At 72.9% G+C, this 56042-nt stretch carries 52 protein-coding genes and 1 other RNA gene (2 of these 53 cut by a window edge); 17 read left to right on the top strand and 36 right to left on the bottom strand.

Annotated features, from left to right (window positions below; all coding sequences use genetic code 11):
* A protein-coding gene (locus tag ACIBBF_RS20130; RefSeq protein WP_397416834.1) for an AAA family ATPase crosses the window boundary here: on the top strand, positions 1 to 272 show its 3' end. It extends 1180 nt beyond the left edge of the window; 272 of the gene's 1452 nt are visible here — the last part of the coding sequence; its start codon lies off the left edge, out of view; the stop codon is at positions 270 to 272.
* Positions 273 to 321: 49 nt separating this feature from the next.
* Here ACIBBF_RS20130 and nagB read toward each other — a convergent pair whose 3' ends face one another.
* The 6 genes from nagB to ACIBBF_RS20100 form a co-directional block, all read right to left on the bottom strand.
* Positions 322 to 1101, bottom strand: a complete 780-nt coding sequence (nagB, locus tag ACIBBF_RS20125; RefSeq protein WP_397416832.1) for a glucosamine-6-phosphate deaminase — start codon at positions 1099 to 1101, stop codon at positions 322 to 324.
* Positions 1101 to 2066 carry an ROK family protein gene (locus ACIBBF_RS20120; RefSeq protein ID WP_397416830.1) on the bottom strand — a complete coding sequence of 322 codons (966 nt, stop codon included), beginning with the start codon at positions 2064 to 2066 and terminating at the stop codon, positions 1101 to 1103. Before ACIBBF_RS20120 ends, nagB begins: the two co-directional genes overlap by 1 nt.
* Positions 2066 to 2920: a carbohydrate ABC transporter permease gene (locus ACIBBF_RS20115; protein ID WP_397416828.1), complete on the bottom strand. Its 855-nt coding sequence runs from the start codon at positions 2918 to 2920 to the stop codon at positions 2066 to 2068. Before ACIBBF_RS20115 ends, ACIBBF_RS20120 begins: the two co-directional genes overlap by 1 nt.
* A complete protein-coding gene (locus ACIBBF_RS20110; protein WP_397416825.1) occupies positions 2917 to 3864 on the bottom strand; it encodes a carbohydrate ABC transporter permease in 948 nt (315 codons plus the stop codon). Before ACIBBF_RS20110 ends, ACIBBF_RS20115 begins: the two co-directional genes overlap by 4 nt.
* A gap of 134 nt (positions 3865 to 3998) precedes the next feature.
* Positions 3999 to 5291: an extracellular solute-binding protein gene (locus ACIBBF_RS20105; RefSeq protein ID WP_397416823.1), complete on the bottom strand. Its 1293-nt coding sequence runs from the start codon at positions 5289 to 5291 to the stop codon at positions 3999 to 4001.
* An 84-nt stretch (positions 5292 to 5375) separates the two neighbouring features.
* Positions 5376 to 6530, bottom strand: a complete 1155-nt coding sequence (locus ACIBBF_RS20100; RefSeq protein ID WP_397416820.1) for an ROK family protein — start codon at positions 6528 to 6530, stop codon at positions 5376 to 5378.
* Positions 6531 to 6836: 306 nt separating this feature from the next.
* Here ACIBBF_RS20100 and ACIBBF_RS20095 point away from each other — a divergent pair, with 306 nt between their 5' ends.
* The gene (locus tag ACIBBF_RS20095; RefSeq protein WP_397416818.1) at positions 6837 to 7820 is read left to right on the top strand and encodes a DUF4349 domain-containing protein; all 984 of its coding nucleotides are present in this window, start codon (positions 6837 to 6839) and stop codon (positions 7818 to 7820) included.
* A 73-nt stretch (positions 7821 to 7893) separates the two neighbouring features.
* On the opposite strand, the gene ACIBBF_RS20090 is transcribed toward ACIBBF_RS20095, so the two are convergent.
* The 12 genes from ACIBBF_RS20090 to ftsE form a co-directional block, all read right to left on the bottom strand.
* Complete coding sequence (locus ACIBBF_RS20090; RefSeq protein ID WP_397416816.1) at positions 7894 to 8298, bottom strand: RidA family protein; 405 nt, start codon at positions 8296 to 8298, stop codon at positions 7894 to 7896.
* Positions 8299 to 8343: 45 nt separating this feature from the next.
* A complete protein-coding gene (locus ACIBBF_RS20085) occupies positions 8344 to 9537 on the bottom strand; it encodes an alanine racemase (protein ID WP_397416814.1) in 1194 nt (397 codons plus the stop codon).
* Positions 9538 to 9580: 43 nt separating this feature from the next.
* Positions 9581 to 11443 carry a beta-N-acetylhexosaminidase gene (locus tag ACIBBF_RS20080; RefSeq protein WP_397416811.1) on the bottom strand — a complete coding sequence of 621 codons (1863 nt, stop codon included), beginning with the start codon at positions 11441 to 11443 and terminating at the stop codon, positions 9581 to 9583.
* Positions 11444 to 11472: 29 nt separating this feature from the next.
* A complete protein-coding gene (locus tag ACIBBF_RS20075) occupies positions 11473 to 12078 on the bottom strand; it encodes a DNA-binding response regulator (RefSeq protein WP_397416809.1) in 606 nt (201 codons plus the stop codon).
* Positions 12075 to 13286: a sensor histidine kinase gene (locus tag ACIBBF_RS20070; protein WP_397416807.1), complete on the bottom strand. Its 1212-nt coding sequence runs from the start codon at positions 13284 to 13286 to the stop codon at positions 12075 to 12077. The genes ACIBBF_RS20075 and ACIBBF_RS20070 overlap by 4 nt, the downstream gene beginning before the upstream one ends.
* Positions 13287 to 13350: 64 nt before the next feature.
* Positions 13351 to 14028 (bottom strand): hypothetical protein, encoded by a 678-nt coding sequence (locus ACIBBF_RS20065; RefSeq protein WP_397416805.1) that lies wholly within the window; start codon positions 14026 to 14028, stop codon positions 13351 to 13353.
* A gap of 64 nt (positions 14029 to 14092) precedes the next feature.
* On the bottom strand, positions 14093 to 15766 hold the full coding sequence (locus ACIBBF_RS20060) for an alpha/beta hydrolase (RefSeq protein ID WP_397416803.1): 1674 nt from the start codon (positions 15764 to 15766) through the stop codon (positions 14093 to 14095).
* A 159-nt stretch (positions 15767 to 15925) separates the two neighbouring features.
* Positions 15926 to 16294: a transfer-messenger RNA gene (gene ssrA / locus ACIBBF_RS20055) on the bottom strand.
* Positions 16295 to 16492: 198 nt separating this feature from the next.
* On the bottom strand, positions 16493 to 16975 hold the full coding sequence (gene smpB / locus ACIBBF_RS20050) for an SsrA-binding protein SmpB (protein WP_119138723.1): 483 nt from the start codon (positions 16973 to 16975) through the stop codon (positions 16493 to 16495).
* Between the two features lie 108 nt (positions 16976 to 17083).
* Positions 17084 to 18478, bottom strand: a complete 1395-nt coding sequence (locus ACIBBF_RS20045; protein WP_397416800.1) for a peptidoglycan DD-metalloendopeptidase family protein — start codon at positions 18476 to 18478, stop codon at positions 17084 to 17086.
* A complete protein-coding gene (ftsX, locus tag ACIBBF_RS20040; RefSeq protein WP_397416798.1) occupies positions 18478 to 19392 on the bottom strand; it encodes a permease-like cell division protein FtsX in 915 nt (304 codons plus the stop codon). The genes ACIBBF_RS20045 and ftsX overlap by 1 nt, the downstream gene beginning before the upstream one ends.
* A gap of 1 nt (position 19393) precedes the next feature.
* Positions 19394 to 20170, bottom strand: a complete 777-nt coding sequence (gene ftsE / locus ACIBBF_RS20035) for a cell division ATP-binding protein FtsE (RefSeq protein ID WP_397416796.1) — start codon at positions 20168 to 20170, stop codon at positions 19394 to 19396.
* 198 nt (positions 20171 to 20368) lie between these two features.
* Here ftsE and ACIBBF_RS20030 point away from each other — a divergent pair, with 198 nt between their 5' ends.
* Positions 20369 to 21412: an NAD(P)-dependent alcohol dehydrogenase gene (locus ACIBBF_RS20030; protein ID WP_397416794.1), complete on the top strand. Its 1044-nt coding sequence runs from the start codon at positions 20369 to 20371 to the stop codon at positions 21410 to 21412.
* A gap of 40 nt (positions 21413 to 21452) precedes the next feature.
* Here the strand turns inward: ACIBBF_RS20030 and prfB are convergent, their stop codons facing one another.
* From prfB to ACIBBF_RS20015, 3 genes are all read right to left on the bottom strand, one after another.
* Complete coding sequence (gene prfB / locus ACIBBF_RS20025; RefSeq protein WP_397416791.1) at positions 21453 to 22562, bottom strand: peptide chain release factor 2; 1110 nt, start codon at positions 22560 to 22562, stop codon at positions 21453 to 21455.
* Positions 22563 to 22687: 125 nt separating this feature from the next.
* Positions 22688 to 23092, bottom strand: coding sequence for an ankyrin repeat domain-containing protein (locus tag ACIBBF_RS20020; protein ID WP_397416789.1), 405 nt, complete (start codon positions 23090 to 23092; stop codon positions 22688 to 22690).
* 74 nt (positions 23093 to 23166) lie between these two features.
* Positions 23167 to 23631, bottom strand: a complete 465-nt coding sequence (locus tag ACIBBF_RS20015; protein WP_397416787.1) for a hypothetical protein — start codon at positions 23629 to 23631, stop codon at positions 23167 to 23169.
* A 170-nt stretch (positions 23632 to 23801) separates the two neighbouring features.
* Between ACIBBF_RS20015 and ACIBBF_RS20010 the strand changes: the two genes are divergently transcribed.
* Positions 23802 to 25136 carry an endo-1,4-beta-xylanase gene (locus tag ACIBBF_RS20010; protein ID WP_397416785.1) on the top strand — a complete coding sequence of 445 codons (1335 nt, stop codon included), beginning with the start codon at positions 23802 to 23804 and terminating at the stop codon, positions 25134 to 25136.
* Between the two features lie 70 nt (positions 25137 to 25206).
* On the opposite strand, the gene ACIBBF_RS20005 is transcribed toward ACIBBF_RS20010, so the two are convergent.
* The 6 genes from ACIBBF_RS20005 to ACIBBF_RS19980 are packed head-to-tail and all read right to left on the bottom strand — an operon-like array spanning position 25207 to position 29636.
* Positions 25207 to 25689: a pilus assembly protein gene (locus tag ACIBBF_RS20005; RefSeq protein WP_397416783.1), complete on the bottom strand. Its 483-nt coding sequence runs from the start codon at positions 25687 to 25689 to the stop codon at positions 25207 to 25209.
* Positions 25686 to 26078 carry a TadE family protein gene (locus tag ACIBBF_RS20000; RefSeq protein WP_397416780.1) on the bottom strand — a complete coding sequence of 131 codons (393 nt, stop codon included), beginning with the start codon at positions 26076 to 26078 and terminating at the stop codon, positions 25686 to 25688. Before ACIBBF_RS20000 ends, ACIBBF_RS20005 begins: the two co-directional genes overlap by 4 nt.
* On the bottom strand, positions 26075 to 26278 hold the full coding sequence (locus ACIBBF_RS19995; RefSeq protein WP_397416777.1) for a hypothetical protein: 204 nt from the start codon (positions 26276 to 26278) through the stop codon (positions 26075 to 26077). Before ACIBBF_RS19995 ends, ACIBBF_RS20000 begins: the two co-directional genes overlap by 4 nt.
* A 39-nt stretch (positions 26279 to 26317) precedes the next feature.
* Positions 26318 to 27235 carry a type II secretion system F family protein gene (locus tag ACIBBF_RS19990; protein ID WP_397416774.1) on the bottom strand — a complete coding sequence of 306 codons (918 nt, stop codon included), beginning with the start codon at positions 27233 to 27235 and terminating at the stop codon, positions 26318 to 26320.
* Complete coding sequence (locus ACIBBF_RS19985) at positions 27232 to 28089, bottom strand: type II secretion system F family protein (RefSeq protein ID WP_397416771.1); 858 nt, start codon at positions 28087 to 28089, stop codon at positions 27232 to 27234. Before ACIBBF_RS19985 ends, ACIBBF_RS19990 begins: the two co-directional genes overlap by 4 nt.
* A complete protein-coding gene (locus tag ACIBBF_RS19980) occupies positions 28089 to 29636 on the bottom strand; it encodes a CpaF family protein (protein WP_397416768.1) in 1548 nt (515 codons plus the stop codon). Before ACIBBF_RS19980 ends, ACIBBF_RS19985 begins: the two co-directional genes overlap by 1 nt.
* Before the next feature lie 179 nt (positions 29637 to 29815).
* On the opposite strand from ACIBBF_RS19980, the gene ACIBBF_RS19975 reads away from it, so the two are divergent.
* The gene (locus ACIBBF_RS19975; protein WP_397416765.1) at positions 29816 to 31099 is read left to right on the top strand and encodes an aminotransferase class I/II-fold pyridoxal phosphate-dependent enzyme; all 1284 of its coding nucleotides are present in this window, start codon (positions 29816 to 29818) and stop codon (positions 31097 to 31099) included.
* Positions 31100 to 31187: 88 nt separating this feature from the next.
* On the opposite strand, the gene ACIBBF_RS19970 is transcribed toward ACIBBF_RS19975, so the two are convergent.
* Positions 31188 to 31811: a LysE/ArgO family amino acid transporter gene (locus ACIBBF_RS19970; RefSeq protein WP_397416763.1), complete on the bottom strand. Its 624-nt coding sequence runs from the start codon at positions 31809 to 31811 to the stop codon at positions 31188 to 31190.
* A 91-nt stretch (positions 31812 to 31902) separates the two neighbouring features.
* Here ACIBBF_RS19970 and ACIBBF_RS19965 point away from each other — a divergent pair, with 91 nt between their 5' ends.
* Positions 31903 to 32811, top strand: a complete 909-nt coding sequence (locus ACIBBF_RS19965) for a LysR family transcriptional regulator ArgP (RefSeq protein ID WP_397416760.1) — start codon at positions 31903 to 31905, stop codon at positions 32809 to 32811.
* 97 nt (positions 32812 to 32908) lie between these two features.
* A complete protein-coding gene (locus ACIBBF_RS19960) occupies positions 32909 to 33514 on the top strand; it encodes a LysE/ArgO family amino acid transporter (protein WP_397416758.1) in 606 nt (201 codons plus the stop codon).
* A gap of 4 nt (positions 33515 to 33518) precedes the next feature.
* Here the strand turns inward: ACIBBF_RS19960 and ACIBBF_RS19955 are convergent, their stop codons facing one another.
* From ACIBBF_RS19955 to ACIBBF_RS19940, 4 genes are all read right to left on the bottom strand, one after another.
* Positions 33519 to 34838, bottom strand: a complete 1320-nt coding sequence (locus ACIBBF_RS19955; protein WP_397416755.1) for an LCP family protein — start codon at positions 34836 to 34838, stop codon at positions 33519 to 33521.
* A 213-nt stretch (positions 34839 to 35051) separates the two neighbouring features.
* Entirely contained in the window at positions 35052 to 36272 is a 1221-nt protein-coding gene (locus ACIBBF_RS19950) for an LCP family protein (RefSeq protein ID WP_397416753.1), read from the bottom strand.
* Between the two features lie 53 nt (positions 36273 to 36325).
* On the bottom strand, positions 36326 to 38566 hold the full coding sequence (locus ACIBBF_RS19945) for an esterase-like activity of phytase family protein (RefSeq protein WP_397416750.1): 2241 nt from the start codon (positions 38564 to 38566) through the stop codon (positions 36326 to 36328).
* A gap of 64 nt (positions 38567 to 38630) precedes the next feature.
* Positions 38631 to 39887, bottom strand: coding sequence for a multidrug effflux MFS transporter (locus tag ACIBBF_RS19940; RefSeq protein WP_397416747.1), 1257 nt, complete (start codon positions 39885 to 39887; stop codon positions 38631 to 38633).
* A 135-nt stretch (positions 39888 to 40022) separates the two neighbouring features.
* Here ACIBBF_RS19940 and ACIBBF_RS19935 point away from each other — a divergent pair, with 135 nt between their 5' ends.
* A complete protein-coding gene (locus ACIBBF_RS19935) occupies positions 40023 to 40778 on the top strand; it encodes an SOS response-associated peptidase (RefSeq protein ID WP_397416744.1) in 756 nt (251 codons plus the stop codon).
* A 45-nt stretch (positions 40779 to 40823) separates the two neighbouring features.
* Here the strand turns inward: ACIBBF_RS19935 and ACIBBF_RS19930 are convergent, their stop codons facing one another.
* The gene (locus ACIBBF_RS19930) at positions 40824 to 41498 is read right to left on the bottom strand and encodes an HAD family hydrolase (RefSeq protein WP_397416741.1); all 675 of its coding nucleotides are present in this window, start codon (positions 41496 to 41498) and stop codon (positions 40824 to 40826) included.
* A gap of 254 nt (positions 41499 to 41752) precedes the next feature.
* Here ACIBBF_RS19930 and ACIBBF_RS19925 point away from each other — a divergent pair, with 254 nt between their 5' ends.
* The 3 genes from ACIBBF_RS19925 to ACIBBF_RS19915 all read left to right on the top strand — a co-directional run bounded on the left by ACIBBF_RS19925 (position 41753) and on the right by ACIBBF_RS19915 (position 46531).
* Positions 41753 to 43867, top strand: coding sequence for an acyltransferase family protein (locus tag ACIBBF_RS19925; protein WP_397416738.1), 2115 nt, complete (start codon positions 41753 to 41755; stop codon positions 43865 to 43867).
* Between the two features lie 117 nt (positions 43868 to 43984).
* Positions 43985 to 45700 (top strand): lysyl oxidase family protein, encoded by a 1716-nt coding sequence (locus ACIBBF_RS19920; protein ID WP_397416735.1) that lies wholly within the window; start codon positions 43985 to 43987, stop codon positions 45698 to 45700.
* A 42-nt stretch (positions 45701 to 45742) separates the two neighbouring features.
* Complete coding sequence (locus tag ACIBBF_RS19915; protein ID WP_397416732.1) at positions 45743 to 46531, top strand: crotonase/enoyl-CoA hydratase family protein; 789 nt, start codon at positions 45743 to 45745, stop codon at positions 46529 to 46531.
* 93 nt (positions 46532 to 46624) lie between these two features.
* Here the strand turns inward: ACIBBF_RS19915 and ACIBBF_RS19910 are convergent, their stop codons facing one another.
* The 3 genes from ACIBBF_RS19910 to ACIBBF_RS19900 all read right to left on the bottom strand — a co-directional run bounded on the left by ACIBBF_RS19910 (position 46625) and on the right by ACIBBF_RS19900 (position 49097).
* A complete protein-coding gene (locus tag ACIBBF_RS19910; RefSeq protein WP_397416729.1) occupies positions 46625 to 47692 on the bottom strand; it encodes an adenylate/guanylate cyclase domain-containing protein in 1068 nt (355 codons plus the stop codon).
* A 60-nt stretch (positions 47693 to 47752) separates the two neighbouring features.
* Positions 47753 to 48049 carry a hypothetical protein gene (locus ACIBBF_RS19905; RefSeq protein WP_397416726.1) on the bottom strand — a complete coding sequence of 99 codons (297 nt, stop codon included), beginning with the start codon at positions 48047 to 48049 and terminating at the stop codon, positions 47753 to 47755.
* 175 nt (positions 48050 to 48224) lie between these two features.
* Positions 48225 to 49097 (bottom strand): biotin--[acetyl-CoA-carboxylase] ligase, encoded by an 873-nt coding sequence (locus ACIBBF_RS19900; RefSeq protein WP_397416723.1) that lies wholly within the window; start codon positions 49095 to 49097, stop codon positions 48225 to 48227.
* A 119-nt stretch (positions 49098 to 49216) separates the two neighbouring features.
* Between ACIBBF_RS19900 and ACIBBF_RS19895 the strand changes: the two genes are divergently transcribed.
* The 6 genes from ACIBBF_RS19895 to ACIBBF_RS19870 all read left to right on the top strand — a co-directional run.
* On the top strand, positions 49217 to 50815 hold the full coding sequence (locus ACIBBF_RS19895) for an acyl-CoA carboxylase subunit beta (RefSeq protein ID WP_397416720.1): 1599 nt from the start codon (positions 49217 to 49219) through the stop codon (positions 50813 to 50815).
* A gap of 34 nt (positions 50816 to 50849) precedes the next feature.
* The gene (locus ACIBBF_RS19890) at positions 50850 to 51371 is read left to right on the top strand and encodes a hypothetical protein (protein ID WP_397416717.1); all 522 of its coding nucleotides are present in this window, start codon (positions 50850 to 50852) and stop codon (positions 51369 to 51371) included.
* Complete coding sequence (locus ACIBBF_RS19885) at positions 51368 to 51607, top strand: acyl-CoA carboxylase epsilon subunit (RefSeq protein WP_397416715.1); 240 nt, start codon at positions 51368 to 51370, stop codon at positions 51605 to 51607. Before ACIBBF_RS19890 ends, ACIBBF_RS19885 begins: the two co-directional genes overlap by 4 nt.
* 48 nt (positions 51608 to 51655) lie before the next feature.
* Complete coding sequence (locus ACIBBF_RS19880; protein WP_397416713.1) at positions 51656 to 53356, top strand: DUF885 domain-containing protein; 1701 nt, start codon at positions 51656 to 51658, stop codon at positions 53354 to 53356.
* A 105-nt stretch (positions 53357 to 53461) separates the two neighbouring features.
* On the top strand, positions 53462 to 54205 hold the full coding sequence (locus ACIBBF_RS19875) for a Maf family protein (protein WP_397416710.1): 744 nt from the start codon (positions 53462 to 53464) through the stop codon (positions 54203 to 54205).
* Positions 54206 to 54571: 366 nt separating this feature from the next.
* On the top strand, positions 54572 to 56042 hold the 5' portion of the coding sequence (locus ACIBBF_RS19870) for an acetyl/propionyl/methylcrotonyl-CoA carboxylase subunit alpha (protein ID WP_397416902.1). The gene runs 302 nt beyond the window's last position; the window shows 1471 of its 1773 coding nt (coding positions 1–1471); its start codon is at positions 54572 to 54574; its stop codon lies off the right edge, out of view.

The raw sequence follows: 56042 nt of genomic DNA, 5'->3' as shown, positions 1-56042 counted from the left end.
GTCCCGGACGCTTCGACACCATCGTCGAGGTACCGCCGCCGGACCAGGCGGGCCGTACCGAGATCCTGCGGCTCTTCCTGCCGGCGACCGCGCCGGTCGACGTCGCCCTGGTGGCCTCCTACCTGGACGGTGCCACGGGCGCCGACCTGCGCGAGGTGGCCCGGCGCTCCATCCTGGAGCACGGCCCGGACGAGCTGACCACCGAGCGCGTCACCGACGTGGCGACGTCCGGCCGCTGGAAGCCCGCCCCGGTCGCCGGCAACTACCTCTGACGGGCCGGACGCTCAGGTCACCCGAGCGACCTGAGCGTCCGGCAGGGCGCTACAGGCCCTGCCAGTCCGGCTTGTCCGCGTAGGTCTGCCGGTAGTAGTCGGCGAGCTGCAGCCGGGACGCCGCGGCGTCGTCGACCAGCACGGTCGCGTGCGGGTGGAGCTGCATGATCGTGGCGGGCCACATGGCCGAGACCGGGCCCTCCACGAGCTGGTGCACCGCCTCGGCCTTGGCGCGCCCGGAGGCCAGGAGCACCAGGTGCCGCGCCGACATGATGGTGGCGAGGCCCTGCGTGAGGCAGTGCCGCGGCACGTCGTCGACCGAGCCGCCGAAGAACCGCGCGTTGTCCTCGCGGGTCTGGCGGGTCAGCGTCTTGATCCGTGTGCGGGACGCGAGCGAGGAGCCCGGCTCGTTGAACGCGATGTGCCCGTCGGTGCCGATCCCCAGGATCTGCAGGTCCACGCCCCCGGCGTCGGCGATCGCGGCCTCGTACGCGGCGCAGGCCGCGGGGAGGTCGGCGGCGAGCCCGTCCGGACCCTGCACCGCACCGGGCGCGAAGTCGACGCGCGAGGCGATCTCCTTCTCGATCACGTTGCGGTACCGCTCGGGGTGGTCCGCGGGCAGGCCCACGTACTCGTCGAGCATGAACGCGCGGGCCCGCGCGAACGAGAGCCCCTCCTTGTGCCGGCGGGCCAGCTCGTCGTACACCGCCAGCGGGGACGAGCCCGTGGCCAGCCCCAGGACGGCCTCGGGCCGGGCCCGCAGCAGCTCCTCGACAGCGCCCGCCGCCAGCCGCGCGAGCTCGCCCGCGGGAGCGATCACAACCTCCATCAGCCTCTCCTCCCGAGGACCGCGGCGCCCACCGCCGCGACCGGAACGTGCGTCGGCGCCAGCCTGACCCGCTCGGCCAGCCGGAGCGAGCCGAGGAACGCGGACACCTTGGCCTGCTCGCGCAGCGCGTCCTGCACCACGTCCAGCAGCTCGGTGCCGAGCTGCGCCACACCGCCGCCCAGCACCACGTGCCGCACGTCGGTGGTGAGCACCAGCAGCCGGACGGCCGAGGCCACGGCGTCGGCGAACCGGTCCCGGACCACGACGGCCTCCTGGTCGCCCGCGCGGGCGGCCTCGAAGAGCTCCACGGGCGACGGCTTGCCGTGCCGCGCGGGCCACGCCGCCTCCAGCGCCTTGCCCGAGGCGAACCGCTCCAGGCAGCCGCGCTGCCCGCACGGGCACTCCGGGCCGAGGGGGTCCACCGGGATGTGCCCGATCTCCCCCGCCGCGCCGCTCGCGCCGCGCCGCAGCTCGCCGTCGAGCACCAGGCCCGAGGCGAGGCCGGTGCCGAGCGCGAGGAATGCGAGGTCCTCGTGCTCGCGCGCGCCGTCGCCCTGGCCGGCCGACCGTTCCAGGACGTGCGCCGCACCGACGGCGGCCACGTTGAGGTCGTTCTCGACCACCACGGGCACCCCGCCCACCCGGGCGGACAGCAGCTCGGCGAGCGGCAGCTCGTCGTCGTGCACGCCGAGGTTGACCGCGTGCTTCACCGTGCCGGACCGGTGGTCCACGATGCCGGGGATACCCAGCCCGACGCCGGCCAGGGCGGTGACCTCCACCCCGCCCGACGCGGCTACGTCGCGCACGGCCTCGGCCGCACCCGAGACCAGCCCCTCGGCCCCGTGCACCGTGGACCGGCGCACGGTGGCCACCACCTCACCCTCCGGGTCGAGGAGGGCGCCGAGGATCTTGGTCCCTCCGATGTCGAGCCCGACCGTGTAGCGCCCCATCCCGTTCTTGCCCATCAGCCCTTCACCGCGCCGGACACCAGACCACCGGTCATCCGGCCCTGGACGATCAGGAAGAAGATCACCACGGGGATGGCGATCAGGACCGCGCCCGCCATGACCGCACCCCAGTTCGTGGCCTGGGTGGCCTGCAGGAACGTGCGCAGCCACAGGGGCAGCGTCATGGCCTCCGGCCGCTGCATGATGACCAGCGCCGTGACGAACTCGTTCCACGCCTGGATGAAGGCGAACACACCCGTCGCCACCAGTCCCGGCGCGAGCAGCGGGAACGTGACCCGCCAGAACGCCCCGGCCCGGGAGCACCCGTCGATCATCGCCGCCTCCTCCAGCTCCTTGGGTACACCGTTGACGAAACCGCGCAAGGTCCAGATGGTGAACGGCAGCACACCGGCCGAGTACACGAGCGTGAGCCCGATGATCGTGTTGAGCAGCTGCCAGCCGTCGATGATCCGGAACATCGAGATGATCATCGCCTCTCCGGGGATCATCTGGACCACCAGGATCAGCACGATGAACGTCCGTCGGCCCTTGAACGAGAACCGGGTCAGCGCCAGCGACGCCGCGAACCCGATGATCAGGGTGATCACGAGCGTGAGGAACGTGACCCCGATGGAGTTGAGCACCGCGGGCGGGAACGGCGCGCGCTCCTCGCCGAACATCGCCGAGCGGTAGTTGTTCAGGGTGAACACGTCCGGCGTCGGGAAGAACGCGAGGTTCTCGCCGCGGATGCTGCTGTTCGGCAGGAACGAGGTGTTGATCATCCAGTACACCGGGAACGCCGAGAACACGAAGACGAACACGGCCAGGACGCCGAACCCGGTGTCGGCGAGACGCTTGCGGATCTTGATCACGACTCCTCCTCCCGCAGCGTGCGCCGCACATAGGGGAACGAGATGGCCAGCATGACGACGACGAAGACGACGCCGATCGCGCTCGCGAGGCCGTAGTGCCCCTGGGCCATACCCATCTGGTAGATGTACACGCCGATCGTGTTGGTCAGCTCCCGGTCACCGCCGACGTCCTGCAGCACGAAGACCTGCGTGAAGAGCTTCAGGTCCCAGATCATCGAGAGCACCACGAGCACGGTGATGATGCTGCGCACGTAGGGCACCTGGATCAGGCGGAAGCGCTGGAAGGCGCTGGCACCGTCGAGCTGGGCCGCCTCGATGACCTCCTCGGGGATCTGCGTGAGACCCGCGTAGAGCGTGAAGGCGACGAACGGCACGGCGCCCCACACGACGATGAAGGTCAGGATGAGGAAGAACGACCACGGGTTGAGGAGCCAGGAGTGCCCGAACCACCGGTCGCCGGTGATCGCCGTGAGCAGGTTGTTCACCACGCCGTACTGCGTGTCGAAGACCCAGCCCCACACGGTGGTGGCGGCCAGCGCCGGCATCGCCCAGGCCAGCAGCAGGCCCACGGACACGAGCATCCGCAGGGCCTTGCCGACCCGCATCATCAGTAGCGCCACGAGCATGCCCAGCACCATCGTGACCACCACGAGCACGACCATGAGCAGGAAGCTGCGGCCCAGCACCGTCCAGAAGCCCTGGACGTCCGTGAGGATGGCCGCGTAGTTGTCGAACCCGACCCACTCGGCGGGCTGGCCCATGAGCTGGGCGCGCTCGTACTCCTGGAACGACATCACGAGCAGGCGCACCACGGGGTACCCGGTCAGGACGCCGAGGAGGATCATCGAGGCCGACAGCAGCAGCCAGGGCAGGTAGGGCGTCCGGCGCTTGCGCCGGACCTGTTGGCGCGGTGGCGCCGGTGGGTCCAGAAGTGTGGTGGTCATGTCCTGTCTTCCTCGGTGGCCGCCGGCAGGCCCTCCCGGTGGCGGGCGGCGGCGGACGGCAGGCGGGCAGTGGTATCCCGTCCCGCCCGGGATCTGAGGTCACCGGGCGGGACGGGACGTCGTGCTGACTCGCGTCAGCTGTTGAGGATTCCCTCGATGTCCGCGTCGAGCTTCTCGGCCACCGTCTTCACGTCCTCGCCGGCGGCGATCTTGGAGAAGGCGGTCTGCAGGATCATCTGGGACTCGACGTCGGCCCACTTCGGCGACGCCGGGGTGAGCCTGGCGTTGGCGGCGGCCTCCGCGGCGGCCTTGCCGATCGACGTCTCCTGGTCGACCTTCTCGAAGAGCGAGGTCTTGGCCGGGAACAGGCCGTTGGCGGCAAGGATCGACTGGTACTCGTCGCTCAGCAGGATCTCGTAGGCGCTCATCGCCAGGTCGGGACGGGCCGACTTCTGCGCGATGGCGATGTTCGAGCCGCCGGCGAACACCTGGGCGGCGCCGCCGTCCTTGCCCGGCAGGGCGAACGCCTGCAGGTCGGAGCCGTAGGTGGAGGCGCAGCCCGGCACGCCGTCCGGGGTCTCGGGCTCCTCGGGGGCGTTGATGGACCACTGGATCCAGCTCGGTGCCGACAGGAAGGCCACGCTGCCCTCGCAGAACGGCACCTGCAGGTCTGCCTCGTTGGTGTCGGCCGGGGCGTTGTTGCCCTCGGTCATGATGGTCTGGATCTGCTCCAGGCCGGCCAGGCCGCCCTCCGAGGAGAAGCCCGCCTCCCAGGTGCCGTCCTCGGCCTGCTCGGCGATGAAGCCGCCGTTCTCCCAGATGAAGGGGAGCGCGTTGTACCAGTCCTGGCCCGGCCAGTACACGCCGGACACCTTGTCGGTGCGCAGGTCGACGGCGCTGGCGACGTACTCGTCCAGCGTGGTCGGCACCTCGGCGTCGCCCAGCACCTGCTCGGAGTAGAAGACGACGCGCGAGCCGGAGTAGTAGGGCAGGGCGTAGTGCTTGCCCTCCCAGTCGCCGGCCTCGACGAAGCCCGGCAGCAGGTCGCTGCCGCCCAGGCCCTCGAACTCGTCGGCCGTGATCTCGCGGAAGTAGCCCGCCTCGGTGAACGCCGCGGCCTGCGTGTTGCCGATCTCGACCACGTCAGGGGCGTCCGAGCCGGACAGCGCCGTCGTGTACTTGTCGACGAGGCCCTCCCAGGCCTGCTCCTCGATGGTGAGGGTGCTACCCGGGTTCTCCTCCTCGAACGTCTCCTTGAGGTAGTCGCGGGCCTCCTGCGGCGTGTCCGAGCCGACGAGCCAGACCCGGACCTCGCCGGGACCGGTCTCCTCGGGCGCCGCCGCGCCGCCGGCGTTACCGCACGCGCTGAGCGCGAGCGTCAGGGTGATCGCCGACGCCGCAGCGCCGACGAGACGGTTTCTGTTCACGTGTGTTCCTCCCGGATACGACCATGTGTCGCGGTGGTGCCTGGTGAGATGGGTCGCCTGCCGCCCACACGTGCGCTCGGATGCTCACGAGACCCCCAGCTGGGCGGAAAGCACGAGGACGGCGGCACCCGCCAGCACCACGTCCTCGTCGAGTGCGGCCATCCGCAGCTGCAGGCCCGATGTGATGGCCGGCATGGTGCGCTGACGGATGGTGTCCAGCGCTGCCTCGCGCAGGGGGCCGTCGAGCAGGTCACGGGGACCGCTCAGCAGCACCTGGTCGAGGTTGAGCGCGCTGACGACCGGGGCGAGGGTCACGCCCAGCACCCGGCCAGCCGACGCCAGAGCGGCGTCGGAATCCTTCGTGTCCTTGCCCTCGACCGCGCGCCGCAGCGCCGGGACGGACAGGACCGTCTCGAGGCAGCCGCGGCGTCCGCAGGCGCACTGCACGCCGTCGTCCACGACGGTGACATGGCCGATCTCACCGGCGGCGTCACCCTGGCCGTGCACGCGGACGCCGTCGACCACCACGCCCGCGCCGACACCCGCGCCGACGGTGACCACGAGCATCCCGGAGCTGCCGCCGCCGTAGGTGAACTCGCCGAGGGCCGCCGTGTTGGCGTCGTTCGCGACGTGCACCGGCAGCCCGAGGCGCTCGCCCAGGAGCCCGGCGAGCGGCACGTCGTACCACCCGCGGTTGGGCGCCTCGACGACGCGGCCGTCCAGGTCGATGATGCCGGGCGAGCCGACGCCGACGCCGATCACCGGGTGGTTCGCCGCGGCCACGAGCCGGCGCACGAAGCGGGTGAGCAGGTCGACGAGCTCGTCGCCCGTGCGGCCGTCGATGTCGAGCTGCCGGCGCACCACGATCTCGCCCGTGAGGCTGAGGACCGCGCCGCGCATCCGGCCGTGCTCCGTGAGGTCCACCGCGACGATCTGGTAGGCGTCCGACCGCAGCCCCACGAGGATCGCGGGCTTGCCGACACGCTGGCCCGGCCGGGTGCCGAGCTCCTCCACCAGTCCCTCGGTGATGAGCACCGAGACCAGGTCGGAGATGGTCACGCGGGTGAGCGAGGTCGCTCGTGCGAGGTCGGCCCGGGAGGTGGGCCCCTCGTGGAAGAGGTGCTGCAGCACCAGGGACCGGTTGTGCGCCCTGGCGTGCTCGGGGAGCACCTTGGACGTCGCGCGCAACCGTGCGCCGAGCCCTCGCCCGGTGCCGTTGCGTTCTGTCGCCGTCGCCATGTTTGTTAGTAGACCTCCTTAACAGAGTCCCTGTCCATCGCCGGGTATGACCCGTAACAAGACTGTTACGTGGGTCACGCTTGCCCAGGGCGGAGCCGGACCTGCCGTCGCTTCCGGATTACTTCACGTGCCTGACGAAACCGAGCCTGCCGTACGCCGGCGGAGCAGGCACGGCGTGACCGCACCGTGATCAAATACTGCGCAAAACCGAAGAAAAATCCGGTCACCGGGTCCACAAGTTCACAAAGGGATCACAGTTCTCAGGTGGGGAGCGTTCCGGCCTGACGGGCCTCCTACGCTCGTCCCATGAAGCGCATCCGGCCGGCCATGGGGGACGCGGGCCCGCCCGCGTGGCGGCCCTTCCGTACCCTCCTGGCGGCACTGACCACCGGGATCCTCGTCGTCGCCCTCGGGGCCTGCTCGGGCGGGGGTGCGAGCGACTCCGACGGCTCAGGGGCCGCCGTGGAGGAGGGTGCCGCGCAGAGCGAACCCCTCTCCCCCGACGGGGCGCGGGACGCCGTCGCCGACGCGACCGGCGCCGTCGGCCTGGCCGAGGCCCCCCAGGAGGCCGTGGACCGCGAGCTCGTCACGACGGGCAGCGCGACGCTCGCGGTGGAGGACCCGTTCGACGCCGCCGAGCGCATCGCGGGCCTCGTCGAGGGCGCCGGCGGACGCGTCGAGACCCGCGACGAGCAGGCCGCGACGGACCACGAGCCCGGCAGCGCCTCGATGACCCTGCGCATCCCCGCCGACCGGGTGTCCGCCACGCTGGACGCCCTCGGGGAGCTCGGCGAGGTGCGCGACCGGCACGTCGAGACCGTGGACGTCACCGGCACGGCCCAGGACCTGGACGCCCGCATCGAGGCGCTGCGCACGTCGACCGACCGGCTCCGTGAGCTCATGGCCGACGCCGACCGGACGTCCGACCTCATCGAGATCGAGGCGGAGCTGTCCACGCGCCAGGCGGAGCTCGACTCCCGGGTCTCCGAGCGCAACCGCCTCTCCGACGAGGTCGCGATGTCCACGCTGCACGTCGAGATCGTCGCGGAGGGCACGCCGGCCGCCCAGGCACGGCCCGGCGGGTTCGTCGGCGGTCTCACGGCGGGGTGGAACGCCCTGGTGAGCACCTTCAACGTGGTCGTCCTCGTGCTCGGGGCGATCATCCCGTGGCTGGCGCTGGCCGGCGTCGTGCTCCTCGTGGTCATGGGGGTCCGCCGTCAGGTCGCCCGCACGCGCGCCGCGGGTCCGACGCCGCCCGCCGCCGAGCCGGAGCCCGCGCCCGCCGAGTGAGCCGGACGCACCACGGCCCTGGTCCGACGTACCGGTGACGTCGGACCAGGGCCGTGGTGCATGGTCGTGCAGGTCAGTCGGTGACGGCCAGCGCGTCGATCTCCACCAGCATCTCCTCGCGCGGCAGCCCCGTGAAGACGGTGGTGCGGCTCGGCAGCACCCCGCCGGGGCAGTGCTTCGTCACGAACTCGCCGTACGCCTCGTTCATGACGGCGAAGTCCTCCCGCTTGGTGAGGTAGACGCGCAGCATCACCACGTCGTCGAAGGTGGCGCCGCCCGCCTCGACGATCGCCCGGACGTTCTCCAGCGTGCGGGTCGTCTGCGCCGCGACGTCGCCGGGGTACAGGTACTCCCCCGACGCCGGGTCGACCGGCCCCTGACCCGACACCTGCACGAACGGGCCCTTGCGCACACCCTGGTGGAACGTGTGCGCGGGCGCGGGGGCGTCGGGGGTGGAGATGGCGGTCTTCGTGGTCATCGGTTCTCCTTGCTGAGTCGTGCGGTGATCGGTCGGTCCTGCTGGTCAGAAGTCGAGCGTGACCTGCTCGACGACGTCGTCGCCCCGGGTCACCAGGGCCGTCCGGTACTTGTCGAGCACCGTGCACGGGTGCGAGATGCCGAAGCCGACCACGTCTCCGGGCCGGAGCACGCCGTCGGACGCCGGCTCGACGGACAGGTAGGCGTGCTGGTCGTTCAGAGCAGTCACCCGCACCCCGGGCAGCTCACGGGCCTCGCCCAGCCGGCCGGCGGCGTCCGGCGTGCGCGCCACGAGCGGCGTCGGCAGGTCGATGTCGAACGACACGTCCCGGCGGCCCATCCCGACGATGACGAGCCCGGGCTCCGGCGCGGACAGCACCGAGGCCCAGACGCGGATCGCCGGGAGCAGCCGGTCGACGCCCATCCGGGTCCACGGGTCGGCGTGCAGGTAGTGGCCGTGGTCGTGGGTCACGTACGCTCCGGAGCGGACCACGGCCCGCGCCGGCACCTCGGCGCCCGAGGCGTCCCGCAGCGGAGCACCCAGGTGCTGCGCCACGACGTCGGCGAACGCGCTGCCGCCCGCGCTGAGCACCACGGGGCCGTCCACCAGGCCGGCCAGCTCCGCCCCGGTCTCGCGCAGCTCCTCGCACCACCGGCCGACGGCGGCCAGCTCCTCGGCGCTGGTGCCGCTCGCCACCGGCCCCTCGTACCCGGCCACGCCGACGAGCCGCAGTCCCGCGTCGTGCACCCGCCCGGCGAGCGCGACGGCGTCGGACCGGCCGCGCACACCGGTGCGGCCGCCGGGCACGCCCAGCTCGACGAGCACGCCGAGCCGTGCCGCGGCCTGCGGGTCCGCGCCCGCGAACCCGGTGGCGAGCAGGTCGAGGCCGGGCTGTGAGTCGACGTAGACCCAGACCTCCTCGGCGGCGCCGCTCGCCAGCGCCGCGCGGAGCCACGCGACGTCGCGCGGGTCGACGATCTCGTTCGCGAGGAAGACGCGCGGGACGCCCCAGCCGAGCACGGTCCGGAGCTGCCCGGGCGTGGCCACCGTGGCACCCCACACCCCGACCGCGGACTGGCGCTCCCAGACCCGGCGCGACATGTGGGTCTTGACGTGCGGGGCGTGCTCCACGCCCGTGGCGGCGAACGCCCCCGCCACCGTCGCGATGTTGTGCTCCAACGACGCCTCGTCGAGCGTCAGCAGGGGCCAGAGGAACGTGGGGTCGTCGATGCGTGACACCCCCACATCCTGCCTTGTCACGGGAGCGGACCGCACACGCCGATCACTCTCGCCGTCCGAGTCGCCCGCCGGGTCGTTCCCCGGCGGCCGGGGACGGCAGGTTCTCCACGCCGCCGTCCTCCCGCCAGCCGCCCATGCCCGCCCAGCCGCCGGCCGCGGTCTCGGCGGCCAGGTCCCGCGGGTAGCCCTCGACACCGGGCCTGGTCTGCCAGGGAAGGGGCCCGGCCAGCGGGCGGTACTCGACGCCGTACGCGTCCAGGCGCGGCAGGTGGCGGCGTTCGAGGCGGTCCAGGAACTCCTTCGACGCCGTCGTCCCGGGCTCCCGGTCGACGGCGGGCGACCAGGCCACCTCGGCGAAGGCGGCGAGCCGGGGGTACGTCGCGTAGTCGACCCGCCGCGCGCTGTCCAGGTGCTCGCTCCACACCTGCGCCTGCACCCCCAGCAACCGCCCGGCCCCTCGTCGGGTGCCGGGCGTCTGCGGGGTCCCGGTGCCAGGAGCCCGCAGATCCCCAGCACCCAGCGCGGCCGGGAAGGGGTCGAAGGCGTAGACGTCCTCGACCGTGCGGAGGAAGCCCACCGGGATCGGTTCCGCGGGGTGGTCGCCCGCGCGGTGGTCCAGGTACACGACCTGCTCGGGCGCCATGACCACGTCGTGCCCGGCCGCGAGCGCGGCGGCGCCCTGCGCGTAGCCCCGCCAGGACGTGACGATCACGTCGCGCGGCAGCATCGGCGACACGGCCTCGTCCCAGACGACCGCGCGGCGGCCGGCGTCGGACACGTGCTCCGCGAGGCGGGACACGAACCAGCCGTGCAGCTGGGCGACGTCCGGGGCGCCGTCGGGCCCGACCAGGCCGAGCGCGCGGGCGCGGGCGACGATGTGCGGCGCGTCCCGCCAGAGCGTGGTCGGCACCTCGTCACCGCCCAGTGCGACGAACGGCGTGTCGAAGACGTCGAGCACCTCGTCGAGCACGTGGCGGAAGAACGCGAGCGAACCCTCGGACGGGTCGAGCACGTCCTGGCTGATGCCCCAGGTGGTGCGGACGCCCTGGCGGTCCTTGCGGGTGCCGAGCTCGGGGTAGGCGGCGACGGCGGCCTCGACGTGGCCGGGCACGTCGATCTCCGGGACCACGGTGACGCCGCGGTCACGGGCGTACGCGACGATCTCGCGCAGGTCGTCCTGCGTGTAGAAGCCGCCGTGCGGGCGACCGTCGCGGGAGCCGGTGCGCCAGGTGCCCACGGTGGACTCACGGCGCCACGCGCCCGTCCGCGTGAGCTCGGGGTAGCGGTGGACCTGCACCCGCCAGCCCTGGTCGTCGGTGAGGTGGAGCTGCAGCACGTTGAGCCGGTGGGCGGCGGCGAGGTCGACGAAGCGCAGCACGTCGTGCTTCGGCAGGAAGTGGCGGGCGACGTCGAGCAGGACGCCGCGCCACTCGAAGCGTGGGTGGTCCTCGATCCGCACGGCAGGCAGCAGGAGCTCCGACGGGACGTCGCGGTAGGGCGCGGGCGCACTCCGGAAGGCCGCCGGGCCGGCGAGCTGACGCAGCGCCTGGACGGCGGCGTGCGCACCGGAGAGGTCCGCGGCCTCGATCCGCACGACGGCGGGCGGCAACGCGTCCGTGGCCGGCCGCGGCGTGGCAGCGGCCGGCGCCGCGGTGCCCACGTCGAGGCGGTAGGCCCCGGCGGGCAGCCCGGCGTCCCGCGCGACGACGACGTCGGCCGCCGGGCCGGTCACGGGCACCAGGTCGATCCCGAAGGCCCGGCCCAGGGCCTGACGCCACCAGCGGGCAGCGGGCCGCAGCGCCGGGTCCGCCAGGACGGTCGCACCGTCCCCGAGCCGCGCCAGAGGGCCCCGGACCTGCATCGACGCAGGCACGGGGACGAGTCCAGGATCTCCGGGGTGGTGCACGGCTGCCACGATAGCGTGACGCCCCGCCGTCAGATCCAGCCGTGCTCGGCCGCGATGCGGGCCGCCTCGTGCCGGTTGGCGGCGCCGAGCTTGGCGATGGCGGCCGCGAGGTAGTTGCGGACGGTCCCGCGCGACAGCGACACCCGCTGGGCGATCTCGTCGACGGGCGCACCGTCGCGCGCGAGCGCCAGCACGTCGGTCTCGCGCGGGGTGAGCGGCGAGTCGCCGGCGCCGATCGCCTCGGCGGCGAGATCCGGGTCGACGTACCGGCCGCCTGCGGCGACCTTCCGTACGACGTCGGCGAGCACCTGCGCCGACACGGTCTTGGGCAGGAAGGCACGTGCGCCCGCGGCGAGCGCCGACTTCAGGTATCCGGGCCGGCCGTGCGACGTGACGATGATGCAGCGGCACTCGGGCAGCTCGGTCGCGAGCCGGCGGGTCACCTCGATCCCGTCCGGCTCGGGCATCTGGAGGTCGAGCAGGGCGACGTCGGGCCGCACGCGCAGCGCCGTGGCCACGGCCTCCTGGCCGGACGCCGCCTGCCCGACCACCTCGAGGTCGTCCTGGAGGTCGAGCAGCCCGGCGACGGCGTCGCGGATGAGGTGCTCGTCGTCGGCGACGAGGATGCGGGTCATGTCAGGCCTCTCTGGGCGGCGGGACTGGACAGCGGGATCTGGGCGTCGAGCAGGAACCAGTCTCCGTCGCGGCGGGTGGTGACCCGGCCGCCGACGGACCGGAGGCGGTCGGCCATGGCCCGCAGCCCGGTACCCCCGCCGTCACCGCCTGCGGCGTCGGTGCCGGGATGACTCGCGCCGTCGTTCGCGAGGGTGAGCTGCACCTGCCCGTCCTCGGTCGTCGTGGCGAGCGTGACCTGGGTGGCCGACGAGTGCCGCAGCACGTTCGTCACGCCCTCGCGCACGACCCAGGCGAGGGCCTCGGCGTACTCCTGCGGCACGGGCGAGCCGGTCACGGTGCAGCGGATGCCGGCCGAGGCGAGCAGCGATCGTGCGCCGGCCACCTCACCGTCCCAGGTCACGCGGGTCTCGCCGCGCACGACGCGGCGCACCTCGTTCCCGGCCTCGTCCGCGAGCTGCCGGACGGCGGCGATCTGCTCGGCCGCGCGCTCGCCGCCGCCCCGGCGGACGAGCTCGGCGGCGAACTCGCTCTTGACGGCGATCGTGGTGAGCGTGCGCCCGAACACGTCGTGCAGGTCGCGGGAGATGCGCAGGCGCTCGTTCGCGAGCGCGAGCGCGGCGCGGTCCTCGTGCGCCCGCTGGAGGTCGCGCAGCACCCGCAGCACCCACGTGCTGCTCCACGAGCTCCACAGGCACAGGGTGACCAGCCCCACGCCCACCGCGACGCCCAGCGGGCTGCCGGCGGCGGCCAGCGGGGCGGCGACGAGCACGATCGCACCGTTGAGGTAGAGCGTGGGCCGCGCGTCGAGCACCGGCACGACGGCCGCGGCCGCCGAACCGACGGCGGCCGCGGAGGTGAGCCGCATCTCCGGCACGGGCCCGGTCAGCGAGACCACCACGAGCCCGGCCAGGCCGACCAGCCACGCGACGACGACGCCCCGGGCCACCGCTCGCGGACGCTCCACCAGCACGTCGAGCGCCCAGCGGGTGACCAGGAAGTTCCCGGCGGTGACGACGCAGGTCAGCGCGGCCGCCGCCACGAACCACCCGAGGTGCCCCGAGACCGCCGTCCGGCCGCTCGGGAAGGCGGCGCCGAAGAGCGAGATCGCCGGTGTCACGGCCACCCCGTAGGTGGACCAGCGCACGTAGGCCTCGAACCGGCGCGTGCTGACCGTCGAGCCCGCGCCCGCGAACCGTCGCTCCCCCATGCGCCACATTCTGCCTGCTGTCCTGGCCACCGGGAGCGGAGCCAGGGAGGTGGCCGGCCGCGGGTCAGTTCCCGACACCGTCGAGCAGCCAGTGGTAGCGCATGCGCAGCGCCCGTTCGGTGCTGGCGGCCGCCGCGGCCAGCGTCAGGCCGATGTTGAGCCATGCCGGCAGCACGACGGGCGACGTGAACGTGCCGAACCGCTCGGCCACGGGTGGCAGCCTGAAGAGCACCTCGGCGAGCTGCGGCACCAGCAGGAGCACGGAGACGACCAGCACCAGGACGGACACGGCGCTGACCAGCCGGCCGATCCCGGGGTTCTCGCGATCGAGGCGGGCGCGACGCCCCTCCGCCGACGCCGGGTCCGGCACGAGCTGGTACTCGGACCCGTCGTCGGCCACGTAGTGGCACCGCCGGAGCCCGAAGGCCGTCTTGACCACCTCGATGGTCCCGCCCTCGACGGGGAACGCCGCGGGGAGCTTCGACGTGGCCTGCTGCCGGCCGTCCACGTAGAGGTGCGCCCGGCCCTCGCCGTCGTCCCCCTGCAGGTGACGCACCTCGACGGCGTAGGTCACCTGTCCGCCGTCCGGGCGGGCCAGCGTCAGGTAGAGCAGCGACCTGCTCAGGTGCTGCCACCAGCGGAAGGACTGGAGCGGACGGCCGTCCCCCGGCCTGACCCGTCGTGCGGCGCGCCGCATCGTCCAGCTCGCGCCGCGCCCGTCGGACGTACCGTCCTCGCTCATGTCGTCCTCCTGCCTCGTGTGCTGTCGTGGTGTGCTGTCGTGGTGTGCTGTCGGCCCGGGCGGGTCAGGAGGCCCGGCAGGACGTGTCGCGGGCGGGCATCTCGCCGTCGACGAGGTAGCTCGTGCCGATGTTCAGTGCGCACGCGTTACCGCCGAGCACGTAGACACCGTGACCGCTGCCGTCGACCGTCACCAGTCGAGAACGGTCGGCGAACTTCTCGCGCAGGCGCTGACCGCCCGCGAGCGGGGTGACCGGATCGCGCCGGTTCTGCAGGATCAGCACGTTGCGAGGACCCTCGTCGTCGATCGCCACCGGCGGTCCGGCCGGCTCGGGCCAGTAGGAGCACGGCAGGATGTTCGCCGACGCTGCGCCGAACAGCGGGAACCTCGTGCGGTCCTCGGCGACCGCCTTCCGGTAGGTGTCGACGTTCTCGTCCCACTCGACGTCGTTGCAGGTGGTGGCCAGGAACACCGACAGCGCGTTGGAGACCGGCGACACCTCGCCGTCCACCGCGGTGCCGGTGCCGGTGCCGGTGCCGGTGCCGGTGCCGGACAGCGTGCCCAGGCTCGACAGGACGCCGTCGAGGTCGGTCGTGTCCAGCAGGTTCCGGACGGCGGTGCCGTCACCCTTCTGGAGCCACTGCCAGGTCTGCGCCGTCCGACCGTAGGTGCGCTCGCTGTACAGCCCGCCGAAGACCACCTGGCGGAACAGCGCGCCGTCGACCCCGCCGACCGGGCTCTCGTCCAGCCGCTCGGCGGTCTCGAAGTACGTCGCGCGCACCTGCGCCGGCGTGCGGCCCAGGCCGTAGGCGGCGTGCCGCTCGGCCGCCCACCTCGCGAAGTCCGGGAACGTCTGCTCCATGCCCAGCGCGAACCGGCGCAGCCCCTCCCGGTCGAGGTGCGTGTCACCGACGTTGCTGTCGAGCACCACCCGGTCGGCGGTCTCGGGGAACATCGACGCGTACGCCGCGCCGAGCGCCGTCCCGTACGAGTAGCCCAGGAAGCTGGCCTTCTCCTCACCGAGTGCCGCCCGGATGCTGTCCAGGTCGCGGGCCATGTTCGCCGTCGACACGTGGTGGAGCCCGCCGTTCTCGTTCGTGCGGGCGCACTGCGCGGCGGCCTCCTCGACGATCTTCGCGCGCTCGAGCACCGCGGCGTCGTCCGGCGCGTACGGCGGGATGTTGCCGTTGTAGCCGCCGGCGACGGGGAACTCGCAGTCCACCCGCGTCGAGTGACCGACGCCGCGGGTGTCCATGCCGATCAGGTCGTAGGCGCTCAGCACACTGTCAGGTATGCCCTGGGACGCCAGCAGCGTGGGCTGCGTGAGCCCCGAGCCGCCCGGGCCGCCGGGGTTGAGCAGCAGGATGCCGCGCCGCTCGGCGGGGTGGGTGCTCGCCAGCCGCGAGATCTCGAGGTCGATCTGCTGCCCGTCGGGGTCGGAGTAGTCCAGCGGCACGGACACGGTCGCGCAGCTCAGCACGTACGGCAGAGCCTCCGCCGCGACCTCTGCGGGGCACTCGCCCCACTCGGCCGGTGCGGGAGCTGCCTGTGCGGCGCCGGCCTCGGCGTCGCCCCGCACGGCGGCTGCGGCGGGCCCGGCCAGCGCTCCGGCCAGGCCCAGCACGGCGAGCAGGGCCACGGCGCGGCGTCGCGCACGCCGCGGTCGGGCGGCAGGGGCGCCGAGGCGCGGTGTGTCGGACGGGTTCGGGTACGGAGGACTGAGCTCGTCTCGGTTCATGTACCCAGCCTCCGCCGGCGCACTCGCGCCCGGCAGTGCCACGAATCACCAGCCCACCCGCCATTCGCACGGGCCGGACCATGACGGATGTCATGCCCGGGGACAGGACCGGGGACGACGAAGCGCCGCGCCCCCGAGGGGGCACGGCGCTTCGTGGAAGGGTGGAGCTGCCGGGAATCGAACCCGGGTCCGGTATCGGTTTTCGAGGACTTCTCCGGGCGCAGTCTGCTGTGGATTTTCTCGGCCCCCGTGCTCGCGCAGACACGTTCACGGACAGGCCCAGTCACCTGAGAGTCCCCGCAGCCCCGATGACGAGGGCTACGAGCAGTGGCTTCCTAGATGACGCGGGTGACCGGAGCGGAAGCAGACTCCGGGCCCACGGACTTCGGGCTCGCTCAGGCGGCGAGGGCGAAGTCGTTGCGCGAGTTATCGGCAACTATTGGTTTACAGGCATCGTTAACGAGATAAGCCTGCATCCTCGGCCCGCTTCTCCTCGAAGCACGACCACCGTCGAAACCGATCAGCCCCTATGGTGTTTTCAACCAGCCCCGGTCGGGCCCTTCGCCCGTCCGGAGTCATCCCAGTCTAGGGGATCAACACCCTGACCGGGAACGTTATTTCCGGCTCAGCCCTCCGGCTCAGCTCTGCTGGAATCGGCTGAGCCTGCGGTTCCGCTCCGGGCGCGTGCCTCGTTCCTCGGCCCGCACCCTGCGCTGCACCTCCGGCTCAGCCGAGCATCTCCTTGTGCCGCATGGCCCGCCGTGCCTCGCGCATGTCCTGCTGCTCGCGCAGCGTCTGGCGCTTGTCGTACTCCTTCTTGCCGCGGGCCAGCGCGATCTCGACCTTGGCCCGGCCGTCCAGGAAGTACAGGCGGAGCGGCACGAGGGTGTGGCCCTTCTCGCGCGACTTCGACTCCAGCCGCGCGATCTCCTCGCGGTGCAGCAGCATCTTGCGCCGACGCCGCGGCGCGTGGTTGTTCCACGTGCCCTGGAAGTACGCGGGGATGTGCACGTTCTCGAGCCACGCCTCGCCACGATCGATGGTGGCGTAACCGTCGGTGAGCGACGCACGCCCCATCCGCAGCGCCTTGACCTCGGTGCCCGAGAGCACCAGGCCGGCCTCGAAGACGTCCTCGATCACGTAGTCATGACGGGCCTTCTTGTTGTTCGCCACGATCTTGCGCGGATCGTCCACGTTCTTCTTGGCCATGGTCTCCCTCCGGGGTCAGTGCTGGTCCGGCCTGCCCCGTGCAGGCAGCGCGACGTCCCATTTTACGCGCCGGACCTGGACGGACCAGGCTTTAACCGCCCCGTTCGCTCAGAGCCAGGTCATCGGGTCCACGGTCGAGCCGTTCACGTACAGCTCGAAGTGCAGGTGGCAGGCCGTGGACGTGCCCGTGGTCCCCGAGTAGCCGATCACCTGACCCCGCGAGACGTGCTGTCCGGACGAGACGGCGAACGAGGTGAGGTGGTTCGAGCTGGACATGACGCTCGTGCCGCTGGAGGTGTAGCCGTGGTCGATCAGCACCTGGTTGCCGAGTCCCGCCAGGGTGCGCGCGTACAGCACGGTGCCGTCGGCGGCCGCCAGGATCGGTGTGCCGCAGTACGCCCGGAAGTCCGTGCCGGCGTGCAGGCGGGAGTAGTTCAGCACCGGGTGGAACCGCATGCCGTAGGAGGACGTGATGTACGGGTTCGCCGTCGGATAGCTGAGGAACGACAGGGTACCGCCACCGGACGACCCGCCCGAGGACCCTCCGGACGACCCGCCCGAGGATCCGCCCGAGGTGTCGCCGGACGACGACTCCTCGGCCGCTGCCGCCTCCCGCTCCGCCCGTTCCCGGGCCAGCCGCTCGTCACGCTCCCTCTGGTCGGCGATGATGCCCTTGAGATCGGACTCGATGGAGCTCAGCTCCTGCTCGGTGTCGCGCATGTTCGCCAGCGCGACGTCCTTGCGGCGCTCGATGCGCGCCTTGAGCCGCTCCTGCTCCGCGATGAGGCGCTCGATCTCCGCCTTGCGCTCCACCGCGGCCTGCTTGGCCTGCTCCTTGGACCGCACGTTCTCGTCGGCCAGGCGCTTGAGCTCCGTGACGGCCTCGCGGATCGCCGTCAACCGGGCCTGCAGGTTCCGCGCGGTGGCCTCGGCGTCCTGCAGCTCGGCCAGGGTGCGCGCCCGGATCCGGGCCGCCGACGACGAGACCGAGTACCCGTCGATGAACTCCTCGGTGCTCTCGGCCCCGGTCACCAGCCCGATCGTCGACCCGGTGCCCGCGCCGCGCAGCTCCTCGCGCGCCATCTGCGCGATGTCCTCGCGCGCGCCGTCCACCTTCCCCGACCCGTCCTGGAGCTGGCGGCTGACCGTCGCCTCCTCCACCTGGGCGTCCGCGAGCCGCTGCGCCAGGATCGCCGCCTCGCGCTCGGCACGCTCCAGCTCCGCCTCGGCGACGGCCAGCTCGGCCTCCGCCACGGGCAGGCGTCCCTCGACCTGGTTGAGCTCCAGGACGGCGTCGGCGAGCTGGGTGTCGGTGTGCTCCAGCTCGGACTCCAGGCTCTCGCGCTCCTGCTCCTTCGCCGCCTGCTCGCGCTCGGCGGCGGCCCGGCGGTCGTCGAGGTCGTCGGCGTGGACGGCGGCCGAGCCGCCCACGAGCAGCAGCACGGCGAGCGCCGCGGCCAGGGGGCCGCGCGCCCGGGACAGGGGGTTTCGGAGCGCAGTCATCAGATCCTCGTGTACCGGTTCAGGGTGAAGAAGGACGAGAGAGCAGCCAGGGCGACGGCGATGACCACGAGCAGGGGCGCGACCTGGAGCACGTCGACCTCCGACACGTAGGCCACCCAGTCGACCGACCGTTCGAGCCAGTCGGTGACCATGAAGCGCACCGCCACCCAGAGCCCGGCGCCCGCGAGCAGCGACCCGAGCACGGCCGCCAGCGCGCCCTCCAGCAGGAAGGGGAGCTGGATGAACAGGTTGGACGCACCCACCAGGCGCATGATCTCGGTCTCCTTGCGGCGGGAGACCGCGCTCAGGCGGATGGTCGTGGTGATCAGCAGCACCGCCGCCAGGAGCATGACGCCGGCCAGTCCCGCCGCGAGCAGGGTGGCCACGTTCAGGGTGCGGAAGAGCGGCTCGAAGACGGCCCGCTGGTCCTCGACGATCTCGACGCCGTCCCGCCCGGACAGCACGTCGCTCACGACGGCCACCTGCTCGGCATCGGTCAGCTTGAGGCGGAGCGAGGCCTGCATGTCCTCGACGGTGAGCTGCGTGCCCTGGTAGCCGTCCGGGTACCGCTGCTCGAACGCGTCGAACGCCTGCTGCTTCGACTCGAACCAGACCCGGCTGACCTGGCCCGACAGCTCGGTGTCGATGACCTGGCGCAGCGCGTCGACCTGCTGGTCGGTGGCCTCGCCGCCGGCGCACGACGGCGCGGCCGACTTGCCCTGGGGGCACAGGAAGACCGACACCTCGACCCGGTCGTACCAGTCGTCCTTGAGCTTGCCGATCTGGGCCTGGAGCAGGGCGCCCGCACCCACGAACGTCAGGGACACGAAGGTGACGAGCACGACGGCCACGACCATCGTGGTGTTCCGGCGCAGCCCCGAGAAGACCTCGCCGAGCACGAACTGGAAGCGCACGTCAGGACCCCCGGACCGTCTGGACCGGCAGGCGGGTCCCGTTGCCCGGGGCGTCCAGCACGGGCGACGCCCCGACGTCGGGCAGGATCGCCTCGCGCTCGCCGTAGCCGCCACGTGCCTCGTCGCGGACGACGACGCCGTCGGACAGCTCGACCACGCGGCGCCGCATCTCGTTGACTATCTCGTCGTCGTGCGTGGCCATGACCACCGTGGTGCCGGTGCGGTTGATGCGGTCCAGCAGGCGCATGATGCCCAGCGAGGTGGTGGGGTCGAGGTTGCCCGTGGGCTCGTCGGCCAGGAGGATCTGCGGCCGGTTCACGATGGCGCGCGCGATGGCGGCGCGCTGCTGCTCACCACCCGACAGCTCGGTGGGCATCCGCTTCTCCTTGCCCGCCAGGCCGACCATGTCCAGCACCTCGGGCACGGTGTCCCGGATGACGTGCCGGGGCTTGCCGATCACCTGCAGGGCGAACGCCACGTTCTCGTGGACCGTCTTGTTCTGCAGCAGCCGGAAGTCCTGGAACACCACGCCGAGCTGGCGACGCAGCGTCGGCACCCGCCAGCCCGAGAGGTTGGCGACGTCGCGCCCCGCCACGTAGACGCGGCCGCGGGTGGGCCGCTGCTCGCGCAGCACCAGCGACAGGAAGGTGGACTTGCCCGAGCCCGAGGCCCCCACGAGGAAGACGAACTCGCCACGCTCGACGTCCACGGAGACCTGGTCGAGGGCAGGCCGTGCGCCGCGCGCGTAGACCTTCGACACGTTCTCGAACCTGATCACGAGCCCGACACTAAGTGGGGTGCCCCGTGGCGTGTCGGGGAGACACGCCGACGAAGGTCACCCGGTCACGGGCTCCGCCTCGCCATATCAGAGCAAACCCATGTGTAACCGGCATTTCGCCGGGACCGCCCCCGTGCCGGACCCCGCCGGATGGGGTCTGATGGGGGAACCGGCCCCCGGCAACAGGAGCGTGAGCTGATGCGTGCTGTCGTGTTCGAGAAGTTCCAGACCTTCCCCACCCTGCGCGAGGTGGACCGGCCGAGCCCGGGCCCGGGCGAGGTGCTGCTGAAGATCGCCGGCTCCGGTGCCTGCCACTCCGACGTGGCGCTGTACAAGGAGTTCGCCGAGGGCCAGCCGGGGTCGTTCGCGCCGCCGTTCGTGCTGGGGCACGAGGCCTCCGGCTGGATCGAGGAGCTGGGACCGGGCGTCACCGGGCTCAGCGAGGGCGACGCCTACCTCGTGTACGGGCCCAACGGCTGCGGGCACTGCAAGGCCTGCTCGCGAGGACAGGACACCTACTGCGAGAACGCCGCGACCATGCCGTGGGCGGCCACGGGCATCGGGCGGGACGGCGGCATGGCGGAGTACATGGTGACGCCGGCCCGCAACCTGGTGCCGCTGGGCGACGCCGACCCCGTGGCCGCCGCTCCCCTGGCCGACGCGGGTCTCACGCCGTACCACGCGATCAAGCTGTCCCTGCCCAGGCTCGCGGGCGGCGGGAAGTTCGCGCTGGTGGTCGGGCTCGGTGGGCTCGGGCAGATCGCGGTGCAGATCCTCACCGCGCTCACCGGCGCCACCGTGATCGCCACGGACATGAAGCAGGACGCCATGGACCGCGCGGCGGCCGCCGGCGCCGTCACGGTGCCCGGCGGGCCGGACCAGGTCGCGGCGATCCGCGAGATCACGGGCGGCCGCGGCGTGGACGCGGCGTTCGACCTGGTGGGCGCGGCACCGACGATCAAGACCGCCCAGGAGTGCCTGGCCCAGCAGGGCCGGCTCACCGTGGTCGGGATCGCCGGGGGCGTCACCGAGTGGAGCTTCTTCACCAACCCCTACGAGGCCGAGATCACGAACACCTACTGGGGCACGGTCGAGGAGCTCTACGAGGTGGTGGCGATGTACCGCGCGGGGCAGATCGTGCCCGACGTGGAGCGCTACAGTCTCGACCAGTTCGACGAGGCGTACCGCAAGCTCGAGTCGGGACAGCTCTCCGGGCGTGCCGTCGTCGTGCCGCACGCCTGACCGGCGCGGGCGGCGCGCCGTCGTGCCGCCCGCCTCGGGCTCAGCTGCCCGAGCCGCCCCGGCGCCAGCGGATGCCGGCCTCGATGAAGTCGTCGATGGCGCCGTCGAACACGGCCTGCGGGTTGCCCGACTCGTGCTCGGTGCGCAGGTCCTTGACCATCTGGTACGGCTGCAGCACGTAGGACCGCATCTGGTCGCCCCAGCTGGCCTTGATGTCGCCGGCCATCTCCTTCTTCTTCGCGGCCTCCTCCGCCTTGCGGAGCAGCAGCAGGCGCGACTGGAGCACGCGGTAGGCGGCGGCGCGGTTCTGGATCTGCGACTTCTCGTTCTGCATCGCGACCACGACGCCGGTCGGGATGTGCGTCATGCGCACCGCGGAGTCGGTCGTGTTGACCGACTGGCCACCCGGGCCCGAGGAGCGGTAGACGTCGATCTTGAGCTCCGACTCGGGGATGTCGATGTGGTCGGTCTGCTCGATGAGCGGGATCACCTCGACCGCGGCGAAGGACGTCTGCCGCCGGCCCTGGTTGTCGAACGGCGAGATGCGCACCAGGCGGTGCGTGCCCGCCTCGACCGACAGGTTGCCGAAGGCGTAGGGCACGTTGACCTCGAAGGTCGCGGACTTGAGGCCCGCCTCCTCCGCGTACGACGTGTCGCCGACCTTGGTCGGGTAGCCGTGCCGCTCGGCCCAGCGCAGGTACATGCGCATGAGCATCTCCGCGAAGTCGGCGGCGTCGACGCCGCCCGCACCCGCGCGGATGGTCACGACGGCCTCGCGGGCGTCGTACTCCCCGTTCAGCAGGGTGCGGACCTCGAGGGCGGCGAGGTCCTTGCGGATCTTGGCGACCTCCTCCTCGGCCTCGGCGAGCGAGTCCGCGTCGTCCATCTCCTGGCCCAGCTCGACGAGCGTCTCGACGTCGTCGATGCGGGCCGCGAGCTTCTCGACACGGCTCAGCTCGGCCTGGGCGGCCGAGAGCGCGGAGGTGACCTTCTGGCCCTCCTCCGGGTCGTCCCACAGGTTGGGCGCCGACGCCTGCTCCGACAGCTCGGCGATCTTGGCCTCGAGCGCGGTGGGGTCGCTCACGGCCTCGATGGACTCGAGGGTCGTGCGGAGCGCCTTGATCTCTGCGGGGAAGTCGTTGGTTGCCACGATGTTCAAGGTTACCCGCGCATCGCGGTGCCCGACGCCGGAACGCTCGCGGGCGACGCCGCAGGCCGGACGCGAGCGACGCCGCAGGCCGGACGCGGGCGTCCGCCGCAGGCCCGGCGGCGGGATCAACCCTGGCGAGGCTCCGGAAGCTCGCGGCCGAACATCTGGGCGGTCGCGCGGGCGCTCGGGGTGCCGGCGTCGAGGTCGGCGCCGTGGTCGACCAGCGCCTGGACCACCTCCCCGGCCCCCTTGAAGACGGCACCCGCCAGCGGCGACTGGTTGCGGCCGTTCAGCCGGTTCACGTCAGCACCGCGCTCGGCGAGGCCCGCCGTGAGGCCCGCGTGGCCGTGGTACGCGGCGAGCATCAGCAGGGTGTTGCCCGCTTCGTCGGCCAGGTCCGCCGGCAGCCCCGCGTCCACCAGATCCAGCAGCACGTCGGCGCCCTGGCGGGCGAGGTCGAAGATCTGCTCCGGCTCCAGGCGCGTGCCGCCTCCGTCACCCGTGCTCTGCTGGTCGGCGCTCTCGCTCATGCCCCCAACCTAAGCGCTCCGGGCAGCTCCGGCAGCCAGGCCCGGCCGGGCCGCTGGACAGGTCGCCCTCGACGTCACCAGGCCCTGGCCGTCGCCGCGGCGGTGAGCGCGACACCTCCGCCGTACTCGTCCGTGAACCAGCGCAGCAACGGCGGCCGCGACACCCCCTCGAGGACCACACGGGCCGACCGGCCGTCCGGTGACGACGCCTCGGCCACCACCACGGGTACCCCCGGCGGGTGCTCGGCGAGGTAGTGCTCGACGGCGGCGCGCACCCCGGCGTCGGACAGCGTGAGCAGGGCGCCCTCGGCGGGAGCACCGAGGCCCGCGTAGAAGGAGTCCGGTGAGATCGCGTCCGCGGCGTCGGCCGCGGCCAGGTCCGCGACGTCGTACAGCGCCTTGCGGTCCAGGTGCACGGCGCCCGCCGAGGCGACGACGGCGACCAGCATCAGCGCGAACGCGACGAACGCCGAGGTCAGGAGCATGATCCGCCCGCTCTCCCGCGCCTGCTGGGTGCTCTCCCGACCCCTTGACCTCATGGGCATCAGTCTGGTGCGGCCGGCCGGCGTCCGCCCGGCCTGGGCCCGCGACCTGTGGACAAACTTCTTCGAAAACGTTTAGCGAAATCTCTTGACACCGCCCCCGGGTCTTCGAAATCCTTTTCGACGCATGACGAGCCAACGATGGCACGTCACGAGAGAGAGGATCGATGATGACCCGAACTCGCACCTCACAGCGCTCCAGGCGCTCCCTCCGCACCATCTCGTTCGGCACCCTGGCCGCTGTGCTCCTCACGTCCGCGGTCTCGGCCGGGGTGGCGGCCACCTCGGCCCAGGCCGCCGGCAGCACGCTGCAGGCGGCGTCCGCGGAGTCCGGCCGGTACTTCGGCACCGCCATCGCCGCGGGCAAGCTCTCCGACACGCAGTACACGACCATCGCGAACCGTGAGTTCAACATGGTCACGGCCGAGAACGAGATGAAGATCGACGCGACCGAGCCGAACCAGAACCAGTTCACCTTCACCAACGGTGACCGGATCGTGAGCTGGGCACGGAGCAACGGCAAGCAGGTCCGCGGCCACACCCTGGCCTGGCACTCGCAGCAGCCGGGCTGGATGCAGAACATGAGCGGTTCGGCCCTGCGGTCGGCGATGCTCAACCACGTCACGCAGGTCGCGACGCACTACCGCGGCCAGATCCACTCCTGGGACGTGGTGAACGAGGCGTTCGCCGACGGCTCGTCGGGCGCCCGGCGCGACTCGAACCTGCAGCGCACCGGCAACGACTGGATCGAGGCCGCGTTCCGCGCGGCCCGGGCCGCCGACCCGAACGCGAAGCTCTGCTACAACGACTACAACACGGACAACTGGAGCCACGCCAAGACCCAGGCCGTGTACAACATGGTCCGCGACTTCAAGTCCCGCGGGGTGCCGATCGACTGCGTGGGCTTCCAGGCCCACTTCAACAGCGGCAACCCGGTGCCGAGCAACTACCACACCACCCTCGGCAACTTCGCGGCCCTGGGGGTCGACGTCCAGATCACCGAGCTCGACATCGCCGGCTCCGGCACCTCGCAGGCCGAGCAGTACCGCGGCATCGTGCAGGCCTGCCTCGCCGTGTCCCGCTGCACCGGCATCAGCGTGTGGGGCGTGCGGGACTCCGACTCGTGGCGGGCCGGCGACACCCCGCTGCTGTTCGACGGCAACGGCAACAAGAAGCTCGCGTACAACTACACGCTCGACGCCCTGAACGCGGGCGGCACCGGCAACCCCCAGCCCGGTGACGGGTGCACCGTGACCGTGACCCGCGCCGAGGAGTGGTCCGACCGGTTCAACGTGTCGCTCGCGGTCTCGGGCAGCTCGACCTGGCGCGTGTCCATCCGGCTGCAGGGTGCGCAGACCCTGCAGAACTCCTGGAACGCCACAGTCTCCGGCACCAGCGGGACGTTGACCGCCACACCGAACGGCGCCGGGAACTCGTTCGGCATCACGCTCTACAAGAACGGCACCACCACCCTGCCGACGGCGACCTGCTCGACCACCTGATCGTCGGTCCATCCCGTCGGACGCCCGTCCTTCCGCAGGTCGCGGGAGGGCGGGCGTCCCGCACGACCGGTCACGGGCGCACGCTCGTGTAGGCGTCCACCGTCGCGGCACGGGCGGCCTCGACCGGGACCGCCAGCGGCAACCAGGGGCTCAGCAGCTCGGGCACCAGCGGCAACGGCACCTCGACGCGCACCACGGCACCCACCGTGCCGCCCGGCGTCAGACAGGGCTGGTCCGAGCACTCCAGGGTCAGCGCGCCGGCGTCGCGCGGGAAACCCTGGTCGGCCAGCGCGATGCCCGCGGCGATGTCCGCACGAGCTGTGCCCGCTGCCGACGACTCGGCGGTGACCATCGCGCGCACCGCCTCCCGCGCGGCACCCTCGGCGGCGAAGGCACCGGCCTGCACGCGACCGAGCGCCATCACGAGATAGACCAGCGGGACCAGCAGGATCAGCGTGACGCCGAGGAACTCGACCATCGCGGAGCCGCTCTCGTCCGCGTGGTCCCGGAGGCGCCTCGCCCACGGCCCCGGGTGCGCCGGCCGGCCCGTCACTGCTCCTCCAGCGCATGGCCGCGCACCGTCAGCACGCCGCCCGGGCCGAGCAGGCCGACGACCGGCAGCGGGGCGCGCACGGTCACCTCCGTCACCGCGACCCCGCCCGACGTCGTACGTCCGGCCGTCACGTCACGGGCGTACGCACCGGTCAGCGTGTCGGCAAGGAGGGCACGGGTCCGCGCGGCACCGTCCGCCAGGCCCCGGTCCGCCCGGGCGGCCACCCGCGCTCCCTCGGCGGCCGCGTCGATCGCGAGGGAACGGACGTGCACGGCGAGCGCCACCTGCACGACCCCGAGGAAGATCGCCAGGACCAGGACGGACACGAGGACGAACTCGGCCGCCGCGGAGCCCGCCTCCGAGCGGAGCTGACGCTGCGGCCGGCTCATCCCTGGCCGGTGACGCTGCTGATCGCCTGCCGGAACGCGTTCTCCAGGAGCGGTCCGGCGACGGCCCAGAGCGCGACCACGAGGCCAGCGGTCATCAACGTGACCAGCACCCAGCCCGGCACGTCCCCCCGTTCGTGCTCGTTCCGGTCGTGCTCGTTCTCGTCGTGCTCGTGCTCGTCGTGCTCGGTGGCGTGGCGCATGGCGCGTCCTTTCGTCGGCCGACCCGTCCCCGGGTCGGGTCAGAGCCCGATCCGCAGGGTGGCCAGGCTGGGGAACACTGCGAAGACGACGGTCACGGGCAGGCACAGGAAGACGACCGGGACCATCATCAAGATCTCCTTGCGGCCGCCCGCCTCCAGGAGTGCACGGCGTCCGGCTTCGCGGACGTCGCCTGCCTGGGCACGGAGGACCGCGGCGAGCGGCGTGCCGCGCTCCAGGGCCACGACGATGCCCTCGGCGAACCGCGTGAGCGGCGGCAGTCCCGTCCGGTCAGCGAGCGCGGTGAGCGCCGCCGACACGGCCGCACCCGCACGCACCTCGGCGACCAGGCGCCGGATCTCGGCGGCGAGCTCGCCGCGGGCGGTGGACGCGACACGTTCCAGCGCGGCGTGCGGGCTCTCCCCCGCTGCCACGGCCAGGGCCAGGAGCTCGGCGACGGTCGGCAGCTCGGCGAGGAGCCGCTCCTCGCGCCGGCGGACCCGGACCGTGAGCGCCTGGTCGCAGGCCACGTACCCGCAGGCACCGGCGACGACGACGAGGGCGACCAGGGGAACGACGGCGGCACCGCGTGTCGCGGCGAGCAGGAGCGCGAGGCCGAGCCCCGCGGCGAGTCCCGTCACGGTCCAGACCACCTGCCGCGCCCGGAAGTGGTCGACGGTCTCGGCGGACCCGGCCCGGTCGAGCCTGCGCCGGAGCTCGTGCCGGGGCGAGCCGAACCGTTCGAGGCGCGCGCCGACGTCGTGCAGGCCGAGCAGACGGACCACCGCCGAGGTGCGGCCGGACTCGCGCAGGAGCGTCGAGGTGGCGTCCCGCGGGCGCAGGTAGGGGGCGAGCCGCTCGTCGAGCGTGACGGCTCGGGCCCGCAGCCGGGCGAGGACGATCAGCAGACCGAGTCCGACGCCGAGGCCCGCGAGCGCACCGGCGGCCCAGCCGGTCACCGCAGCACCCGGCGCTCGGCGGGCAGGCGGCCGATCCGCAGCATCACCCGGTAGGCGACCAGGGCGCACAGCCCGCCGGTGACCAGCACCGCGATGCCGGCGGGCGAGTCGAAGGCGGCCGCCGTCCCGGGCCGGGTGGACAGGAGCGCGAGCACCACCCAGGGTCCGGCGACGGCGATCCGCGCGCCGTTGACGGTCCAGCTCTGCCGGGCCTCCAGCTCGCCGCGCGTGGCAGCGTCCTCGCGGAGGAATCCGCTCAGGGTGCGCAGGAGCCTGCCCAGGTCCTGGCCGCCGACGTCCCGGGTGAGGCGTAGCGCCTCGATGATGCGGTCGGCCACAGGGTCGGCGAGGCGGTCCTTGAGCGCGTCGAGGGCGTCGCCGAACCGGCCGCCGGTCCGGTAGTCGTGGGCGAAGCGGGTGAACGGCTCGCGCAGCTCGGCCGGACCGCGCTGCCCGAGCTGCGCCACGGCCTCGGGCAGCGACAGCCCGGCGCGCACCCCGGACGCGAGATGGTCCACCACCTCGGGCCACACCTCCCGCAGCGCCCGACGGCGCCCGCGGGCGCGGGCCCGCACCAGCACCACGGGCCCGGGTGCCGCGAGCAGCGCGAAGCAGGCCGCGATGGCGGGCGAGCGCGTGACGGCCAGCCCCAGCAGCAGGGTCACGACCCCGAGCACCACGCAGGACCACACGAGCATCGCGGGCGTCACCGACGGGGCGCCGGCCTGGGTGAGCAGGTCGCGGGTGCGCGCCTGCCAGGTGACGCGCCCGGGTGGTCGCGGTGTCGGTGTCCAGAAGGACCACCAGACGCAGAACGCCCCGGCCCCCAGGAACAGGCCCACCACGACGCCCATCAGCGAGCGGCCCAGGGGCCGGCGCCGGTACGCGGGGTGATGCCCGCCCAGGGGCCGGCGGAGGTCCCGATGCCCGCGGCAGCTGCGGGGCCCACGGCAGACACGGGGTTCGCTGCGGCCCGGTCGGCGGAGCCGCCGGCCATGCCGGCAGCGGCGCCGTCACCGGTGGCGACCACCGACGTCGGGGCGGCGACAGCACGACCAGGCCGCGCGCCGGCCAGCCACTCCCCGCCTGTCCGCGGGGTCCGATCGGGGCCGCCGTCCGCGGCGCCCACGCCCGGCCACGACCTGCCCGCCCCGGGACCCCGGCCCGCGAGCAGTGACCGCACGTCGAACCCGGCGCGCTCGAACCGGTCCTCGCCGGGCGGCATCCCGTCGCCGCGCCGCAGCTCGCCCTCCGGCGACCTGTCGAAGAGCCCCGCCATCTCGATGCGCCCTTCCTCGACGCGGCCCGTCACGGCGACGATCTCGCGCACCTGGCGCCGCACCACGCCGTCCGCGGCGCGGCTGAGGCCGAGGTGCACCACGAGGTCGACGGCGGAGGCGACGGTCGGCACCACGAACCGGTCCGACACGTTCTCGCCCGCCAGCAGCGGCAGCGTCGTCATCTTCGCCACCGCCTCGCGCGCCGTGTTGGCGTGCAGCGTGCACATGCCGGGCACACCGCTGTTCAGGGCGATGAGCAGGTCGAACGCCTCCGCCTCGCGGACCTCGCCGATGACCATCCGGTCCGGGCGCATCCGCAGCGCCTCCTTGACCAGGCGTCGCAGGGGCACCTCGCCCGTGCCCTCCAGGCCGGCGGGGCGGGTCTGGAGCGCCACGTGGTCACGGACCGGGAGCCGCAGCTCCCAGACCTCCTCCGCGGAGATCACGCGCTCGGTGCCCGGGATCGACCCCGCCAGAGCGTTCAGCATGGTGGTCTTCCCGGCCTGCGTCTGGCCCGACACGAGCACGTTCAGTCCGGCCCGCACCGCCGCGTCGAGGAAGGCCGCGGCGTGCGCGGTCAGCGACCCGAGCCGCACCATGTCCGCCAGCGAGCGCGCCCGCACGACGTGCTTGCGGATGTTCACCGCCATCTCGCCGCCGGTCATCTCCGGGATCACCACGTGCAGCCGCTCCCCGCCGGGCAGCCGGGCGTCGACGAACGGGCTCGACAGGTCGAGCCGGCGCCCGGACGTCTTGAGCATCCGCTCCACCAGGTCGCGCACCTGCTCGGCGGTCAGGACGGTGCTGGTCAGCTCCGGGACACCACGCCGCGCGACGTACACGTGGGTCGGGGCGTTGAGCCAGATCTCCTCGATCTCCGGGTCGTCGAGGTAGGGCTGCAACGGGCCGAAGCCGCCGACGGCGTCACTCACCACACGGGCCGCGGCCTCCGGGTCCGCCAACGGCGGTACGGCCCCCGCGCTCGCCCGGGTCGCGTAGTCACCCACCGCGTCGGTGACGAGGCTCGACAAGCCCGCCCGGTCACCGATCGGGTCCAACCCCCTGCGCCGCACCAGCTCGCGCACCTCGCTCTCGAGGATGCGCGCCCCCTCTTCGCCCATGGCCGACAACGCTAGAGCCAAATGTTCACCTTCGCAGGGCACCCTGTGGATAACTTTCCCCAGAAGGGGGAGTTATCCACCACATCCACAGACTTGTCCACAAAAACGCAGGTCAGCCGGGTTGTCCGGGATGCCGTAGATGAACGCCGGGTTGATCGGTGGTGGCTATCGTCGTCCCCATGAGCACCCTCCATTCACCGGGCCGATCAGCAGACCGATCGCCGGACCGGGGCCAGGACCGGGGCCGGGACCGCTGGCAGGACACCGCGAGCGCCGCCGGCCTGCTGGCCGACGACGGCGGCGTCGCCGTCACGATCTTCGCCGAGATGTCGGCGCTGGCCGTGCGTACCGGTGCGATCAACCTCGGGCAGGGGTTCCCCGACGTCGACGGCCCCGGGTACGTCAAGGAGGCGGCGATCGCGGCGATCCAGGAGGGCCGCAACCAGTACGCGCCGGGCGACGGCGTGCCCGAGCTGCGCCGGGCGGTGGCCGAGCACCAGAAGCGGCACTACGGGCTCGACGTCGACCCGGACACCGAGGTGCTGGTGACCACCGGCGCCACGGAGGCCCTGACGGCCTCGATCCTCGCGCTCACGCGCGCGGGGGACGACGTGCTGACGCTGGAGCCGTTCTACGACTCGCACGCGGCGGCGATCGGCATGTCGGGTGCCACGCACGTCACCGCGCCGCTGGTCCCCGGGCCGGACGGCTTCCGCCTCGACGTGGACGCGCTGCGGGCCGCGGCGACCCCGAGGCTGCGGATGATCGTGCTGAACTCGCCGCACAACCCGACCGGGGCCGTGCTGACGCGGGACGAGCTGGCCGCCGTCGCCGCCGTGGCCCGGGAGCGGGACGCGATCGTGGTGACCGACGAGGTGTACGAGCACCTCACGTTCGGCGCCGAGCACGTCCCGATGGCCACCCTCCCCGGGATGGCCGGGCGGACCCTGACGATCTCCTCCTCGGGCAAGACGTTCTCGTTCACCGGCTGGAAGATCGGCTGGGTGCACGGGCCGGCCCACCTGATCACCGCGGTGCGGACGGTCAAGCAGTTCCTGACGTACACGTCCGGCGCGCCGTTCCAGCCCGCCGTCGCCCGCGCCCTGGACGACGACGACACCCCGCGCGAGCTGGCCGCCTCCCTCGCCGACCGCCGGGACCTGCTCTGCGCCGGCCTGGAGGCCGCCGGGTTCACCGTCACGCGCCCCGAGGGCACGTACTTCGTCATGGCGGATGCCGCCGGGCTGCTCCCCCGGCTCGGCCTGCGCGACGGCGTGGACCTGTGCCGGCGGCTGCCCGAGCTCGCGGGCGTGGTGGCCATCCCGGCGACGGCGTTCTGCCACGCGGGCTCGCCGACGGCACAGGCCCTGGCGTCCCACGTGAGATTCACCTTCGTCAAGCAGGAAGCGGTCCTCCGTGAGGCCGCGACGCGCCTGGCCGGCCTGTCCCTGCCCGGCGCGTGACCCGGCCGGACCGGGCCAGACCGGGCCGGACGTGGCCCGGCGCCGGCCGGACCAGCCCCGTCAGGCCGTCCCCGTCAGACCCTCCACGTCAGACCGTGCCCACGACCAGTGTCACCGCCACGGCCAGCATGATCAGCGCGATCACGCCGTCCAGCACCCGCCACGCTCCCGGCCTGCGCAGCACGGGCGCGAGCAGGCGGGCGCCGTAGCCGAGCGCCGTGAACCAGGCGACGCTGGACACCATCGCGCCCGCGGTGAACCACCACCGGTCGTCGCCGTACGACGCCGCCACCGACCCCTGCAGCACCACCGTGTCGAGGTACACGTGCGGGTTCAGCCAGGTCAGCGCGAGCGTCGTGAGCACCACCGGCCTGAGGCGCCGGCCGGGGCTGTCCCCCAGGGCGCCGTCCTCGGCGGCGGCGAGCGTCGTGTCGCCCTTGATCGCCCGGCGGGCCGCCAGGGCGCCGTAGCCGAGCACGACGGCGGAGCCCAGCCAGCTCAGCACCACCACGGCGTCGGGCCACCGCTCGACGAGCGGCCCGAACCCGGCTCCCCCGGCGGCGTACAGGACCGCGTCGGAGGCCGCGCAGATCGCCGCCACGACCCCCACGTGCTCGCGGCGCAGCCCCTGGCGCAGCACGAAGGCGTTCTGGGCACCGATGGCGACGATGAGCGAGAGTCCGAACCCGAGTCCGGCGAGCAGGGGAAGCATGCCGACCACGCTAGGCAGGGCCGGCCACTGAAGACCAGTTCATGTTTCTGCAGCAGCCTGAGCAGAACTGAAGGTGGGCGACACTGGGGGCATGCGATGGGACTCCCGCCAGCTCGAGGCGCTGGCCGCCGTGGTCGCCGAGGGCTCGTTCGACGCCGCGGCCCGCGCCCTGCACGTCACGCCGTCGGCCGTCAGCCAGCGCATCCGCGCCCTGGAGAACGCGGCGGGCAGCGTGCTGGTGCGGCGCGCCCGGCCCGTGGTGGCCACGGCGTCCGGACAGGCGCTCCTGCGGCTCGCGCGACAGACCGAGCTGCTCGGCGCGGAGGTGGCCGCGGAGCTGGGAGCCGACGACGAGACCCCGGTCCACGACGGCGCGTTCGTCACGGTGCCCCTGGCGGTCAGCGCCGACTCGCTGGCCACCTGGGTCCTACCCGCGCTGGCCCAGGTCGACGGCGTCACCTTCGACCTGCACCGCGCCGACGACAGCCGCACCGCCGACCTGCTCCGCGAGGGCGTGGTGATGGCGGCCGTCACCTCGCAGACCGCCCAGGTGCAGGGCTGCCGCAGCACACCGCTGGGCGTCATGCGCTACCGCCCGGCGTGCACGCGCGCGTTCGCACGCCGCTGGTTCCCCCAGGGCCCGACGCCGGAGGCCCTCGACGCCGCGCCGGTCGTGGTCTTCGACCGGACCGACGACCTGCAGGACACCTACCTGCGCGCCACGGCGCCGTCGGCCCGGCCGCCGCGCCACCACGTGCCCAGCACCGTCGAGTACGAGGAGACCATCCGCCTCGGTCTGGGCTGGGGCATGCTGCTGGACCGCCCGGTCCTCGGCGGGCTCCCCGACGACGGCAGCGACGGCGGCATCACGCCCCTGGAGCCCGACGCCGTGCTCGACATCCCGCTGCACCTGCAGCAGTGGAAGCTGCGTTCGACGGTGCTCGACCGGGTGACCGCCGCGCTGCGAAAAGAAGCAACCCGAGAACTACTCCCTGCGTGAAATATGGACGTACCCCCATCATTAACCCCGATTCAGTCGTTGCGCACTTCCGAATCATGAACCGGACATCCGCTGTCCGACTTCCTACGGTTCAGGCATGCTTTCCGCGCTTGCCGGCATGGCCTTCGGCCTGTCGCTCATCGTCGCAGTGGGTGCGCAGAACATCTTCGTCCTCCGCCAGGGACTGCGCCGGGAGCACGTGGGGCTGGTCGCCGGCATCTGCGCGGTGAGCGACTTCGTGCTCATCTCGGCCGGGGTCGGCGGCCTGGGCACGCTGATCCAGAGCGCGCCCCTCGTCGTCGAGATCGCGCGGTGGGCGGGCGCCGTCGTCGTGCTGGTCTACGGCGCCATGGCGGGCCACCGCGCGATCAAGGGCCAGCGCGTGGTGATGGGCCGGCACAGCGCCACGAACCGCACCGTCGGCGCCGCGGCCGCGACCACGCTGGCCCTGACCTGGCTCAACCCGCACGTGTACCTCGACACCGTGGTCCTCGTGGGCGGGCTCGCCGCCACGCACGGCGACGACCGCTGGTGGTTCGGCCTCGGCGCCTGCGTCGCGAGCACCCTGTGGTTCGTCGCGCTCGGCTACGGGGCGCGGTACCTCGCCCCGCTCCTGGAGAAGCCGGGCGCATGGCGCGTGCTGGACAGCGTCGTGGCGGTCACGATGGTGCTGGTGGCGGCGTCGCTGATCCTCGGCGCCTGACCGGTCAGGCGCAGACGCCGTCCAGCAGGACCTCCGGGCTCGGGCTGGGCTTCGGCGTCGCCGGCTGCTCCGTGCCGGTACCCGCCCCGGCGTCGTCGGCCCCGGCGGTCTCGCCGGTGTCGCCGGAGTCGGTGGACTCGACCGGGTCGTCTGCCTCCGGCTCCGCCCCGGCGTCGCCCTCCTCGGTCCCGGAGTCGCCACCGGCCTGCGCACCCGCGTCCGCCCCGGCGCCGCCGCTCGCGCTGGGCGCCGCGGACGGTTCGGCGTCGGGCAGCACGACCTGCTCCGGGGGCTGGTCCGCGGCCATGCGCGCGAAGATCTCCGCGGCCTCCGGGGACCAGCCCAGCCCGCCGACGCCGCCCTCCTCCGTGTCGTACACGGGGACCTTCGTCATGATGATGTTGCGCTTCTCGATCTCCCGCAGCGACCACGCGAGGCCCGCGACCTTGCCGGGGTCGGCGATGTCGGGGTCGGCGCTCAGTGAGCCGAGCGCCGCGTTGATCAGGCGGAAGGTCTTCGTCGGGTCGGCGAGCGTCTCGGCCGACAGGATCTGTCGCAGCGTCGCGTTGATGAACGACTGCTGCCGCTCGATGCGCGTGAGGTCGCTGCCCAGCTCGAGCCCCATCCCCGTGCCCTTGCGCACCCGGAGGAACTGGATGGCCGTCTTGCCGTCGAGCCGGTTCTCCCCCGCGGGCAGGTCGATGCGCGCCGACCGGGGATCGCCGTGCAGCGCCTCGGGCAGGCACATCTTCACGCCGCCGATGGCGTCGACCACGTCGATCACGCCGTTCATCTTGACCACCGCGTGGTTGGTCACGGTGACGCCGGTGATCGCGTTGACGGTGTTGATGGTGCACGCCGCGGCGTGCTTGAGCGACGTGTCGCCGCTGCCCACCTCGAACGACGCGTTGAACTTGTCCCGGTAGGGCTGGGTCTGGCTGCCGTCGGGTAGCTGGCAGGACGGGATGTCCACGAAGGTGTCACGGGGCAGCGACACGATCTCGATCCACTCCCGGTCCGCCGAGATGTGCACGAGCATCGTCGTGTCGGAGCGCATGCCGCTGACGGTGCCGCCGATGTCGGCGTTCGACCCGTCGCGGATGTCGGTGCCCATGAGGAGCAGGTTGACCGGGGTGCCCTTGAACGGGTCGGACGGGTCCTTGGGCTTGACCTGTTCCGCCACGAGGCCGTCCAGGTCCTGGACCTCGATCTGGGAGATGGCGTTGTGGTACGCCGTCGCGACCGCCGCCGAGCCGAAGGCCATCACGCCGACGACGCTCATCGTGACGCTGCGGAACACGAGCGTCTTGCGCCAGCTCCGCACGTGACGGGGCTGCCGTTCGCCCCGTCGAGCATGCCGCGGAACCCCCCGCAGCACCTCGCCGACAGGTCGGACCGCCGTCCAGAAGTCACTCGCCACGCACCGGAGACTAGAGCCTCGGTGCAACAATCGTGTAAATAAGTCCTGCCGCTCCCAGGTCTCGTCCAGGCCATGCCCGGGGACACGGGGCCTCAGGTTCGCCCCGGCAACCGGCCGTCAGCTCGCGCAGACGCCCGGCAGCAGGGAGGGCGACGGCGACGCGGAGGGCGTGCGCGACGGCGTCGGCTCGCCGGTTCCCGGACCGCCGTCCGGACCCGCACCGCCGGAGGGTTCGCTCCCGGCGCCCCGCGCGGACGGCGACGGCGACGGCGTCTCGTGCCCCGGCGGCGGGTCGTCGGCGGCGATGCGTTCCCAGATCGCCGCCGCGTCCTGCGTCCAGACCACCCGGTTGGCATCGCTCGGTGCGGCCACGACAGGCAGCTCGGTGAACACGATCCGGGCCGGCTCGATGTCCCGGATGCTGAAGGCCAGGCCGGCGAGCGCCGCGGGGTCCACCAGCCCGGGGTCCGCGGAGACGGCGCCGAGGATCGCCTCGATGGTGCGGTACAGCCGCGGCGAGTCGGTCACGACGTTCTGCGCCAGCACCTGGCGCACCAGCGCGTCGACGAACGCCTGCTGGCGCTCGATCCGCGTGAGGTCGCTGCCCTGCTCCAGCCCGAGGCCCTCGCCGTGACGGGCCCTGAGGTACCCGATGGCCTGGCGCCCGTCCAGGGTCTGCTCACCGGCGGGCAGCTCGAACCGGCCGTACGCCGGGTCCTGGACGAGCGGCTCGGGCAGGCACATGCGCACCCCGCCGAGCGCGTCGACGACGTCGACCACGCCGTCCATCTGGACCACCATGTGGTTGGTGACCGGCACGCCCGTCAGGGTCTGCACCGTGGAGATGGTGCAGGCGGCAGCGTAGGTGAGGTCCTCGGTGGCGCCGCCACCGATCGTGAAGGCGCTGTTGAACATGCCGTAGCCGGCGCCGGACTCGGTGCCGTCGGGCAGGGCGCAGGAGGGGATGTCGACCAGCGAGTCGCGCGGGATGGAGACCACCTCGATGCGAGACCGGTCGCCCGACACGTGCACGAGCATGGTGGTGTCCGACCGCATACCGCCGTCGCCCTCGCCCGCGATCTCCGTGTTCTCGCCGCCGCGCAGGTCGGTGCCCATGACCAGGATGTTGAGGCTGCGTCCGGTGAACGGGTCGTCGGGGTCCGCCGACGGCGTGGGGCCCTTGACCAGACCGGAGACGTCGCTGACGCCGATCTGCTGCTTGAAGTCGAGGTAGGCGGCGGCTCCGCCGGCGACCACGAACGCGAGCGCACCGACGACGACGAGCGCCGCGGCACGCGCGACGCGATGACTGCGCTGGTGACGGAGGTGCCGGGGCACATGCGGAGCATAGGCACGTACCCCGGCACGGGGCCTGTTAAGTCACCCGGGGATCACCTGACGGCGGCGGCACCCAGGTCCGGGTTGTCCGAGAAGAACCCGTCGAGCCCGGCGTCCATGAAGACGCGGATCTCGCCCACGAGGTCGCCGATCCCGTTCGGGTCGGACGACGAGCGGAACTCCGCCGGCAGGAACTGGTTCTCGCGCCGGAACGTCCACGTGTGCACGTCGAGGCCCGCCCGGTGCGCGTCACGGATGACGCTGGTCGGCTCGGCCAGGGTGCCGTCGGCGGCGCGCGGGATCAGCACGTTCTTCTCCGCCCCGATGCCGTCCGCGTAGCGGGCGACCTCGCGCAGGCCCTGGCGGGTGACCAGGTCCGCGTAGGTGCGCGGGTCGCCGTCGGCCACGAAGTCGTAGGGTGCGCCGCTGCTGCTGATGAGCTGGCCGAGGCGGACGTCCGTCATGTCGTCGAGATCCTGCAGGTTGCCGACCTCGAAGGACTGGACGATCACCGGGGCGTCGGCACGGTCGAAGCCGTTGCGGCGCAGCTCGGCCACGAGCGGCTCCTCCAGGGACAGGCCCACCGAGTCGAAGTAGGTGGGGTGCTTGGTCTCCGGGTAGACGCCGACGGGCGCGCCGTCGCAGGTGCGGCTGTTGCGGGCCAGGTCGAGCACCTCGTCGAGGGTCGGGACGAGGTACAGGCCGTCGAACGCCGTGTTCTGCGGCCGGGCCTGGGGCAGGCGCTCCTTGGCGCGCAGGGTGCGCAGCTCGGCGAGCGTGAAGTCCTCGGTGAACCAGCCGGTGATCGCGGTGCCGTCGATCGTCTTGGTGGTGCGGCGGCCGGCGAACTCGGGGTGCGCGGCGACGTCGGTCGTGCCGCTGATCTCGTTCTCGTGCCGGGCGACCAGCACGCCGTCCTTCGTGGAGACGACGTCGGGCTCGATGTAGTCCGCGCACTGGTTGATGGCCGTCTCGTAGGCGGCCAGCGTGTGCTCCGGCCGGTACCCGGACGCCCCGCGGTGCCCGACGACGGTCACGCCGTCGTCGGTCGCGCGCTTCCTCCGGAGGTCCACCAGGGCCATCTCGGTGTCGTCCGGGGTGCCGGTGACGCGCGCGTCGTTGCCCGGGTAGTTGTTGTCGTTGCCGATCAGCAGCGTGTCCTGGTCGACGAACAGCACGGTCTCGAAGGACTGCACCGGCAGGCTGAAGGTGTCGCCGAGGCCGTAGCCCTCCCCGGCGTCGATGCCGCGGGGGTTGTCGATGCGCAGGGCGTCGACGACGAGCTCCTTGCGCACGTACCCGTCGCGGTCCCGCTCGCTCAGGTCGATCTCGTAGACCCGCTTGGTGACCGCCTGGTCACCCTCGAAGTCGTCGCGCTCGACGAGCAGCATCGAGTCGCGGCCCGTGGCGAAGGCGTCGCCGATGACGTTGGCGACCTGGTCGGTCTGGTACGCCCAGCGCTTGCCCGTGTACCCGCCCTTGCGGGTGTCGAACTGGTAGATCCAGCGGCGGCGCGGGTCGGCGTCGTCGGCCAGGGCGCCCTCCACCACGGGGTAGAGGTAGCGGCCGATGCCCGCCATGGCCTCGAAGCCACGGCTGCTGCCGACGTTGGGCTGCTCGCCGGGCTCCAGGTAAGGGTTGCCGGGCGACCTGCCGTCGGGGAACTCGTACGGGGCCTCCAGCAGCGTGCCGTCGGCGGCGAAGTGCAGCAGGAACGGGCCGAACTCCTCGCCCACCCAGAAGGTGCCGTCGGCGCCGCGCACGAGGGACTCGATGTCGAAGTCGGCACCCGTGAGAGGCCGGTCGGTGGTGTCCTCGTGGACGATCTCGAAGTCGAGCACGTGGTTGCGGTCGTTGTACTGGACGTGGTCCAGCACCTCGATCGAGCCGTCGCCCGAGCCACGGCGGTCGGTGTCCCAGTGCGGGCGCACGAGGTAGCTGCGGAGCAGGAAGTCCGCGGAGTTGCCCTTGGCGCCGAAGCCGTTGTCGGGCTGGGCCCAGAAGGTGCCGTCCTCGTTGTCGACCATGGCCGAGAAGCCGGGGATCACCTGGCCGTCCCAGGGGCCCTGGCGCCCGTTGGCGGGGCTAGCGGCGGCGCCCGAGGGCGGGCCGTCGGCCAGGAAGTCGGCGGACAGCGTGGCCCGGCCCGCGAGGCTCGCGGCCAGGTAGGTGCCGCCGTGGTGCTCGGGACCGGGCCGCGGTCCGGCGACGGCGACGGCCGCCGGAAGCAGCATCGACGCGGCCGCGGCGGCGGCCACCGCGCGCGTGACGCGGGTACGCAGGGGTGTGCTCATGCCGGTGAGCCAAGTGGTAGCACCGAAAGTCCCGGTGAATCCGGTGCTACCGCCAGGTGAACTCTCAGACCGGCATGTGCCAGCCGCCGCGCCGGAAGGCCGGCGTCGCCACGGCCAGGACGCCGATCGCGAGGGTCACGGCCGCGAGCATCACCAGGGCCATCGCCGTGGCGTCCCCGCCGAGGAACCCGCCGAGCGAGCTCACCGTGCCCGCGACCAGCGACTGGATGGCGCCGATCATCGCCGCCGCGGTGCCGGCGATCTCGCCGTGCCGCGACAGCGCCATGGCGGACGCGTTCGCCGGGACCAGGCCCTGGAACGCGAGCACGCACCACAGCGCCACCAGCAGGCCGATCAGCCCGCCCGCGCCGGTCAGCACGACGACCAGGAGCACGACCACGAGCACCGCCTGGGCGACCACGCCGAACCGGAGCAGGCGCACCGGCGCGACCTTGCGCACCAGAGCCGCGTTGACCTGCGCGGACAGCACCAGACCCACGCCGTTGACGGCGAACAGCAGCGCGAACTGGCCCTCGCTGAGCCCGAACTCCTGCTGGAAGATGATGGGCGAGGCCACCACGTAGCTCATCAGCACGCCGAACCCGAGGCCGGGGATCACGGCCAGGGCCAGGAAGTGCCGGTCCCGCAGGAGCCGCCCGTACCCGCCCGCGACGGAGCGGACGCCGCCCGTCAGCCGCCGGCGCGGCGGATGCGTCTCGGGCATCTTCAGGAGCACCACGAGGACGAGCGCGGCACCCATCGCGGCGAGCACCACGAACACCCAGCGCCAGGTGCCGTGCGCCAGCACGAAGGACCCGAGCGTGGGCGCGAACATGGGCGCCACGCCGATCACGAGCATGAGCCGCGACAGGATCCGGGCAGCCTCCGCACCCACGAACCGGTCCCGCACCACGGCCACGGAGGCCACACCGGCGGCCGCGTTGAAGAACCCCTGCGCGAGCCGCAGGCCGATCAGCAGCGGCATGCTGGTCACGACGGCGCACAGCAACGAGATGACGACGTGCAGCGCGAGGCCCACCAGGAGCGGGGCGCGGCGCCCGAACCGGTCGGACAGCGGCCCGATGACGAGCTGCCCGACGCCGCCGCCGATCAGCATGCACGACACGGTGAGCTGGGCCAGCGCCTCGGTCGAACCGAGGTCCACGGCCACCTGCGGCAGGGCGGGCAGGTACATGTCGACGGTGAAGGCGGGCAGGGCGGAGAGCGCCCCGAGCATGAGGACCCACTTGACGGTCGACCGGGACGACGGCCCGCGTGCGGGCACGGCTGGGGAGACGCCCGACGGCGCGGTGGATGGCATGGGTCCGATGCTATCGAATCGATACGACAGTGAGAAGGGCAATCTCGCCGGAAGCATGCTCGGGGCACGTGATCTCGGTCTCCGGGGGTGCGCCGGCGGCCCGCGGGTGTCAGTGGCTCGGGGCATGCTGGTCCCATGTGCGGACGCTTCGCCTCCTTCACCCAGAGCCAGGACCTCGCCGACGAGCTCGCCATCGCCGAGCTGGCCGACGACGCCCGGCTCCTGCCGCCGTCGTGGAACGTGGCGCCCACCGACCCGGCGCGCATCGTCGTGGAACGTGCGGCCCGCGACTCGGCCCAGGTCACCCGGTCGATGCGCGTGGCACGCTGGGGGCTCGTGCCGTCCTGGGCCAAGGACCCGGGCGTGGGCGCCCGCATGATCAACGCCCGTTCCGAGACGCTGCTCGACAAGCCGGCCTTCGCCAAGCCGTTCAAGGCGCGGCGCTGCCTCGTGCTGGCCGACGGGTACTACGAGTGGCGCAAGCTCGGCCTGCCCGCCGCCGGGTCGAAGAAGGTGCCGAAGCAGCCGTACTGGATCCACCCGGCCGGTCCCGGGGTCGCGGCGTTCGCGGGTCTGTACGAGTTCTGGCGCAACCCGGCCGCGAGCGAGACCGATCCGGACCGCTGGCTGGTCTCGACCACGGTGGTGACCCGGCCGGCGTCCGAGGCGATGTCCGCGATCCACGACCGCATGCCGCTCGTGCTCCCGCCGAACGCCTGGGACGAGTGGCTGGACCCGTCCGTCGGCGACGCGTCAGACCTGCTGGGCATCGACGGCACGGCACTCACGACACGCCCGGTCAGGGACGCCGTGGGGTCGGTGCAGAACGACGGGCCGGAGCTGATCGAGCCGGATCCTGAACCGCGGGACCCGGAGCCGGTACTGCTGTGATCCGAGCCCGGATTCGCTGTGCCGGCGACGAGCGGGTGTTCCGGCTCAGCCGCCACCCAACGACAGCTCGCCCAGCCCCCTGATCCGGTCCGCCACCTCCGGGTGCCGGTCCGCACGGTCGAGCAGCACCGCGCCCAGCCCCGCATCGAGCGCGCCCTGGAAGTCCTTCTCGACGTCGTTGCCGACCATCAGCACGTCACCCGGCGCGAGGCCGAGAATCTCGCAGGTCGCGGCGTAGGCCCGCGGGTCCGGCTTCCCTGCGGGCAGGTCGTCGGACGCGACGACGACGTCGAGGTGCTCCGCCAGCCCGGTCCGGTCCAGCTTGCGGCGCTGGTGGGTGGCGTCGCCGTTGGTGAGCAGTGCGACGACGAGCCCGGCGTCCCGCACCGTCCGCAGAGCGGGGACTGCGTCGTCGAACGCCCTCCAGGCGCGCTCGTACCGGGTGAGGTAACCGGAGAACAGCTCGTCGGCCTCGTCGTCCGTGGTGTCCGCGCCGAGGAACTCCCGCACGCGGGACCGCCGCTGCTCCAGGAACGTGATCTCCCGGCGCTGGTACCGCGCGTAGACCTCCTCCGACACGGCATGCCACGCGGCGACCTGTTCCTCCGGGTCGTCGAGGTCCAGGCCCAGCTCGGGCAACCAGTCCAGGAGCGCCGCCCGCGAGGCGCCCTCCTGGTCCACGAGCGTGTCGTCGAGATCGAAGAGAACGGCTTTCAGCACGCCCGCATCGTGTCACACGCACCTGGCGCGACGCCGCGAGCGCCCAGGGCACCCAGCGGACGGCGGATCCGAGGATTCACCCGGGTGACATCCCACGCCTGGTCAGAGCTTCACCCCGGCGTTCGGCCCGCTCGCGTTTATCACCCTCGGGCCGGGTTGTAAGCGGTCTTCCGCGCACTAGTTTCGGTGCCGACAGTCGCTGCCTCCACGGCCCGGGCGCAGTGCGCCGGTGCCGTCCTCACCGCTCCGGAGCCATGACCACCGCCACGCTCACCCCTGCCCCGACGCCCGCCGAGCCCGCCCCGGGACAGCCCCCGGCGCAGAAGTCCCGGGCCACCCGGCGTTTTCTCCCGGAGGTGCAGGCGCTGCGGGCCCTGGCCGTCGCCCTGGTCGTGGTCTACCACCTGCGGCCGGACGTGCTTCCCGGCGGGTACATCGGCGTCGACGTCTTCTTCGTCATCTCCGGCTTCCTGATCACGGGCCACATGCTCCGCGAGGTCCGCGCGACGGGCCGGCTCCGGCTGGGTCATTTCTGGGCCAACCGTGCACGGCGCATCCTGCCCGCCAGTCTCCTCGTCGTGGCCGTGGTGCTGGTGAGCGCACCGCTGCTGCTGCCGGTGACGGACCTGGCCGAGGTGGGTCGTCAGGGCCTCGCGTCGGTGCTCTACGTGCAGAACTGGGCGTTGGTCGGCAACGCGGTCGACTACCTCGCCTCCGACACCGCCGCCACCCCCTTCCAGCACTTCTGGTCGCTGGCCGTGGAGGAGCAGTTCTACATCCTGTGGCCGCTGGTCGTGCTCGGAGCCGCCGTGGTGGCTCGTCGCGCGGGGCGCGGCCCGCGCACCCTGACGACGGCGCTGCTGGTCGCGTTCGGTGTGCTCGTCGCCGCATCGTTCGCCTGGAACCTCGTGTCGGTCGGGGCCGAGGACCCGGCGGCCTACTTCTCCACCGCCACCCGGCTGTGGGAGCTGGGCGCGGGCGGCCTCCTCGCCGTGACGCTGCGCTGGACGGAGCGCTTCCGGCTGGCGCGCTCGGTGCTCGCCCTGGCCGGGTTCGGCGCGATCGGCGTGGGCGCCGCGACCCTGACCGCCGCGACCCCCTTCCCGGGGACCGCGGCACTCCTGCCCGTGCTCGGCACCATGGCGGTGATCGCCGCCGGGCGCACGTCGGGCGCCGGGTCCCTCACGTGGTTCGTCGACCGCCGGCCGGTCCAGTGGCTCGGCAACGTGTCGTACTCGCTCTACCTGTGGCACTTCCCCGTGATCGTCTGGTTCACCGAGTACGCCGGCGGCACGCCCACCCGCCTGGAGAGCCTCGGGCTGCTGGGCCTGATGCTCGTCGCGGCCGGCGCCAGCTACACGCTCGTCGAGCAGCCCCTGCGTTCCACCGCGTGGCTGCGGGAGCACGACGGCCGCTCGCTCGGCCTCGCCGCGACGTCGATGGCCGTGGTCTGCGCGCTCGCGCTGGTCCCGGTGACCCGTACGGCGGCGGTCGAGCACGACTGGGACGACCTCGCCGCGCAGATCGACGTCTCGCCCGGGGCCGGCCGCGTCCACGGCGCGCACGCCGCCGCCGACGGCACCCTCGACGTGTTCGTGGACGGCACGGTCGCCATCCGGCCCAACCCGGTCACGGCGGTGACCGACCTGGAGATCGCGGAGACCACACCCTGCGAGTCCGACCTGAGCACGGAGACCAGCGAGGTCTGCGAGTACGGCGACCCGACGTCGGACGTGGTCGTCGCCATGGTGGGTGACTCGCACATCCGGATGCTCAGCACGCCGCTGGCGAACCTCGCGGAGGAGCGGGGCTGGCGGCTCCTCGGGTTCTTCCACAACTCGTGCCCGTTCTCCTACGAGCAGCGCGCCTACAAGGCGGACGCGTGCGCCGCGAAGAACGCCGAGACGATGGAGCAGCTCCGCCAGGTCGAGCCGGACGCGGTGATCACCTCCTTCCTGGGCCGCAACCCCTTCCGGGACACCGACACGGGCATGGCTCCCGGCGTGAAGGGCCTCGCCGACCTGTGGAACGACCTGCACGAGCTGGGCGCCAGCGTCTACGTGGTGAAGGACGTGCCCGAGGCCAAGGAGAAGTCGCAGGCCTGCGTCGCGGAGAACTACGAGCACCCCGAGCGGTGCGCGGTCGACCGCCAGAAGGCCATGGTCCGCCGGGGGCTCGTGGACACCGCCGCCGAGCACGCGCCGCACGCGACGGTGATCGACTTCACCGACTTCTACTGCGATGCCCGCACGTGCCACCAGGTGGTGGGCAACGTGCTCGTCTACCGCGACCGTGGCCACCTCACCGACACGTTCGCCCAGACCCTCCAGCCCTACCTCGCGGAGGCGATCCCTGCCCGGTTCCCCTGAACGAACGGGTGAGACCGGCGACGTCGTGGGTGAAGTGGCGCGGAGCCGACAACGTTCCGGCGGTACCGGCCGTCCCTTGACGTGACAGGTCTCCGTCCGCACCCACCTGGGGGATACATGACCACCCGCACCACACGTCCGGCACCACGCCTGCTCACGATGGGTGTCGCGGCCACGCTGGCGCTCGGCCTGCTCGGGGAGGGAGCGGCCGCCGACGTCCTCGCTGCCTCCGCGGCGACGCCGTCCGCGACCGCCACGACGACCGCGACGTCGGCCCGGCCGGCGACCCCGCGCGGCCTGCGGATCGCGCCCGCCGCCGAGACCGTGACCGCGTACGCCTACGACGGTTACGTGTACCTGGACTCGCCCGCCTGGCTCGCCGCCTACGACGAGGGCTACGAGTTCCGGGCCGAGCGGGCCCGGCCGTCCGGCCCGGTGACGCTCACGAAGACGGTGATCCGGGGCAGGAAGCGCACCACGACGACGGCACCCGCCTCGATCGTCGACGGCCTCGACGGCTTCCGCAAGGGGCTCAGCGTGCAGGTGGCGACGGCCCAGGGCACGGTGCTGGCCAAGGAGACGCGCACCCTGTGCCTCGGCGGCTCGGAGCGCCAGCGTGTCCAGCCGACCGGCCGCACCGAGCCGGTCTACCCGGAGTTCTGCGGTGGGAACTGGTTCACGCGCTCCACGGTGTCCGGCGTCGAGCAGGGGTGGGCGGCCCGGATCGACGGGTACTTCGAGGTGCAGACCACCCGGAAGGACCTCGTCCTGACCATGAGCATCAGCAAGCCGGTGGCGGAGTTCCTCGGCATCCCCGCCGGGAACCGCACGCTGCGGCAGAAGGTCACCGTGGAGGACGAGTGCGAGCTCTTCGAGTGCGGTGAGGTGGCCGACCAGCTCCTCGGCGAGCCCGCCGAGGGCTTCAGCACCCAGGCCGACGACGCCCGCACCGACCGGGCGCAGGCGCTGCGCGCGCAGGGCGGCGCGCACGGCACGCACGGCGCCGGCCCGGACGCCGGCCCGGGTGCCGGGCACCGCGTCAACCTCTTCACGCTCCGCGACGGCGGCCAGCAGCACGGGGACCACCCGGCGCTCGGCCAGGCGGGTACGGCGCCGTCGTCGCGGCGGCCCGCGCGGGACACGCTCCCGGACCTCGTGTCGGCACCGGCGTGGCAGATCGGCACCGAGGTCGACGAGGCCGGCACCGACCGGCTCACCTTCAACGCGAACGAGTGGAACGCCGGCCCCGCTCCCCTGGTCGTCGAGGGCTACCGCCGGGGCGCGGCCGAGGTCATGGACGCTTACCAGTTCTTCTACCGGGACGGCAAGGAGGTCGGCAGCACACGGACCGGGTCGATGAAGTACCACGACGCCCCGGAGCACGACCACTGGCACTTCCTGGACTTCGCGAGCTACGAGCTCGTGCGGCCGAACGGCCGGCTGGTGACCACGAGCGGCAAGCAGTCCTGGTGCCTGGCGCCCACCGACCCCGTCGACCTCTCGGTGCCCGGCGCGGCCTGGCGCCCGGAGGCCACGGGCCTCGACAGCACCTGCGGCGACCGGTCCGCCCTCTGGCTGCGCGAGGTGCTGCCCGTCGGGTGGGGCGACACGTACAACCAGACCCAGACGCAGGCGTTCGAGCTGACCGGCGTGCCCAACGGCACCTACCGCATCCGGATCACCGCCAACCCGAACGGCACCCTGCACGAGCGGACCCGGTCCAACAACGTGAGCCTGCGGACCGTCGTGCTGGGTGGCCGGCCCGGCGCGCGCACCGTGCAGGTGCCGCCCTACCAGGGGGTCGACACCGAGGTGCCGGAGGAGGACCAGTAGCCGCAGGCCCGCGGCGTGGGCGTACTGCATAGGCTGCGCTCCATGAACGCCAGCACCGCGCCGTCGGCGATCCCCTCCGGGAGCCGCATCACCTGCAGCGTCTCGGACGGGATCGCCGACGTGCGCCTGGACCGCCCCGACAAGCTCAACGCGCTGTCCCTCGACATGCTCCGTGAGCTGCGGGCGACGGCCCACCGGCTGCGGCGGGAGCCCGGGCTGCGCGCCGTCGTCCTCTCGGGCAACGGCCGGGCGTTCTGCGCGGGCCTCGACCTCGGGGCCGCCGCCCGCCACCCGGCGGCCGTGGCGCGCGCGTTCGTGCCGACGCCGCGCGGCACCAACCTGTTCCAGGAGGCCTGCTGGGCGTGGCGCCGCCTGCCGGTCCCGGTGGTCGCCGCCGTGCACGGCCACGTGATCGGCGCGGGCGTGCAGATCGCCCTGGCCGCCGACCTGCGCCTGACCACGCCCGACGCCCGCTGGTCGGTCAAGGAGGTGGAGCGCGGCCTGGTGCCCGACATGACGGGGATCCGCGCACTGACCCAGCTGGTGGGCATCGAGACCGCCAAGCGGCTGACCCTCACCGCCGAGGAGGTGACCGGGGCGGACGCCGCCCGGCTCGGCCTCGCGGGGACCGTCACGGACACGCCGCGCGAGGAGGCGTTCGCGCTGGCCGGCCGGATCGCCGCGCACCGCCCCGAGGCGGTGGCGGCCGCCAAGCGCCTGCTCGACCGGCGGTGGTCGTCGGGCGACCGGCGGACCTTTGCGGCCGAGCGACGGGCGCAGCTCCGGCTGCTCCCGGGCGCGCTGCGGGCGCTCGGCCGGCCCGCGCGGTAGCCCGTCGGCGCCGGGCCGCGGCGTACGGGTACCGGTGCGTCACGGCCGGGCCGCGGCGGCCGCAGCCTCCGGCTGCCGCGCGGCGGCGCGGCGTCAGCCCTGGTAGGCGCGCTGCAGCCGGACGGGCGACAGCGGGCCGATGCCCGGCACGTCGCGGACCGGCTGCGCCGTGAGCGCGTAGCGCGAGGTCGCGGCGAGCTTGGCCGCGGTGTCCTTGTCGACCAGCACCGTGGACGGGTCGGCCTGCTCGGTGAGGCGCGACGCGAGGTTGACGGTCGGCCCGAAGATGTCGCCGAACCGGGACAGCACCCGGCCCCAGACCAGCCCGACGCGGACGGGGATCTCGGGATCGCCGGGCGCCGCCGTCCCGAGCGCCTCGCCCGACGTCTCCGCGAGCCCGAGGGCCACCTCGGCGCCGGTCTCCAGATCGTCGGTCACGAAGAGCACCGCGTCGCCGATGGTCTTCACCACGCGCCCGCCCGCGTTGACGATGACGTCGCGCGCGCCCGCCTCGAACCGCTGCACGAACTCCGCGAGCTCCTCGGAGCCGAGGCCCGCCGTGCGCTTGGTGAACGACACGATGTCCGCGAACCCGACCGCCCGGACCAGCGGGAGCTGGTGGCTGTCGTTGCGGGCGTCGCTGCGGGACCCGGCGAACTCGATGGCCATGCGCCCGGTCAGCGCGGCGAGCTGACGGCGCCACGCGTGCTCGAGCTGGCCCAGCAGCGTCTCGGTCATCTCGGGCAGCCGGTCCAGCGCGAGCAGCCGGGCCGAGGTCTCGTCCAGGTCGTACCGGCGGGCGAGATGCTCCACCAGCGCCTCGACCTGCCAGAGCGCCAGCCGGTCGGCGGTGTGGCCGACGGACCGGACGAAGGTCATCTGGGCCCGCTCGTCCATCTGCTCGGCCTCGAACAGCGCGGCCGCGTCCTTGAGCGCGTCCACGTCGGCGTCGGTGAACCAGGTCTCCGTCGGGTGCGTGACCGGCAGGCCAATCCAGCGCCAGTACCGGGTGACGAACTGCTTGTCGAGCCCGGTGAGCTCCACCACCTGCGACAGCGTGTACCGGCGGGCGCCGCCGAGCAGCGTCTCGTCGAGGCGCGCCGCGGTGTCGGCGCCCGTGGCGTCGTGGTGGGCGGGAGGGGTCTCGGAGTTGTGGAGCACGTCACCACTGTAGGCGGGGACACCGCATGCAACCGCATGCATCCGCACGGACCGGCCCGGTCAGCCCCAGAGCGTCAGCACGAGGGGGATCCCCGTGAGCACCAGCAGCATGCCGACCACGGCCACCACGTTCCACAGGCTCAGGTGCACGCCGCGCACGCCGTCGTCCCGGTAGAGCAGCACCCAGACCACCAGGAGCCACGCGACGACGGCCGCGATCAGGCCCGCCGTCGGCGTCCCCTCGCTCTGCACGAGACCCCGGTCCAGACGGACGGTGCTGATCAGGTAGACGGTGACGACCGCCGCGGCGCACACGACGGCCTTGGCCACGCCCACCGTGGCTCGACCTGCGTCCATCGGCATCTCCTGACCGTCGCGCGCCGCCCGTTCGTGCCGTGCCTGTGGCGGACATTACCGCAGGCCACCGAGCATTCGGCAGAGAATTGCGCGCAGTTCACCCCGGCATCCCGGGCAGTTCACCCGGCGCCTGCGCGGGGTCAGGCCGGACGCCGCCCGGCGGGCGTCCGCCGGTTCAGCGCAGGTGCCAGACGTCGCCCGCGGTCACCGCGCGCTCCTCGCCCGACTCCAGCCGCAGCACCAGCGCGCCCGTGCCGTCGAGGCCCACGGCCTCACCCTCCAGCACCCCCGCGCCGCCGGCGAGCTCGGCCCGGACCCGGGTGCCCAGCGTGGCGGACACCGCCGCGTACTCGTCCAGCAGCCCGGCCGCCGCGGCGTCGCCGCCCGCCTGCTCCCACCGCCGCACCACGGCGTGCACCTCGCCGAGCATCCGCACCAGCACGTCCGTGCGGTCGGGCCGCGGGTGGCCCGCGAGCGCCAGCGACGTCGCCGTCGGTACCGGCAGCTCGTCGGCGGACTGCGACACGTTGAGCCCGATCCCGAGCACGACGGCGGGCGCCTCGCCGGCCCCGGGCGAGCCGGTCTCGCCGGCGGCCGGTGACCCGGGGCCTGTCGTCCCGGGCACCACCTCGGCGAGGATCCCCGCGACCTTCCGGTACAGGCCCAGGCCGGCCACGGTGTCCACGGCCGGCAGCAGCACGTCGTTGGGCCACTTCACGGCGGCGGTGATGCCGCCGTCGGACACCGTGCGGACCACCGCGAGGCCCGCCAGGAGCGGGAGCCAGCCCATGGCCTCGGCCGGGACGCGGGGACGCAGCAGCAGCGACACGGTGAGCCCGGCGCGCGGCGGCGTCTGCCAGGAGCGACCCGCTCGGCCCCGGCCCGCGGTCTGCTCCTCCGCGATCAGCGCCGAGGGCGCGGGCCAGGCGGCCGGGTCGGCGCGGACCGCGGCGACGAGCTCGGCGTTGGTGGAGGGCGAGGTCTCGACCACCTCGACCCGGGCGAAGCCGGGAACGGTGAGCCGGTCGAGGTACAGGGACTGGTGCACCTGTCCATCCTCTCCCCTTCGGGACGGCCCGGCCCTTGGAGGAAACCCACAAGAGCTGCGCGCGACCCGCTGGACCCTCACGCATCGAGCCGGAGGCATCCGACAACTAGGCTCGGGGTGTGAACGACGCCATCACCACCCTCGCCGGAACGCGCGCCAAGCTCGACGACCTCGACGCCCGCCGGGCCGCGGCGATCGACGTCCCGGAGGAGACGGCCCGCGAGAAGCAGCACAAGCGGGGCAAGAAAACCGCCAGGGAACGCATCGAGGCGCTGCTCGACGAGGGCAGCTTCACCGAGCTGGACGCGCTGGCCAAGCACCGCAGCCGCAACTTCGGCCTGGACAAGAAGCGGATCGCGGGCGACGGCGTCGTGACCGGGTACGGCACGATCGACGGCCGGCAGGTGTGCGTCTACTCGCAGGACTTCACGGTCTTCGGCGGCAGCCTCGGTGAGGTGCACGGCCAGAAGATCACCAAGGTGCAGGACCTCGCACTGCGCACCGGCGTGCCGCTCATCGGCATCAGCGACGGCGGCGGCGCGCGCATCCAGGAGGGTGTCGCGGCCCTGACGCAGTTCGCGGAGATGTTCCGGCGCAACGTCGCGGCGTCGGGCGTGATCCCGCAGATCTCCCTGATCCTCGGCCCGAGCGCGGGCGGCGCGGTGTACTCCCCCGCCCTGACCGACTTCATCGTCATGGCCGACCAGACGTCGAACATGTTCATCACCGGCCCGGACGTGATCCGCACGGTGACGGGCGAGGACGTCGACTTCGAGACCCTGGGCGGCGCCCGCACGCACAACTCGAAGTCGGGCGTGGCGCACTACATGGGCCAGGACGAGGACGACGCGCTCGACTACGTGCGCCACCTGGTGAGCTACCTGCCGCAGAACAACCTGTCGGACGCCCCGGCCTTCCCGCCCGAGGACGACACGGTCCTGGAGGTCACGCCCGAGGACGAGGCCCTCGACGAGCTGATCCCGGACAGCGACAACCAGCCCTACGACATGCGCGAGGCCGTGGAGGCCGTGCTGGACCCGGAGTCGTTCCTGGAGGTCCAGCCGATGTTCGCCACGAACGTGCTGATCGGGTTCGGGCACGTGGAGGGCCAGTCGGTCGGCATCATCGCCAACCAGCCGCAGTCCATGGCGGGCACGCTCGACATCGACGCCGCCGAGAAGGCCGCCCGGTTCGTGCGCACCTGCGACGCGTTCAACATCCCGGTGCTGACCTTCGTGGACGTGCCGGGCTTCCTGCCCGGCGTGGGCCAGGAGCACCAGGGCATCATCCGCCGCGGCGCCAAGCTGATCTACGCGTACGCCGAGGCCACCGTGCCGCTGGTCACGATCATCACGCGCAAGGCGTACGGCGGCGCGTACATCGTCATGGGCTCCAAGCAGCTCGGCGCCGACGTGAACCTGGCGTGGCCCACCGCGCAGATCGCCGTGATGGGCGCGAGCGGCGCCGTGAACATCCTGCAGCGCGGCGCGCTGAAGGCGGTCCAGGAGGCAGGCGGCGACGTCGAGGCGGAGCGCGCGCGGCTCACCGCCGAGTACGAGGATGCCATCGTCAACCCGTGGGACGCCGCCGAGCGCGGCTACGTCGACGCGGTGATCCGCCCGTCCGAGACCCGGGTCCAGGTCGTGCGTGCCCTGCGCGCGCTGCGCACCAAGCGATCTACGCTTCCTCCGAAGAAGCACGGCAACATCCCGCTCTGACCGGCGGGAAGACCTTGCACCGGAGAGGAACCAGATGAGTCACGAGGACGCCACCCACGGCCCGGCGCCGATGGGCCGCGTCGACGCGGAGCCGATGCACCGGGCGGTCGACGCACTGGCCGCGGCCCTGCACGACTACGTGGGGACGGCCGTGGGCGTCCGCGCCGAGTTCGGTGCCGCGGAGGCGGACGAGGACCCGCGCGTGCTGGCCCTGGAGTCGAAGGTGGGGCACCTGAACGCGGCGCTCTTCGACGTGCTGCACGGCTCGCTCGGCATGCACCCGGACCTCACGTCCTCGGTGTGGGAGCCGGGTCCGGACGACGAGGCCGTGGACGTCGAGGAGCCCGAGGTGGAGGGCGCCGAGTCGTTCTACCTGGGTTTCGTCGTCGGCTCGCGGGGCGGGGACGCGTCCCTGGACGGCGTGCTGGACCTGCTCGACGCGGCCGGCGAGTCCGTGGCGACGCACCTGACCGACGGCGGCTACGAGATCGCCGAGTGGGCGGCCTCGCGCGGCGAGGCCCCCGGCTTCGGCTTCTACGAGGAGGACGACGAGTGAGCCCCCAGGTACGCGTGGTGCGCGGTCAGCTCGACGACGTCGAGGTGGCGGCCCTGGTCGCGGGCCTCGCGGCCGTGGCGGCCGCCGGCCCGGAGCCCGAGGACGCCGCGCCGCTGGACGAGTGGACCAACCGGGCCCGGGTGCTGCGCGGGAACGGCGCCGCCACCGCCAAGAACTTCGGCGGGCGCGCCGGGCGGCACAACGCCGACGCGTGGCGGTGGAGCCTGCGGTCCTGACCCGAAAACCACGGGTCCGCCGAGGGCTCCGGCCGTAGGCTCCCCCTCATGACCTCCCCCACGCGCACCCCCACGGCGATCGACGCCGTCGCCGACGCCTACGTCACCCGGCTCACCGAGCTCTCCCCGCTGTCCGCGACGGCGTGGGGCCTGCCCGGCCACGACCACGAGATCGGTGACCTGTCGCCGGCCGGCCACGACGCCGTCGCGCAGGCCGGGCGGGAGGTGCTGACGCAGCTCGACGGCCTCGAGCCCGCGGACGACGTCGACCGCGTGACGCTCTCCGCGATGCGCGAGCGCGTAGGACTCGACCTGGAGCTGCACGAGGCGGGCGAGGGCCTGCGCAACCTCAACAACATCGAGTCCCCGGTGCAGCAGCTCCGCGACGTCTTCGACATCATGGCCACCGACTCGGTCGAGGCGTGGGAGAACATCGCCTCCCGCCTGAACGGCCTGCCGACCGCGGTCGAGGGCTACATCGAGTCGCTCACCGCGGCCGCCGCGCAGGGCAACGTCGCGGCGATCCGCCAGGTGCGCGAGTGCGTCGACCAGGCCCGCGAGCTGGCCGGCACGGACTCGTTCTTCACGTCGTTCACGCGCGGCGCCGCCGTCGACGCCGTGCTGGACGACTCGGCCGCGTGCAGCCTGGTCCGCAAGGAGCTGGAGCACGGCGCCACCGCCGCCCGGGAGGCGTACGGCAGGCTCGCGGACTTCCTGGAGCGCGACCTCGCGCCGCAGGCCCCGGAGGCCGACGCCGTGGGCCGCGACCGCTACACCCTGTTCTCGCGCTACTTCCTGGGCGCGACGGTGGACCTCGACGAGACCTACCGGTGGGGCGTCGAGGAGCTCGCCCGCATCGTCGCCGAGCAGGAGCAGGTCGCCGCGCAGATCGCCGGTCCGGGTGCGACGGTCGAGGAGGCCGTGGCCGTGCTCGACGCCGACCCCTCCCGCAAGCTGCTGGGCACCGACGCCCTCAGGTCCTGGATGCAGGAGACGTCCGACGCCGCGATCACGGCGCTGAACGGCACGCACTTCGACGTTCCGGAGCCGGTGCTGGACCTGGAGTGCATGATCGCGCCGACGCAGTCGGGCGGCATCTACTACACCCCGCCGAGCGACGACTGGTCCCGACCGGGCCGCATGTGGTGGGCCGTGCCCGAGGGTGTCACGGAGTTCAACACCTGGCGGGAGAAGACCACCGTCTTCCACGAGGGCGTGCCCGGCCACCACCTGCAGTGCGGTCAGGCCGTGTTCGCCCGCGACACGCTCAACACCTGGCGCCGGCTCGCCTGCTGGGTGTCGGGCCACGGCGAGGGCTGGGCCCTCTACGCCGAGCGCCTCATGGCCGACCTCGGCTACATGGACGACCCCGGCGACCGCCTCGGCATGCTCGACGCCCAGCGCCTGCGCGCGGCCCGCGTCGTCTTCGACATCGGCGTGCACCTCGGCCTGCCCGCCCCCGAGCAGTGGGGCGGTGGCACCTGGACCGCCGAGAAGGGCTGGCCCTTCCTCCTGGCCAACGTGAACATGCCGGAGCAGTTCGTGCGCTTCGAGTTCAACCGGTACCTGGGCTGGCCGGGGCAGGCGCCGTCGTACAAGGTGGGGCAGCGCCTCTGGGAGCAGACGCGGGACGAGGCCCGCGCGGCCGCCGCCGGTCGCGGCGAGCAGTTCGACGCCAAGTCGTTCCACGCCCGGGCGCTGAACCTCGGGTCGGTGGGGCTGGACACGCTGCAGGAAGCGCTGGCCTGACGCCCGTCCCGCGCGCGCCGGATCCGGCGGGAGTGACCGGGGTCACTTCCGCCGGATCCGTCATTTCCCTGTCTCGCCGGCCGGGATTCTCGTTACTGTTGCGCGGTGCCACGCCTGGTCCTCGCCTCCCAGTCTCCCGCCCGACTCGCCACGCTGCGGTCCGCCGGAGTCACCCCTGACGTCGTGGTGTCCGGCGTGGACGAGGACAAGGTCCTCGCCGACGCCGCCGACCGCTTCGGCGAGCTCGACCCCGCCGACGCCGTGCTGGTCCTGGCGCAGGCCAAGGCCGAGGAGGTGGCGTCCCGGCTCGAGGAGGCCCGGGACGACGCCGCCGCGGGGCCGGACGGCGGGCCGGACAGCGACGACGGCGGGCCGGACGCCGGCGACGGCGGGCCCGTGACGGCGCTCGCCCAGGACCTGAGCGACGTCATCGTGGTGGGCTGCGACTCCATGCTGGAGATCGGCGGCACGATCGTGGGCAAGCCGGCCGACGCCGCCACCGCCCGCGAGCGCTGGCGCGCCATGCGCGGCACCAAGGGCGTGCTGCACACGGGCCACTGGGTGGTGGACCTGCGCGACGACGCCGCCGGCGGCACGGGCGGCACCATCGGCTCGACGAGCTCCACCACCGTCTGGTTCGCCGACATCGACGACGACGAGATCGACGCCTACGTCGCCACCGAGGAGCCGCTGTACGTGGCCGGCGCCTTCACCATCGACGGCCTCGGCGGCCCGTACGTCGAACGCATCGAGGGCGACCACCACGGCGTGGTCGGCATCAGCCTCCCCCTCCTCCGCGAGCTCCTGGCGGACCTGAACATCCCGTGGCGCACTCTCCGCGACGCGTGACCGCGACGATGAGCGCGGGCTTGGTGGCACTCCGAGGCGTCATTCCGCCACTACTCCCGCGTTCATTCGGCTAGGTCCACCGATGGGGGCAGCGGCGCTCCCCGGGTCCAGGAGAGGCCGGCCAGGCGGGCGGCGACATCCACCACGCCCGCGCTCACCACCCCGGAGGCGACGTTTACCCGATACCGACAAGGTGGAGCGGCTCAGTGGACTGGACAGTGCCCACGCCATGTGTGGATCCTCCAAACGCGTCGCTCCGGGGTTGGTCTGCTCCCCAGACTTTCTCCCGGGTGCCCGGAGGCGGTACATAGGTCCCGGATACCCGGGTTACGGTGAGCCGTGCCCAGTTCCAGCCTGCCCCGAACCATCTCGAAGGTGCTCATCGCCAACCGTGGTGAGATCGCCGTCCGCGTGGCCCGTGGATGTGCCGACGCGGGGCTGACGTCCGTCGCCGTGTACGCCGACCAGGACCGCGAGGCGCTGCACGTCCGCATCGCCGACGAGGCGTTCGCGCTCGGCGGCGCCCGCGCCGCGGACACCTACCTGGATCCGGCCAAGCTGATCGACGTCGCGCGCCGCTCCGGGGCCGACGCCGTCCACCCCGGCTACGGCTTCCTGTCCGAGAACGCCGAGTTCGCGCAGGCGGTCATCGACGCGGGGCTGGTCTGGATCGGACCTCCGCCGTCGGCCATCGAGGCTCTGGGCGACAAGGTGAGCGCGCGGCACATCGCGCAGCGTGCCGGTGCGCCGCTCGTGCCCGGCACCCCGGACCCGGTGAAGGACGCCGCCGAGGTGCGCGCCTTCGCCGAGGAGCACGGGCTGCCCATCGCCATCAAGGCGGCGTTCGGCGGCGGCGGTCGCGGCCTCAAGGTCGCGCGCACGTTCGACGAGATCGAGGAGCTGTACGAGTCGGCGGTCCGTGAGGCGACGGCCGCGTTCGGCCGGGGCGAGTGCTTCGTGGAGCGCTACCTGGACAAGCCCCGCCACGTGGAGACGCAGTGCCTGGCGGACACGCACGGCAACGTCGTCGTGGTGTCCACCCGCGACTGCTCCCTGCAGCGGCGGCACCAGAAGCTGGTCGAGGAGGCGCCCGCGCCGTTCCTCACGCCGGACCAGGAGAAGTCGCTGTACACCGCCTCGGAGGCGATCCTGCGCGAGGCGGGCTACGTGGGCGCCGGCACCTGCGAGTTCCTGGTGGGCCTCGACGGCACCATCTCCTTCCTGGAGGTGAACACGCGGCTGCAGGTGGAGCACCCGGTGACCGAGGAGGTCACCGGGATCGACCTGGTGCGTGAGCAGCTCCGCATCGCGGCCGGCGAGCCGCTCGGCTACGACTCGCCCGCGATCCGCGGGCACTCGATCGAGTTCCGCATCAACGGCGAGGACCCGGCCGCGAACTTCCTCCCGGCGCCGGGCCGCCTGAACAGCCTCGCGTGGCCGTCGGGCCCGGGCGTGCGCGTCGACACGGGCGTCGTCGCGGGCGACACGGTCTCCGGCGCCTTCGACTCGATGATCGCCAAGCTGATCGTCACGGGCGCCACGCGCACGCAGGCCGTCGAGCGGGCCCGCCGTGCGCTGCGCGAGCTCGTGGTCGAGGGCATCCCCACGGTGGTCCCGTTCCACAAGGCGGTGCTCGACGCCGACGCGTTCGTCCCGGCGGACGGCTCGCCGTTCCGCGTGCACACCCGCTGGATCGAGACGGAGTTCGCCGACGAGCTCAAGGCGCTGGCCCCGGCCGCCCCGGCCCCCGAGGAGGAGGTCGAGGAGGTCACGGCCGAGCGTGTCGTCGTCGAGGTAGGCGGACGCCGCCTGGAGGTCGTGCTGCCCGCGGGCCTCG

The organism is Promicromonospora sp. NPDC050880, from assembly GCF_044456525.1.
Classification (GTDB): domain Bacteria; phylum Actinomycetota; class Actinomycetes; order Actinomycetales; family Cellulomonadaceae; genus Promicromonospora.
Note: the sequence above shows the minus strand (reverse complement) of the source record. Positions and strands in the feature narration are given on the sequence as shown.

What these genes read in the sequence shown, in the direction of transcription:
- ACIBBF_RS20060 (WP_397416803.1), bottom strand. Translation starts at nt 15,766, where the DNA reads ATGAACCGAGACGAGCTCAGTCCTCCGTACCCGAACCCGTCCGACACA.
- ACIBBF_RS19975 (WP_397416765.1), top strand. Translation starts at nt 29,816, where the DNA reads ATGAGCACCCTCCATTCACCGGGCCGATCAGCAGACCGATCGCCGGAC.
- ACIBBF_RS20075 (WP_397416809.1), bottom strand. Translation starts at nt 12,078, where the DNA reads ATGACCCGCATCCTCGTCGCCGACGACGAGCACCTCATCCGCGACGCC.
- ACIBBF_RS19890 (WP_397416717.1), top strand. Translation starts at nt 50,850, where the DNA reads ATGAGTCACGAGGACGCCACCCACGGCCCGGCGCCGATGGGCCGCGTC.
- nagB (WP_397416832.1), bottom strand. Translation starts at nt 1,101, where the DNA reads ATGGAGGTTGTGATCGCTCCCGCGGGCGAGCTCGCGCGGCTGGCGGCG.
- ACIBBF_RS20120 (WP_397416830.1), bottom strand. Translation starts at nt 2,066, where the DNA reads ATGGGCAAGAACGGGATGGGGCGCTACACGGTCGGGCTCGACATCGGA.
- ACIBBF_RS19880 (WP_397416713.1), top strand. Translation starts at nt 51,656, where the DNA reads ATGACCTCCCCCACGCGCACCCCCACGGCGATCGACGCCGTCGCCGAC.
- ACIBBF_RS20090 (WP_397416816.1), bottom strand. Translation starts at nt 8,298, where the DNA reads ATGACCACGAAGACCGCCATCTCCACCCCCGACGCCCCCGCGCCCGCG.
- ACIBBF_RS20070 (WP_397416807.1), bottom strand. Translation starts at nt 13,286, where the DNA reads ATGGGGGAGCGACGGTTCGCGGGCGCGGGCTCGACGGTCAGCACGCGC.
- ACIBBF_RS19985 (WP_397416771.1), bottom strand. Translation starts at nt 28,089, where the DNA reads ATGGGCGTCGTGGTGGGCCTGTTCCTGGGGGCCGGGGCGTTCTGCGTC.
- smpB (WP_119138723.1), bottom strand. Translation starts at nt 16,975, where the DNA reads ATGGCCAAGAAGAACGTGGACGATCCGCGCAAGATCGTGGCGAACAAC.
- ACIBBF_RS20030 (WP_397416794.1), top strand. Translation starts at nt 20,369, where the DNA reads ATGCGTGCTGTCGTGTTCGAGAAGTTCCAGACCTTCCCCACCCTGCGC.
- ACIBBF_RS19915 (WP_397416732.1), top strand. Translation starts at nt 45,743, where the DNA reads ATGAACGCCAGCACCGCGCCGTCGGCGATCCCCTCCGGGAGCCGCATC.
- ACIBBF_RS20065 (WP_397416805.1), bottom strand. Translation starts at nt 14,028, where the DNA reads ATGAGCGAGGACGGTACGTCCGACGGGCGCGGCGCGAGCTGGACGATG.
- ACIBBF_RS19970 (WP_397416763.1), bottom strand. Translation starts at nt 31,811, where the DNA reads ATGCTTCCCCTGCTCGCCGGACTCGGGTTCGGACTCTCGCTCATCGTC.
- ACIBBF_RS20045 (WP_397416800.1), bottom strand. Translation starts at nt 18,478, where the DNA reads ATGACTGCGCTCCGAAACCCCCTGTCCCGGGCGCGCGGCCCCCTGGCC.
- ACIBBF_RS19980 (WP_397416768.1), bottom strand. Translation starts at nt 29,636, where the DNA reads ATGGGCGAAGAGGGGGCGCGCATCCTCGAGAGCGAGGTGCGCGAGCTG.
- ACIBBF_RS20000 (WP_397416780.1), bottom strand. Translation starts at nt 26,078, where the DNA reads ATGAGCCGGCCGCAGCGTCAGCTCCGCTCGGAGGCGGGCTCCGCGGCG.
- ACIBBF_RS20015 (WP_397416787.1), bottom strand. Translation starts at nt 23,631, where the DNA reads ATGAGGTCAAGGGGTCGGGAGAGCACCCAGCAGGCGCGGGAGAGCGGG.
- ACIBBF_RS19925 (WP_397416738.1), top strand. Translation starts at nt 41,753, where the DNA reads ATGACCACCGCCACGCTCACCCCTGCCCCGACGCCCGCCGAGCCCGCC.
- ACIBBF_RS19940 (WP_397416747.1), bottom strand. Translation starts at nt 39,887, where the DNA reads ATGCCATCCACCGCGCCGTCGGGCGTCTCCCCAGCCGTGCCCGCACGC.
- ACIBBF_RS19935 (WP_397416744.1), top strand. Translation starts at nt 40,023, where the DNA reads ATGTGCGGACGCTTCGCCTCCTTCACCCAGAGCCAGGACCTCGCCGAC.
- ACIBBF_RS20010 (WP_397416785.1), top strand. Translation starts at nt 23,802, where the DNA reads ATGATGACCCGAACTCGCACCTCACAGCGCTCCAGGCGCTCCCTCCGC.
- ACIBBF_RS19965 (WP_397416760.1), top strand. Translation starts at nt 31,903, where the DNA reads ATGCGATGGGACTCCCGCCAGCTCGAGGCGCTGGCCGCCGTGGTCGCC.
- ACIBBF_RS19920 (WP_397416735.1), top strand. Translation starts at nt 43,985, where the DNA reads ATGACCACCCGCACCACACGTCCGGCACCACGCCTGCTCACGATGGGT.
- ACIBBF_RS20095 (WP_397416818.1), top strand. Translation starts at nt 6,837, where the DNA reads ATGAAGCGCATCCGGCCGGCCATGGGGGACGCGGGCCCGCCCGCGTGG.
- ACIBBF_RS19995 (WP_397416777.1), bottom strand. Translation starts at nt 26,278, where the DNA reads ATGCGCCACGCCACCGAGCACGACGAGCACGAGCACGACGAGAACGAG.
- ACIBBF_RS19960 (WP_397416758.1), top strand. Translation starts at nt 32,909, where the DNA reads ATGCTTTCCGCGCTTGCCGGCATGGCCTTCGGCCTGTCGCTCATCGTC.
- ACIBBF_RS19945 (WP_397416750.1), bottom strand. Translation starts at nt 38,566, where the DNA reads ATGAGCACACCCCTGCGTACCCGCGTCACGCGCGCGGTGGCCGCCGCC.
- ACIBBF_RS20020 (WP_397416789.1), bottom strand. Translation starts at nt 23,092, where the DNA reads ATGAGCGAGAGCGCCGACCAGCAGAGCACGGGTGACGGAGGCGGCACG.
- ACIBBF_RS20100 (WP_397416820.1), bottom strand. Translation starts at nt 6,530, where the DNA reads ATGGCGACGGCGACAGAACGCAACGGCACCGGGCGAGGGCTCGGCGCA.
- ACIBBF_RS20110 (WP_397416825.1), bottom strand. Translation starts at nt 3,864, where the DNA reads ATGACCACCACACTTCTGGACCCACCGGCGCCACCGCGCCAACAGGTC.
- ACIBBF_RS19905 (WP_397416726.1), bottom strand. Translation starts at nt 48,049, where the DNA reads ATGGACGCAGGTCGAGCCACGGTGGGCGTGGCCAAGGCCGTCGTGTGC.